Here is a 57,671-nt window from a genome sequence, read left to right as displayed (position 1 = left end):
GCCGACGGCCGCTGAGGCTCCGCTCAGCGGCACACCGGTCACCGCTTATCGGTTCGGCAAAGAACACCTGTACGCCCTTTCACCCCCGCCCCATTGACGAAAGGATCCCCCGGACACCCACGACCACGGCGCTGCCACGGGGGTGGCGCCCACCAGGGGGAGGAACCACTTGCACCTGCGACGCACCGCAGCGGTCGGCTCTGCCGGCACGCTGGTCACGGCCACGCTCATAGCCGGCGCCCTGGCCGCGCCGACCGCCGCTGCCCAGGGCCGCCACGGCGCCGACGACGAGGCGCGCGGCGCCTCCGTCGCCGCCGCCCGGGCCGCGAAGGCCGGCATCGACTGGCAGGACTGCCCCGCCGACTGGGGCCTGGAGAAGCCCATCCAGTGCGGCTGGGTCACCGTCCCCGTCGACTACGCCAAGCCCGACGGCAAGCAGATCAAGATCGCCGTCGACCGCATCGGCGCCACCGGCACCCCGGCCGAGCGTCAGGGCGCGCTCCTCTACAACCCGGGCGGCCCCGGCGGCTCGGGCCTGCGCTTCCCGCGCCGTGTCACCACCAAGAACAAGATCTGGGCGAACACCGCCAAGGCCTACGACTTCGTCGGCTTCGACCCGCGCGGCGTCGGCCACTCGGCGCCCATCTCCTGCGTCGACCCGACCGAGTTCGTCAAGGGCCCCAAGCTCGACCCGGTCCCGGACAGCGAGGCGGACAAGCTCGCCCAGCGCAAGCTGGCCGCCGAGTACGCCAAGGGCTGCGCCGAGAAGAGCGGCGACATGCTGCCGTACATGACCACCCGCAACACCGCCCGCGACCTCGACGTCATCCGGGCCGCGCTCGGCGAGAAGAAGCTCAACTTCGTCGGCGTCTCCTACGGCACCTACCTCGGAGCCGTCTACGGCACGCTGTACCCGACCCACGTGCGCCGCATGGTCGTCGACAGCGTGGTCGACCCGTCGAAGAAGGAGATCTGGTACGGGGCCAACCTCAACCAGGACATCGCCTTCGAGGGCCGCCTCAAGGACTGGATGACCTGGGTCGCCCAGCACGACGACGCCTTCCACCTCGGCAAGACCTACGACGAGGTCCGGCAGCAGTGGACGACCCTGCGCGCCGCCGCCAAGAAGGAGCCGCTCGGCGGCAAGGTCGGCCCGGCCGAGCTCATCGCCTTCTTCCAGAACGCCCCGTACTACGACTCCATGTGGGTCCCGGTCGCCGAGGCCTGGAGCGCCTACGCCGCGGGTGACCCGCAGCCGCTGATCGACTCGGCCGCCGCCGACCTCACCGACACCGCCGGCAACATCGCCGCGGAGAACGGCAACGCCGTCTACACCGCCGTCGAGTGCGCCGACGCGCCGTGGCCGACCAGCTGGAAGAAGTGGGACCGGGACAACTCCCGGCTGCACGAGCAGTACCCGTTCATGACCTGGTCCAACGCCTGGATGAACCTGCCCTGCGCCACCTGGTCCGCCCCGCGCCAGCGGCCGACCGACGTCAGGACCGGCAAGGGCCTGCCGCCGGTGCTCATCGTCCAGGCCGAGCGTGACGCGGCGACGCCGTACTCCGGCGCCGTCGAGCTCCACAAGCGCTTCAAGGGCTCGCGCCTGATCACCGAGAAGGACGCCGGCTCGCACGGCGTCACCAACCTCGCGAACTCCTGCATCAACCCGCGGGTCGAGACGTACCTGCTCACCGGCAAGGTGGACAGCCAGGACGTGACGTGCGAGCCGCACGCCACGCCCAAGCCGTAACACCCGCACCACGGGGGAGGGGCGGTCGCCGGTTCCGGCGGCCGCCCCTCCGCGCTCGTCGCCCTCCCGGCGGGCCGGTCAGCCGCGCGCGGCCAGCCAGGCGTCCTCGGCCGCGTAGTCGAAGAAGTCCACGCCGTACTTCACCAGACCCGGGAACGCCTCCCGCCAGTCCCGCTCCGCCACCGTCGACGCCAGGAACTCGATCGTGCCGGGCAGCGACTCGGCGTAGCCCACCACCGCCCGGTAGCCCAGCTCCCGCTCCGCCGCCGACATGTCGGCCACCATCGGGTGCGGCGTCGTCCACGGCGTGTACCCGACCATGTCCTCGCCCGGCGGCCCCTCGAACAGGATCGTCTCGCTGGTCACGCCCATCGCCGCGTCGATCGCCGCGCCGATCTCCGCCACCGTCGGCGCCTCCGGGTCGGCGCCGTTGAGCACCCGGCTCCCCGGCTTCGCCGCGGCCAGCCGGATCAGCTCGGCCAGGTTGTCCACGTGCACCGGGTGGAAGACGGACCGACCGCCCTCCGCCAGGATCCGCACCGGCCGCTTGTCCAGCGCCCGCTTCACGAACCACAGTTCGCGCGGACCCGGGCTGTACGGGCCGTGCACGGCCGCCGCCCGCAGCACCGTGGCCGGCAGCCTCTCGCCCGCCTTCAGCAGCTCCAGCTCCAGCGCCACCTTCCGGGTGCCGTACGAGGAGTCGCCCGGCGCGACCGTCCGCCAGGTCTCCGGGATCGGCAGCGGGTACACCGGGAAGCCGTCGGGCTCGTCCTGCGTGTCGAAGTTCCGCCCCTGGTCGTCCTCGTAGACCGCACCGCTGGAGATCACCACCGCCGAACCGATCCGGTCCGCCATTCCCGTCAGCTGCCGCCCGTGCCCGGCGTCGTAGGCCACGACGTCCACCAGGACGTCCGTGCCCGCGCCGAGCGCCGTCGACAGCGCTCCTTCCTCGTCACGGTCCACCGCCACCGACCGGACCTCCGCCGGCCACCGCTCGTCCCTGCCGCCCCGGCGCGAGGCGGCGGTCACCTCCCAGCCGTCCGCGACGAGCGCCCGCACGGCCGCCCGTCCGATCTGTCCCGTCGCTCCCAGCACGAACGCGTTTCCCTTGGTCATGGCCAGGACGCTACGGGCCCGGGGCCGGGCGGCCCAGGACCTTTCGCCGTGCGCGGATCCGCCGTCAGCGTTCCGCCTCCGGGAACTTCTCCGGCCCCGGCGCGGTTCCCGCCGCCTTCACCTTCGCGGCGTACTCGTCCACGTACTCCTGCCCGGACAGCGACATGATCGCGTACATGATCTCGTCCGTGACCGCCCGGACCGCGGCCTTCTCGCCCTCCATCCCCGCGTACCGCGAGAAGTCCAGCGGCTCGCCGAAGCGGATGGTGACCCGGCGGATCCGCGGCAGCACCCGGCCCGGCGGCTGGATCTCGAAGGTGCCGAGCATCGCGCACGGCACCACCTTCACCCCGGCCGTGAGCGCCATCACCGCCACACCCACCTTGCCCTTGTACAGCCGGCCGTCGTGCGACCGCGTGCCCTCCGGGTAGATGCCGAGCAGCTCGTCCTTGGCGAGCACCCCGAGTCCCTCGCGGATCGCCGCCTGCCCCGCCTCCTTGCCCGAGCGGTCCACCGGGATCTGGCCCGCGCTGCGGAAGAACGCCGCCGTCAGCCGGCCCTTCAGACCCGGGCCGGTGAAGTACTCCTGCTTCGCCAGGAAGGTGATCCGCCGGCTCAGCACCACCGGCATCAGGAAGTGGTCGGAGAACGACAGGTGGTTGCCGGCGACGATCGCCGCACCCTCCTCCGGGACGTGCTCCAGACCCTCCACCCGCGGCCGGAACAGCACCTTCAGCAGCGGCCCGAGCAGCACGTACTTGAGCACGTAGTAGAACACCGGCAACCCCCGTCCATCGCCCGACAAGCCCCGTGCAAGCCCTTTGTAACCAAGGCCGGGCGCGTGGTCCACTGGTGGGGAGGAGCGGGACCGATGACAGGCGCGCGCGGGCACAGGCGTCCCGGCGCAGCCGCCACCGCCGCACTGGTGTGCGCCGTGACGGCCGCCGGTCTGTACGGCTGCTCCGGCTCGGGCCCGTCGGAGCCCACGCCGACCCCGACGCCGACGCCCGCGCCCGCCACCTCGCTCCCCGGCGGTGTCTCCCCGCTCACCGGCCTGCGGGCCCGCTCCGGGCCGGTGCTCGCCGTCAAGATCGACAACGTGCCGCTGGCCCGGCCGCACACCGGGCTCACCGACGCCGACCTCGTCTACGTCGAGCAGGTCGAGTCCGGCCAGACCCGCCTCATGGCGGTCTACGCGTCGAAGGTCCCCGACCGGGTGGGCCCGGTGCGCAGCGCCCGCGAGTCCGACCTCGCCCTGCTGCGGCAGTTCGGCCGCCCGGTCCTCGCGTACTCCGGCGCCCAGAGCGCCCTCACCCCGCTGCTGGAGGCCGCCCCGCTGCACCTGGTCACCGAAGCCGCAAACCCCGGCGCCTTCCAGCGCGATCCCGGCCGCGCCGCCCCGCACAACCTGTACCTGCGGCCCGGCCGCGCGCTCGCCACCGCGCCGGACGCCACCCGCGCCAAGGACATCGGCTTCCGCTTCGGCCCGGCCCCGGCGGACGGCACTCCCGTCAACAGCCGTACGGTCCGCTTCCCCGCCACCCGCTACACCTTCACCTGGGCGCCCGCCGAGCACGCCTGGCGGGTCGCCATGGACGACCGCTCCGACGGGCCGCTGAAACCGGCCACCGTGGTGGTGCAGCACGTCACCGTGAAGGCCTCGCGCTTCCACGACTTCCTGGGTGCCGTCTCCCCGTACACCGTCACCACCGGCTCCGGCAGGGCGCAGGTGCTGAGGGACGGCAAGGTCCACGAGGCCCGCTGGAGCCGGCCCGACGCGGACTCCGGCACCACCTTCACCACCCCGGCGGGCGCGCCGCTGAACTTCGCGCCCGGCCAGGTGTGGGTGCTGCTCACCGGGACCTGAGCGACCTCAGGGCTGGGGTCTGGGCCGGTGGCGCCGGGGCCGGGGCGGCCGGAGGTGCGGCTCGCCGGCGTCGGCGGCGGCCATGCCGATGGTGGCCACGCCGAGCACCACCCAGCCGAACCAGAGCCAGCCGCTGCTGCCGAGCGCCACCGTGTACGTGGTGATCAGCACCAGGGCCGCGAAGGTGATCGCACCCATCGTCTTCGTGGGACCGGACATCATCGCTCCGCCCTCCTCCCCGCCCCATCGTGACCCCGGAGGAGGGGCGCGCGCCAGACCTGCGACGCCCCGGTCGTGCGCCGGTACGGAGCGTGAGCTGCCGTCCTACCGGCCGCGCGCCTGGAGCGAGGCCAGGTACGCGTTGTACGCCTCCAGCTCCTTGTCGCCGTCCCGGTCCGCGGCCCGGTCCTTGCGGACCGCCTGCCGCTGCTCGGAGTGGTACCACTGGTAGACCAGCGCGATCAGCACGAGCACGGACGGGATCTCGCTGAACGCCCAGGCGATGCCGCCCGCCGCGTTCTGGTCCGAGAGCGCGTCGATGCCGAGCGAGGCCGGCGGGTTCTCGTACACCTTCACCAGCGGCTCGGTCGCCATCATCATCGCGATGCCGAAGAAGGCGTGGAACGGCATGCCCGCGAACAGCTCCAGCATCCGCATCACGTATCCCGGCCGGTGCGGGCCCGGGTCGACGCCCATGATCGGCCAGAAGAAGACCAGGCCCACCATGAGGAAGTGCACCATCATCGCGACGTGCCCCGTCTTCGACTCCATCAGGAAGTCGAACAGCGGAGTGAAGTAGAGCCCGTAGAGGCTCGCGATGAACATCGAGATGGTGAACGCCGGGTGCGTGACGACCCGCATGTACCGGCTGTGCAGCAGCTTGAGCAGCAGCTCGCGCGGGCCGAGCGAACCACGCCCGGCCACCGGGAGCGCCCGCAGCGCCAGCGTCACCGGCGCGCCGAGCAGCAGCAGGATCGGCGACAGCATGGAGATCACCATGTGCTGCACCATGTGCACGCTGAACATGACCATGCCGTAGTCGTTGAGCCCGGTGCACATCACGAGCGCGATGCTCAGCACGCCCACGGCGAAGAGCACCGTCCGGCTCACCGGCCAGGCGTCCCCTCGCCTGCGCAGCCGCGTCACGCCCCAGCCGTACAGGCCGAGCGCGGCGAGACAGCCGAAGAGGAAGAACAGGTCGGGGGAGAACTCCAGGGCCCGCCCCAGCGTGAACGGCGGCAGATCCATCGTCATGCCGTGCCCGCTGTGATCCATCTGTTACTCCTGGAGCCCGATTCGCGCTTGTTGTCCGCACCAGACTAGAACCGCCCCCGATCGCGATCGCGACCGGGGGCGGTTCGTGGCGGGGCAAGGCCGCGCGGGAGGCTCGTCAGAGCACGTTCTCCGCCTCGGCGTAGCGCTCCGCCGGGACCGTCTTCAGGGTTTCCACCGCCTGCGCCAGCGGGACCAGTTCGATGTCGGTGCCGCGCAGTGCCGTCAGCATGCCGAACTCGCCGCGGTGCGCCGCCTCCACCGCGTGCCAGCCGAAGCGGGTCGCGAGGACCCGGTCGTACGCGGTCGGGGTGCCGCCGCGCTGGACGTGGCCGAGGATCACCGGGCGGGCCTCCTTGCCGAGGCGCCGCTCCAGCTCGACGGACAGCTGGTTGGCCACGCCGGTGAAGCGCTCGTGCCCGTAGATGTCGGTGCCGGCGGTCTTGAAGTCCATCGAGCCGCCCTCGCGGGGCTTCGCGCCCTCGGCGACCACGACGATCGCGAAGCGCTTGCCGTCCTCGAAGCGGGCGCCGACCCGGGCGGTCAGCTCGTCGATGTCGAAGGGCCGCTCGGGCACCACGATGGCGTGCGCGCCGGCCGCCATGCCGGAGTGCAGCGCGATCCAGCCGGTGTGCCGGCCCATGACCTCGACGATCAGCACGCGCTGGTGGGACTCGGCGGTGGTCTTCAGCCGGTCGAGGGCCTCGGTCGCCACGGTCACGGCCGTGTCGAAGCCGAAGGTGACGTCGGTGGAGGCGATGTCGTTGTCGATGGTCTTCGGGACGCCGACGATCGGCAGACCCGCCTCGGAGAGCAGGTTCGCCGCCTTCAGCGTGCCCTCGCCGCCGATCGGGATGATCGCGTCGATGCCGAGGTCGGCGACGTGGCCCCTGGCGCGCTCGACGCCGTCGACGAGGTGCGCGGGCTGGACCCGGGAGGAGCCGAGGATGGTGCCGCCGCGGGCGAGGATGCCGCCCACCGCGTCGAGGTCCAGCTTCCGGTAGTCCGCCTCCAGGAGGCCCTTCCAGCCGTCGTGGAAGCCGATGACCTCGTCACCGTGGTCGACGACGGCGCGGTGCACGACGGACCGGATGACGGCGTTCAGACCGGGACAGTCTCCGCCGGAGGTGAGCACACCAATGCGCATAGCCCAAAAACCTTTGCAACGTGGGCCGACTCCCGGACCACGTCGTCCGGCTGGATCCCCGCCACCCTATCGGTGCCGAGTGGCGGGGCCGAACCGAATGTCCGCAGATTGGACACCGTATTTACTTACGAATCCAATGTGCGTAGCCGCGCTCAGACGTGCAGTCTGTCGGGCCGTCAGGCGGGCTGCGTGGCGGCCGCGATGCGCTCGGCGCGCAGCGCCTCGTACCAGCGGTCGTCCGTCGGCGGCAGCGCGTTGACGTCGAGGGCCAGCTTCAGGAGCAGGTCCGCGATCTGCGGGTTCCGCGCCATCACCGGGCCGTGCATGTACGTGCCGAAGACGGTGTCGTTGTACGCGCCCTCGGTGCCGTCGCCCGTGCCGTTGCCGTTGCCGAACACGGTGCGCGCGAACGCCCGGGCGGTCGGCCCGAGATGGGTGACGCCCTGGTGGTTCTCGAACCCGGTGAGCTGGGGCAGGCCCAGCTGCGGGTCGATGTCCGCGAGCACGTCGCCGACGCAGCGGGCGCCCTCGCCGCGGACCGTGGTCACGTCGAGCAGGCCGAGGCCGGCCTGGCGCTCGCCGACGTCGTTGACGAACTCGTGGCCCAGGATCTGGTAGCCGGCGCACACCGAGAAGATGATCGCGCCGTTGGCCGCGGCCCGGCTCAGACCGCCGTCGCGGAGCAGCCGCTCGGCCGCGAGCCGCTGCGGCCGGTCCTCGCCGCCGCCGATCAGGTAGATGTCGCCGGAGGTCGGGACCGGCTGGTCGCTGCGCACGTCGAGGCGCTCGACGCTGAGACCGCGCTGCTGGGCGCGGCGCTCGACGACGAGGACGTTGCCCTGGTCGCCGTAGGTGCTGAGCAGGTCCGGGTAGACCCAGACCACACGCAGGCTGCTGTCACTCATGCTGCACGTCCTTCTGCGAGTCGTGTCGGGGTCAGTTGCCCACGCGGCGGCGGACGTCCTGGAAGGCGGTGTAGTTCGCGATCAGCTCGATCTGCCCGGGCGGGGCCACCGTGACGGCCTCGTCGAGCGTCTCGCACACCCGGAAGTCCACACCCGCGACCTCGAGCCGGACCGCGAGGTCCAGCTTGCGGTCACCGATCACCATGATCGGGTGGCCGGCGAGCCGGCCGTAGTCCACGTCCCACAGCCAGGAGGTGTCGGTGCCGTCGGCGCCGCGGGCGTTGACGGAGAGGATCACCGGCGTCGGCGGCTGGTCGATGAGGGAAAACGTTTCGAGCCAACCGGCCGGGTTCTTCGCGAGCAGCAGCCGCAGCTCCCGGCCCTGGAAGGTCACCACGTCGTAGCGGCCGGCGACGGCCTGCACCTGGTACATGCGCTCCAGGGCGACCTGCGGCGGCACCCCGAAGACCGCGGCGACCGCGGCGGAGGTGGCGGCGTTCGCCTTGTTGGCGCGGCCGGGCAGCTGGAGGTGGATCGGCCAGGCCGAACCGTGCGGGTCGAGCACGTGGTCGCCGTTGAGCGCCCAGCTCGGCGCGGGGCGGCGGAAGCCGCACTCGCCGCAGAACCAGTCGTCGCCCGGGCGCTGCAGCACGCCGCCGCAGGCGGGGCAGGACCAGGCGTCGTCCTTCCACTCCTGGCCGACGGCGACCCACACCACGTTGGGGGAGGAGGAGGCGGCCCAGACGATCAGCGGGTCGTCGGCGTTGGCGATGACGACGGCCTTGCTGCCGTTGAGGCCCTCGCGCCACTTCTCGGCCAGCATCCGCGTCTCGGCGGCCCGGTCGAGCTGGTCACGGGAGAGGTTGAGCAGGGCGATCGCCTTGGGAGTGGTGTCCCGGGCGACGCCGGCCAGGTACTTCTCGTCGACCTCGATCACGCCGTACTTCGCGTCCGAGCCGCCGGCGAGGGCGGAGGTGATGCCGGCCGGCATGTTGGCGCCCAGCGCGTTGGACACGACCGGACCGCTGGCCCGCAGGGCCTCGGCGATCAGCCGGGTCGTGGTGGTCTTGCCGTTGGTCGCCGACACGAGCACGACGTCCAGGTGCTGCGCGAGCGCGCCCAGCAGATCGGGGTCGAGCTTGAGCGCCACCCGGCCGCCGATCACCGATCCGCTGCCGCGCCCTGCCGCCCTCGACACGGCTGCGGCGGCCTTGCCCGCCGTCACGGCCAGCTTGGCGCGCGCGGACAGCGGCTCCGAGTTGCTGCCTGACATCGTCCTTGTTCCTCCTTGCGTCGGTCCGGGCTCAGCCTATCGAGATCCGGCCAGCAGCCCGAACCGCGGCACCGCCACCGGGGCATCCTGACCCCTGAACGTACCCTTGCGCCCATGCGAAACCGCCCGATCCCCGGCAGTTCCGGCCACGTCCGAGCGATGACCCTGCTCGGCGACCCCGTGCTGCACACCCCCTGCGAGACCGTCACCGACTTCGGCCCCGAGCTCGCCCGGCTTGTCGAGGACATGTTCGCGACGATGTACGCGGCCAACGGCGTGGGCCTCGCCGCGAACCAGGTGGGCACGGGGCTGCGGGTCTTCGTCTACGACTGCCCGGACGACGAGGACGTCCGGCACCTGGGCCACGTGGTGAACCCGCGCCTTGTCGAGGCGGACGGCGACGAGATCCGCGGCCCGGAGGGCTGTCTCTCCCTGCCGGGCCTCGAGGCGCCGACCCCGCGCCTCGACCGCGCGGTGGTCGAGGGCGTCCGCCTCGACGGCAGCCCGGTCCGTATCGAGGGCACGGGCTTCTTCGCCCGCTGCCTCCAGCACGAGTGCGACCACCTGGAGGGCCGGGTGTACGCGGACCACGTCACGGGGTGGGGACGACGGCGCCTGCTGCGGGCGATCCGCAAGGAGCCGTGGGGGAGCGGCGCGGCGGTACTGGAGGGCTGACCCGGGGGGCTCGGCCGGCCCCTCCGGACCCCGGGGCTGCCGGGCGTCTGTCGGCTGGGCCTCGGGGCTGCCGGGCGTCTGCCCGCTGTGTTCGGGGCTGCCGGGTGCCTGCCCCTCCGAGCCCCGGGAATGCAGGGCGCCTGCCCCGCCGAGCCCCGGGCCTGCCGGGCACCTGCCCGCCGAGCCCCGGGGTTGCCAGGCGCCTGCCCCGGCCTCGGGGTTGCCGCGTGCCTGCCCGCTGTGCCTAGGGGTTGTCGGGCGTCTGCCCGCCGTGCCTCTGGCCTTTGCCGGGCGTCTGCCCCTCCGGGCCCTCGGGGCTCCCAGACGCCTGCCCCGCCGAGCCCCGGGGCTGCCGGGCGCCTGCCCGCCGAGCCCCGGGCCCGCCGGGCACCTGCCCTCTCCGGACGACGGGGCTGCCGGGCGTCTGCCCCGCCGGACCCCCGGGGCTGCCGGGCGTCTACCCCTCCGAACCCGGGGCCTGCCGGGCGCCTGCCCGCCGAGCCCCGAGTCCCCGGAACCGCGACCGGGGAAAGCCCGTCCGGTCAGAAGCCCGGGCCGTCGGGGCGGTCCTGGGCCTGGGCCAGGCGGCCCCACAGGACGTCCGCGAGGGCGCGCACCAACTCCTGCCGTGAGCAGGGGCGTTCGCCCAGCCACCAGTCGCCCGCCGCGTGCATCATGCCGACGATGCCGTGGCCCCAGATGCGGGCCTGGGCCTCGCCGCCCGGGCCGAGGTCGATGCGCTCGGCGATGACCTGGCCCAGCTCCTCGCCCATGCGGCGCAGCAGCGGCGCGGAGTGCCGGCCGACGTCGAAGCCCTGCTCGGACTGGTGGGACTCCTCGGCCGGATGCATCAGGAAGCGGTACACCTGCGGCATCGCCTCGATGGAGGCCAGATACGTGTCGAGGGTCGACTCGACCCGCCGGCGCCGGTCCGCGGGTGCGTCGAGCGCTGCCCGCAGTGCCGAGAGCAGGGCGTCGGTGTGGCGGGTGGCGAGGGCCCGGTAGAGGCCGCCCTTGTCGCCGAAGTGGCGGTAGAGGATCGGCTTGGTGATCCCCGCCTCGGCGGCGATCGCGTTCATGGAGGCCTTGGGGCCGTCGCGGAGCACCACGCGGTCCGCCGCCTCCAGCAGTTCGCGGCGCCGCTGGTCGGTCGGCTTCTGCTGGTCGGTGGTGGCCCGGTGTGTGGTGTCCATAAGCGTGTCTCCCCGCCCGTACGAAATTCCTGAGGCTGTCGCAACGTAACACCCGGACGGCACCCGGTGCCGTCCGGCCGTCGTGCGCCGGTCGTGCGTCAGAAGCGTTCCGCTGCTGGTTGACAGCCCCTACCCACCGGTAACACACTGGTGTTACCGCAAGTAACACACCGCCGGAGGGAACCATGGCCGAGTTCACGCTCGAACTCAACGACGACCAGAAGCAGGTGCGCGACTGGCTCCACGGCTTCGCCGCCGATGTGATGCGCCCCGCGGCCGCCGAGTGGGACGAGCGTGAGGAGACCCCCTGGCCGATCATCCAGGAAGCCGCCAAGCTCGGAATCTACTCCCTCGACTTCTACGCCCAGCAGTTCTTCGACCCGACGGGTCTCGGCATCCCGATGGCCATGGAGGAGCTCTTCTGGGGCGACGCCGGCATCGCCCTCTCCATCGTCGGCACCGGTCTCGCCGCCGTCGGCGTCCTCGCCAACGGTACCGAGGAGCAGATCGGCACCTGGGTCCCGCAGATGTACGGTGACGCCGACGACGTCAAGGTCGCCGCCTTCTGCTCCTCCGAGCCCGACGCCGGATCCGACGTGGCCTCGATGCGCACCCGCGCCGTCTACGACGAGGCCAAGGACGAGTGGGTGATCAACGGCACGAAGACCTGGGCGACCAACGGCGGCATCGCGAACGTCCACGTCGTCGTCGCCGTCGTCGACCCCGAGCTCGGCTCCAAGGGCCATGCCTCCTTCATCGTGCCGCCGAACACGCCCGGCCTCTCCCAGGGCCAGAAGTTCCAGAAGCACGGCATCCGCGCCTCGCACACCGCCGAGGTCGTCCTGGAGAACGTCCGCGTCCCCGGTCACTGCCTCCTCGGCGGCAAGGAGAAGCTCGACGAGCGCCTCGCCCGCGCCCGCGAGCGCGCGAAGAACGGCGGCGAGCGGGTGAAGAACGCGGCCATGGCCACCTTCGAGGCCTCCCGCCCCGCCGTCGGCGCCATGGCCGTCGGCACCGCCCGCGCCGCGTACGAGGTCGCCCTCGACTACGCGAAGACCCGCGAGCAGTTCGGCCGCCCGATCATCGACAACCAGGGCGTCGCCTTCCAGCTCGCCGACATGCGCACCCAGATCGACGCGGCCCGGCTGCTGGTCTGGCGCGCCTCCTGGATGGCGACCGCCGGCAAGCCCTTCACCTCCGCCGAGGGCTCGATGTCCAAGCTGTACGCGAGCGAGGTCGCCAAGAAGGTCACCGCCCAGGCCATCCAGATCCTCGGCGGCAACGGCTACACCCGTGAGTACCCGGTGGAGCGGATGCACCGCGACGCGGCGATCTACACGATCTTCGAGGGCACCAGCGAGATCCAGCGCCTGGTGATCGCCCGCACCCTCTCCGGCATGCCGATCCGGTAGCGGGAGGTACCCGCAGGACGCGTATGACGTCGACGGCGATGAAATGCCCTCCCGGAAGTCCGGGAGGGCATTTCATCGCCGCCGAATCGTGCCGACAGCGTTTGCGCTACCGCGGGCAGCTCTCGGCCCGTCGGCGCAGTGCCGTGGGCGTGTGGCCGGTCCAGCGAAGTACCGCGCGGCGCAGGGCGCGGGCGTCGGCGTAGCCGTTCCGTTCGGCGATCACGCCGACGGGCAAGTCCGTGGCGCTGAGCAGGTGTGTGATGTCGGCACGGCGGATGGCCTCGACCTCAGCCGTCCAGGTCGTGCCGTGCTCGTCGAGGCGGCGCTGGAGCGTGCGTGGGCTGATGGCCAGGCGTGACGCCGTGGCGGCCAGCGTCGCGCCGTCGTCGCAGGCCGCGTTCTTGAGGGCGATGCGGAACAGGTCGAGCCAGCTGCGCAGGGGGATCGAGTCGGTGATCGTTTGCTCGGCGTGTCTTCGCAGCACGGCGGAGAGGCCCGGCTGGGCGTACGGCACGGTCTCCTGCAGGTCGCCGGCGTGGAAGGTGATGGAGCTGGCCGGGCGCTCGAAGTCGATGTCGCGGGTGCCGTAGAGGGCGTGCAGCGCGCCATGCTGACGGGGCGTCTGCGTGGCGAGGGCGACACGGACGGGGACGAGTTCCTTCCGCAGGGCGGTATTCAGCCGGTGACGTATGAGGCCGAGCGCGTAGGCGCGGACGGCCGAAGCGGCGTCGTCACTCAGGTCGGCGCCGCTCACATGACTGAGGGTGATCTCATGGCCGTCCTGGACGACGGACATGGACTCGGTTCCGGTATCCCCGATCGCGGCGAGGAACTCCGTGGCGTCGAGGAGGCCTTCGAGCGGGGTGGACGCCGAGGTGAACAGGTAGTCCCACACGCCTAGCCGGCCGAATATCGACTGCTCGGTCATCAGCTGGGCCACCTCGGTCCAAGGGGCCTTGTTGACCATCAGTTCCCAGAGGCGAATGTTCGTGGCCGCAGGCGTCCGGTATTGGTTCCCTTCCAAGTGCGTGGGATTCATGCCGAGCAGGCCGGCATAGCGGTCCCTGGCGATGCCCAGGAGGTCCGCGGCCCTGGCGTTGGTGCGGGTGAGGGCAGTGGAAATGGTCCCCAGATGCATTGGCGCTGACACGAGCGGCCACTTTAGGTCAACGATGCAGCCGGATTCCTCCAAGTCAACGATTTACCGCTGCTGTTGGCGCGAGATGTCCCCTGGGTGGCGCCTTCGGACCTGGGTTTGACGGTGCACAGACATCTAGCGTCCAGCTTGGTGCCGGGGTGGTGACGCAGTGGAGCGGAGATTCGGGGGTCAGGCGCGATTGCTGTCAGCGGCCGGCTCTTCGTCGCGCCCTGCCCCGCACGTGACCTGGACACGACTTCGCAGGGGAGAGATCTCGTAGTGAGTGAGCGTATGGATCTGCCGGACAGATGGGGCAGAGGGCCGAGACGGCTGCGCCGCGGTGCGCTGCCTCGGATAGCCCTGTCCCTGGCCGGTCTGATGACCTTGGAGGCCGCCGCCATCGTGGCCACCACAGGCCAGGCGGTGGCGCTGTCGTCGCAGGCGGAGGCCGCCGCACAGCAGCCGGTGTACGCGACGGAGGCCGCGGACCTGGCGTCCGCCCAGGTCGCGGCCCGGTTGTCCGGGAAGCGGGTGGAGGCCACGTCGCAGCGCACGGAGTCGTCGACGACGTGGGCGAATCCCGACGGCACGGTGACGACGGACAGCGCGTCGGGCCCGGTGCGCTTCCGTGACGGGGCGACGGGCCGGTGGCGGGACATCGACGTCCGACTGACGAAGCGGGACGGCGTGATCGCCGCCAAGGGGCACCCGCTGGGGCTGCGTCTCGCGGGGAAGACGCCGGCCGCGCAGGCGGCGAAGGTGCGTGCGTCGGGCGCGGCGGGCGAGCCGGGGACGGCGGAGGTTCCGCTGGTGACGCTGACCGCGGGCGAGGGCCGCGAGCTCGGCCTGTCGTGGCGGGGCGCGCTGCCGGAGCCCAAGCTGTCCGGTACCACGGCGCGGTACGAGGACGCGCTGACGGCGACGGACCTGGTCATCGAGTCGACCCGGACGGGCTTCGAACAGTTCCTGGAACTGAAGAATCGTTCCGCCGTCGAGGCGAACGGTGCGGTCACGCTGACGCTGAACGCCAGGGGCGTCAAGGCGCGGGCCAATGACGACCGTTCGGTGACGTTCGTCGACGCCAAGACGGGCAAGCAGGTCGGTCTGCTGCCGGCGCCGGTGATGTGGGACGCCTCCGTCGACCCGCGGTCCGGCGAGCACGGCCGCCGGGCGGACGTCGGCCTGAAGGTGACCCAGCGCGGCGACCGCGTCGACCTGACGCTGACGCCGGACGCCGACTTCCTGGCGGACCCGGCGACGAAGTACCCGGTCACCGTCGACCCCGCCGTCAACATCGGCTCCAGCTTCGACACGTTCGTGCAGCAGGGCTACACGACCGACATGTCGACGTCGACGGAGCTGAGGCTCGGCAACAACGGCTCGGGCCAGATCGCCCGTTCGTTCCTGCACTTCCCGATGGCGGGCATCTCGGGCAAGCAGGTCCTGAGCGCCAAGCTCAACCTGTTCAACTTCGCCTCCTGGTCCTGCTCGCCGAGCAACTGGGAGGTGTGGGACACCCCGCACGCCTCGACCGCCTCCCGGTGGACCAGCCAGCCCGGCTTCACGAACAAGTGGGCCACGTCCTCGGCGACGAAGGGCTTCTCGTCCTCGTGCGCCGACGGCTGGGTGAGCCAGGACATCAAGAACCTCGCCGTCGCCTGGGCCGCCAACGGCAACAGCAGCAACGCGATGGGCATCAAGGCCACCAACGAGAGCGACCCGAACTCGTGGAAGCGTTTCAACTCCGGCAACGCCGCTTCCCACACGCCGTACATCTCGGTCACGTACAACACGATCCCGGTCGCCGGGAACCCGATGACCGTCACCCCCGGCCGTACGAACGCGGGCAAGAACTGGACGACGTCGACGACGCCCGCCCTGTCGTACACCGCCAGTGACGCGGAGACCACCTTCCTGCGGCAGAAGTGGGAGGTGTGGGAGGGCACCACCAACCTGGAGGTGTACGACACCGGCACCGAGGACGCCGTCACGAACAAGACGGTGTCCCACACCGTCCCGGCCGGCAAGCTGGTCAACGGGCACACCTACTGGTACAAGGGCCGCATCTACGACGGCAGTTCCTGGTCGAACTGGACGCCGTCGGTGTACTTCACCGTCGACACCGGGAAGCCGGCCGCGAGCGCCGTCTCCTCCGCCGACTTCCCGGCCAACACCTGGTCCGGCACCCCGGACGCGACCAACACCTTCTCCGGCACCTTCACCTTCACCCCGCCGACCACCGACGTGGCCTCGGTCGAGTACAGACTGGACTCCGCCGCCACCTGGCAGTCCGCGGCCACCACGGGTGCCGCCGTCAGCAGGACGCTGACCTTCCCTGCGGGCAGGCACACCGTCACGGCGCGCACCGTGGACCCGGCGGGCAACATTTCCGCCCAGAGCACGTACGTGTTCTACGCGGGCTCGGGCGCGGCACTGCTGACCCCGGGGCAGGGCGAGCGTCCGGCCCGTCGAGTGGGCCTGTCGGCCGAGGGCCTGACGACCTACACCGGCGTGACGTACCAGTACCGCCGCGGTGAGACGGACACCTGGAAGAACGTGCCGGTGGCCGACGTGCGTCAGGGTGCAGGTACGGTCTCCGCCTGGCCCGTCACGGTGACGAACGGCAAGCCGGCCGGACTGACCTGGAACATCACCGACACCCTGCCCGAGGACGGCCCGATCGAGGTCCGCGCGGCCTTCACGGACGGTTCGACGACCGCGTACTCCCCGGTCAACGAGATCACCGTGGACCGCAACGCGGGCACTGCTCCGGAGACCGAGGAAGGACCGGGTTCGGTCAACCTTCTTACCGGCAACTACACCCTTTCGGCCACGGACGCCTCCCACTTCGGTCTCTCCGCGTCCCGCACGGCGTCCTCGCGACTGCCGGACGCCGGGGCCAAACAGGACGGACAGGCGGCCATCTTCGGTCCGCAGTGGACCTCCGGCACCAATGCCGCGAGCGACGACTCCACGTGGACCTTTCTGAAGAAGACCTCTGCGACGTCCGTGGCGCTGGTCGACCCAGAGGGCAGGCAGGTGGGCTTCACCGCCACCAGCGGCGGCGGCTGGAAGGCGGAACCCGGTGCCGAGGAGCTGGCGCTGACCGGCTCGCTGACCGGTTCCTTCAGCCTGAAGGACACCAACGGGGTGACCACCGCCTTCACCAAGACGGATGCGGCCGCCACTTCCTGGCAGTCGTCGTCCACCGTTGTCGAAGGCGTCGCGCAGTCGACCACCACGGTGATCTCCGAGGCGGTGACGGTCGACGGAAAGAAGCTGTCCCGCCCGAGGCTGGTCATCGCGCCGACGTCCGCCACCTCGGCCGCGGAGTGCTCGGCGAATCCCGGCACGAAGGGCTGCCGGGCGCTGGAGTACGTCTACGCCACGAGCTCCACGGCGACCGATGCCGCCTTCGGCGACGTGACCGGTCAGGTGAAGGAGGTGCGAGCCTGGTCCACCGAACCGGGCGCCGCGACGGCAACCGCCAGGACCGTCCAGAAGTACCTTTACGACGGATCCGGCCGCCTTCGGCAGACGTTCAACCCGCAGATCAGCCCCGCTCTGATCACCGCCTACGCCTACGACGAGGCCGGCCGGGTCACCACCCTGACCCCTCCCGGACAGCTGCCCTGGTCGTTCACCTACGGCAAGGCCGGCAACGCCGCCACCGCGGGCGACGGCATGCTGCTGAAGGTCAGCCGTTCCGGCCTGCAACAGGGAACCAAGGACGTCGAGTCCGGTACCGCGACGGTGAGCCTCGTCTACGACGTGCCGCTCACCGGCGACAAGGCGCCCTACAAGCTGGGACCGACGGACGTGCGGGCATGGGGGCAGACGGACGCGCCCACCGACGCCACGGCGGTATTTCCCCCTGACGCCGCGCCCGCAACACACGACGGTGCGGGCCTGGCCGCGGGTGACTACCGGCGTGCGTGGGTGACGTACACCAACGCGTCCGGGCGTGGCGTGAACACGGTCGCTCCCGGCGGGAACGTCACGACGACCGAGTACGACCGATTCGGGAACACCATCCGTGAGCTGACCGCCGGCAACCGGGCCCTTGCGCTGGGCGGCACCGCTGCCGACCAGGCGAGGCTCAACGACCTGGGCATCAGCGGCCTCACTGCCGAGGACCGTGCCCTTCTGCTCTCCACTCAGTCCGTCTACGACTCCAAGGGCACACGGAAACTGGAGGACCTGGGCCCGCTGCGTCGCATCACTTCGACCGGTGGCGGCGACTCGACCGTGGCCCGCTCCTGGACGGTCACCGAATACGACACAGGGCGCCCCGCCGGCGCGACGGTGGAGAACCAGGTCACCAAGGTCACCAGCGGTGCCCAGGCGCTCGGGTCCAGGACCATGACCGATGCGCGTGTGTCGCAGACCGACTACGACTGGACCAAGGGCCTTGCGACCAAGATGATCAAGGACCCTGCCGGTCTGGCGATCACCACCGCCACCGAGTACGACGCACAGGGCCGCGCCACGAAGCAGTTGTTGCCGGAAGCGAGCGGCACGGACGCAGCGACCCGCGTGACCACGTACTGGTCCGCATCCGGCACCGGTACGTGCCAGGGACGGCCGGAGTGGGCCGACCAGCTCTGTTCCACAGGCCCGGCGGGCACCATCACCGGCGGCGGTTCGAATCCGTCGGAGCGTCCGACCACCACCACCGAGTACGACTGGTGGGGCAACCCGGCCAAGCTCACCGACACCGCCAACGGCGTCACCCGCACCACCACCAACACCTACGACACCGCCGGCCGCCTCACCAAGAGCGCCATCACAGGCGGACTCGGCCAGGCCGTCCCGGAGACGACGACCGAGTACGACCCGACCACGGGTCAAGTCGTCAGGATGACGTCGCCGACGGGCGGCACGATCACCAAGGAGTACGACAAGCTCGGCCGCCAGATTTCCTACACCGACGCCAACGGAGGCATCACCCGGACCGAGTACGACCTGCTGAACCGTCCGGTCAGGACCACGGACAACGCCCCGTCCACCGTCACCTACACCTACGACACCAGCGCCGAGCCCCGTGGCCTGGTCACCTCCACCACGGACTCCGTCGCCGGAACCTTCGCCGCCGGCTACGACGCCGACGGTTCCGTCGCCACCGAGAAGCTGCCCGGCGGGTACACCCTCACCGTGACCGGGGACACCACCGGCGCGACCCGGTCCCGGGTCTACACCCGTGACAGCGACAAGCAGGTCGTCTACTCCGACACGGTCGAGGAATCCGTCCACGGCCAGGTCACCGAGCACGCCGGCTGGTCCGCGCAGGACTACACCTACGACGCCGCCGGTCGTCTGACCGGCGTCGACGACACCGTGGGTGACATCTGCACCAGCCGTACCTACGGCTTCGACAAGCGCACCAACCGCACCTCCCTCACCACCGCGGCCGGCACGGCGGGCGCCGCCTGCCCGACCACCGGGGGCACCACGGTCGCCTCGACGTACGACAGCGCCGACCGCCTGATCGGCGCCGGCCACGTCTACGACGCCTTCGGCCGTACCACCGCCACGCCGGGCAGCCAGGTCGCCTACTACGCCAACGACCTGGTCCACCAGCAGACCACCGGCAACCAGCGCCAGACCTGGAACCTGGATCCCGGATACCGGTTCGGCTCCTGGACCGTCGAGGAGAAGACGGACGGCGTCTGGACCAGGACCGCCGACAAGGTGAACCACTACGGCAACGACGGTGACAATCCCCGATGGATCACCGAGGACGTGAACGACGGCACCATCAGTCGTCACGTCAACTCGGCCACGGGCGACCTCGCCGCCGTCACGAGCGGCAGCGGCGGTACCGTCCTCCAGTTGACCAGTGTGCACGGAGACGTCGCTCTCCAGCTCCCGCTGGACCCCAACGATGCGCCCCTGGTCCTGGACAACGACGAGTACGGTGTCCCACGCTCCGGCCAGCCCGCCGTTCGCTATGACTGGCTCGGCGCGAAGCAGCGCTCCGGCGAGACCCTCAGCGGCCTGATCCTCATGGGGGTGCGCCTGTACAACCCGGACAGCGGGCGCTTCCTCTCCGAGGACCCGTTCTACGGGGGCAATGCCAACGCCTACGAGTACTGCTACGGAGATCCGGTCAACTGCACCGATCTGAGCGGACAGTGGTCCTACAGTACGTGGGGCTCGTTCTGGTCCCCCTACCGGCACATCAAGATCTACACCACGCGCAGCGAGGCCGGCTGGCTGGCCTTCACCGCGGGTGCCGTGGGGCAGTTCCTCGGCGTCGTCGCCAGTCACAGCATGTCGCCACATCTCAAGCTCGCCGTCAGAGCGGCGCGCTACTACGCCTGGTACATCGCCAGTGTGAGCGGATACGCATGGAAGCGGGGCAAGGGAGTCGTCATCTACACCTACGCCATTCTCTTCCCCTTCCCCCACGCCGCGATACCCACCGTCTGGCCCAGGGGAGGTTGGTAGTGAGCCCACGCGTGACGCGCCGGATCAAGTGAGCGCCACGCGACCGTAGTTCCTCTCCGCGCGTGGGGGTGGTCCCGATCGAGGCCACCCCCACTTCTCGTGCACCCCAGCGACGAAGAAGGCTCGGAAGCGGGCGTCTCAGGCCGCCTCGTACTCGTGGGCGTGACCACCCCTCCACTCGACCCATCGCGGGTCGTCCAGAAGGGCCTCTGCGTCGTCGAGTCCGGCGCGACGCAGGAATTCCACGACGTCCTCGTCGCTGTGCGCGAGGCCGAGGATCCGGTCGTCAAGCGCCGTGACACGCCGGCCGCCGGAGGGGCTGGGGCGGTGGACGACTATCGGGGCAGCCATGCCTCCAGGGTGCGTCGAGGCCGGCCGTCGGGCACGCCGAGCAAGTCCCCTCACTGTCGGTGACGGGTCGTGCCGTGCTGTCATCCGTCCGCGTCCGGCGACGCGAATACCGGCCCCGTCCGTTGGGCCCTTCCGCCGGCGCGCTGCGACCGACGGGCGGCGCCCATCCCGGCATCGGCGGGCGTGGCAGTCATGGCAGCGCCCGCTGATGAGCCCCCGCTCAGCCGACGTGCATCAGCGGGGACTCCGTCGCTTCTACCGCCGAGGGGGCCGAATCGAATGCACTGAGCCCGACCCGGAATCGCGGCCCCCGTCCTGCGGGCACGCCTGACCGCCGGACGGACGGGATCACACCACGCAGAACTCGTTGCCCTCCGGGTCCTGGAGCACCACCGCGTAGTAGTCCATCCCGTCCGGCTCGTCCATCGTGTACAGCACGGACGCGCCGAGCGCCGTCAGCCGGGCCACCTCGCCGTCCACCCGGGAGCGGCGCTCGGCGAGCGGTACCGCCCGGCCGCCGCCGACCTTCAGGTCCAGGTGAAGCCGGTTCTTGGCGGTCTTCGGCTCGGGAACCTGCTGGAACCAGACCCGCGGCCCGGTGCCCTTCGGGTCCACGATCGACTCGGGGAGCAGCCCGGCTTCGTCGCCCAGTTCCTCCTCGGGCACGCCGATCGCCCGCCAGTACGACTGCCAGTCCGCATGGCCCTCCGGCGGGGGCTCCGGCACGTACCGCAGGGCCTCCGCCCAGAAGGGCACGAGGCGCTGAGGCTCGGCGCAGTCGATCGTGACCTGGAGGATCATCTCGGGCCTGTCGGCGCTTCCGTCCGCGTTTTCATCCATGCGGCACAGCCTCCCAGACACCACTGACAACGGCCCTGCGGCGCCGGCCGGCGACGGCCCACGGCGGTCCGACGCGCCGCCTACCGGCCGGTCACCACGTGCGGCAGAATCGACCCGCCACCGACGCTCACAAGGGGGAACAGCACGATGGCGACGACCAACGCTCCGGCGGTACCCGAGCTCACCGGACTCCCGCTGCTCGGCTCGCTGCTCGACCTGAAGAACGACTCGCTCGGCACCTTCCTCAAGGCCCGGCGCGACCACGGTGACGTCGTCCGGATCACCGCCGGACCGCCCGGGTTCCGGGCCACCGTCCACTGCGTGTTCTCCGCCGAGGGCGCCCAGCAGGTGCTCGCCGGAGACGCCGCCAACTTCCGCAAGGACAACGCCTTCTACCAGGAGATCCGCGAGTCCTTCGGCAACGGCCTGCTGACCAGCCAGGACGGCGACTACCTGCGCCAGCGGCGGCTCGTCCAGCCGCTGTTCACCCGCCGCAGCGTCGACACCTACGCCTCCGCCGTCGCCGACGAGGTCACCCGGCTCACCGACGGCTGGCGCGCCGCGGGCGACGGCACCGTCGACGTCGTCCACGAGATGACCGGACTCGCGCTGCGCGCCGTCGCCCGCATCCTCTTCGGCACCGACGTCGACGCCGCCGTGGGCATCGTCGAGCGCTGCTTCCCGGTGCTCGGCGACTACGTCTCCCGGCGCGGCTACTCGCCGCGCAAGCCCCCGCGCTCCTGGCCCCTGCCCGACAACCGGCGGGCGGCCGTCGCGCACGAGGAGCTGTACGCCGTGTGCGACCGGATCATCGCCGAGCGGCGCGCGGCCGGCCCGGACGCCGCCCAGGGACGGGACCTGCTGACCCTCCTGGTGGCCGCGGGCGACGAGGACGGCGGCTTCGACCCCGCCGAACTGCGGGAGCAGGTACTGGTGTTCCTGCTCGCGGGGCACGAGACGACCGCCACCTCGCTCGGCTTCGCCCTCCACCTCCTCGCCCGCCACCCCGAGCAGCAGCGGCTGGCCCACGAGGAGCTGGACCGGGTCCTGGCCGGCCGCACGCCCGGCGCCGCCGACCTCGACGAGCTGCCGTACCTCACCCGCGTCCTCAAGGAGGCCATGCGGCTGTTCCCGGCGGCCCCGGCCATCGGGCGCCGGGCCGTCGAGGCCGTCGAGATCGGCGGGCACCTGATCCCGGCCGGCGCGGACGTGATCGTCTCCCCGTGGGTGACCCACCGCCACCCGCGCTACTGGGACGACCCGGAGCGCTTCGACCCGGACCGTTTCCTGCCCGAACGCGAGGCCGGGCGCCCGCGCTACGCGTACTTCCCCTTCGGCGGCGGGCCGCGCGCCTGCATCGGGCAGCACTTCTCGATGCTGGAGTCGGTGATCGCCCTGGCGATGATCCTCCAGGCCTACGAGCTGGAGGCGATCGACACCCAGGTGCCGCTCTCCTCGGCGATCACCCTCCAGGCCCTCGGCCCGGCCCGCTGCCGTCTGAAGGCCCGTACCGCCTGACGGGAGCCCGGTCACGGACGGGCCGCCACCAGCACGGTGGCGTACAGCTCCTCGTCCTCCAGGATCTCGGCCGTGAGGCCGTGCGCGGTGACCGCCGCCACGGCCAGGCCGGCCTGGCGCTCGCTGGTCTCCACCAGGAGCCGGCCACCCGGGGCCAGCCACCGCGCGGCCCCGGCCGCGACCCGGCGCAGCACGTCGAGACCGTCCGTGCCGCCGTCCAGGGCCACCAGGGGCTCGTGCTCGCGGGCCTCGGGCGGCAGCAGGGCCACGTCCTCGCTCGGCACGTACGGCACGTTCGCGACCAGCACCTCGATCCGGCCGCGCAGCGCGTCCGGCAGCGGCTCGAACAGGTCGCCCTCGTACACCCGGCCGCCGCGCGGCTCGATGTTGCGCCGGGCACAGCGCACCGCGGCCGGCTCGATGTCGGAGGCGTGCACCTCGACGTCCGGGACCGAGGCGAGCAGCACCGCGCCCGCCGCGCCGGAGCCGCAGCACAGGTCGACGCAGACGGCGCCCGGGCGGGCCAGGGCGACCGCCCGGCCGACCAGGAACTCGGTACGCCGCCGGGGCACGAACACCCCGCCGTCGACCTCGATCCGCAGCCCGGCGAACTCCGCCCAGCCCACGACGTGTTCCAGCGGCAGTCCGGCGGCGCGCCGCTCCACCATCGCGTCGAGCTCGGCCGGACCGGACGCGGCCGCCCGCAGCAGCTCCGCCTCCTCCTCGGCGAAGACGCAGCCCGCGGCCCGCAGCCGGGCCACCAGGGCCTGCCCCGCCGGCTCAGGCAAGCTGGGCCTCGATCGCCGCGACGAGCTCCGGTGCCTGCGGCTCGGTGCGCGGGCGGAACCGGGTGACCACGCCGTCCCGGCCGATGAGGAACTTCTCGAAGTTCCACTGCACGTCGCCGGCCTCGCCGTCGGCGTCCGCGACCCGGGTCAGCTCCGCGTACAGCGGGTGCCGGCCGGAGCCGTTGACGTCCGCCTTCTCCAGGAGCGGGAAGGACACGCCGTACGTCGTCGAGCAGAAGGTACGGATCTCCTCCGCGCTGCCCGGCTCCTGGCCCGCGAACTGGTTGCAGGGCACCCCGAGCACCGTGAAGCCGCGCTCGCCGTACTCCTTCTGCAGCTGCTCCAGGCCCTCGTACTGCGGAGTGAGACCGCACTTCGAGGCCACGTTCACGACCAGGACGGCCCGGTCGCGGAAGTCGGCGAGCGAGAGCGGCTCGCCGGCCAGGGTCGTCAGCGGGATCTCGTACAAACTCATGGGAAAAGGTCCTGTCACACGTTGTCACACCGATGGGGTTTGATCTCAGCATGGGAGACGAACCATTGGCAATCGACATCGGTTCCGGGGGCCCGGCCGACGGCGACGGCCCGCGCCGCGTGTGGTGCCGGCTGTGCGGGCGCCCGCTCACCGGCACCGCGTCCCGGCGCACCGGCCTCGGCCCCTCGTGCGACGCGAAGCTCCACCCGCCGGGCCCGGACATCCGCACCCGCCGCCACGAGGTCGAGCAGGACCCGCTGCCCGGCACCTAGGCCGGGGCCGGCTACAGCTTGCGGAAGAGGCCCTCCTGGACGACCGACACGAGCAGCCGGCCCTCGCGGTCGTAGATCCGGCCGCGGGCCAGGCCGCGCCCGCCGGTCGCGATCGGCGACTCCTGGTCGTACAGGAACCACTCGTCCGCCCGGAAGGGCCGGTGGAACCACATCGCGTGGTCCAGGGACGCCATGTCGAAGCCGCGCGGGCCCCACAGCGGCTCGACGGGGATCCGGACGGCGTCGAGCAGCGTCATGTCCGAGGCGTAGGTGAGGGCACAGGTGTGCACCAGCGGGTCGTCGCCCAGCGGCCCGACCGCCCGCATCCACACCGCGCTGCGCGGGTCCGCGTCCGTGACCTCCTCCTTCGTCCAGCGCAGCCGGTCCACGTAGCGGATGTCGAAGGGCTGGCGGCGGGCCATCCGCTCCAGCGCCTCCGGCAGCGCGCCCAGGTGGTCGCGGATCTCGTCCGCGAGGTTCGGCAGGCTGTCCGGGTCCGTGAGGTGCCGCGGCGGCAGCTGGTGCTCGAACGCGCCCTCCTCGGGCAGGTGGAAGGAGGCCGTCAGATTGAAGATCGTCCGGCCCTCCTGGACCGCCGTGACCCGCCGGGTGGTGAAGGAACGCCCGTCGCGCACCCGCTCCACCTGGTAGACGATCGGCACGCCCGGGCGGCCGGGCCGCAGGAAGTAGGCGTGCAGCGAGTGCACCGGGCGCTCGTCGTCCACGGTCCGGCCGGCGGCCACCAGGGCCTGCCCCGCGACCTGCCCGCCGAAGACCCGCTGGAGCGACTCCTGCGGGCTGCGGCCGCGGAAGATGTTCACCTCGATCCGTTCCAGGTCGAGCAGGTCCACGAGTCTCTCGGCGGGGTTGGTCACGTCCGTACTCCGTTCGCAGGTCCGCAGAGTCTGCGGAGGGTCTACAGCTGTCCGACCGACGTCACGCGGACGACCGCGCGGCCCTCCTCGTCCGAGGCCGCCAGGTCCACCTCCGCGCTGATGCCCCAGTCATGGTCGCCGTTCGGGTCGGCGAAGGTCTGCCGGACGCGCCAGAGGCCGTGCTCGGGGTCCTCCTCGATGGACAGCAGCTTGGGGCCGCGCGCGTCGGGGCCGGTGCCGAGGTCGTCGTACTCGTCCCAGTACGCGTCCATCGCCTCGCCCCACGCGTCCGCGTCCCAGCCGGACTCCGCGTCGAGCTCGCCCAGCTCGTCGACGTTGTCCAGGGCCGCCAGCTCCACCCGGCGGAACATCGCGTTGCGCACCAGGACCCGGAACGCGCGGGCGTTCGCCGTGACCGGCTTGACCTGGTCGGCCTGCTCCTGCGCCTCCTCGGCGGTCTGGATCTCCGGGTTCGCCAGCTGCTCCCACTCGTCGAGCAGCGAGGAGTCGACCTGCCGCACCATCTCGCCGAGCCAGGCGATCAGGTCCTCCAGGTCCTCCGTCTTCAGGTCGTCCGGGATGGTGTGGTCGAGCGCCTTGTACGCGCTCGCGAGGTAGCGCAGCACGATGCCCTCGGTCCGCGCCAGCTCGTAGAAGGAGGTGAACTCCGTGAAGGACAGCGCCCGTTCGTACATGTCGCGGATGACCGACTTGGGCGAGACCGGGTGGTCGCCGACCCACGGGTGGGACTTCCGGTAGACGTTGTACGCGTGCCACAGCAGCTCTTCGAGCGGCTTCGGGTACGAGATCTCCTGGAGCCGCTCCATCCGCTCCTCGTACTCGACCCCGTCGGCCTTCATCGCGCCGACCGCCTCGCCGCGCGCCTTGTTCTGCTGGGCGGCCAGGATCTGCCGCGGGTCGTCGAGGGTGGACTCCACCACCGACACCATGTCCAGCGCGTACGACGGCGACTCCGGGTCGAGCAGGTCGAAGGCGGCGAGCGCGAAGGTCGACAGCGGCTGGTTGAGCGCGAAGTCCTGCTGGAGGTCGACCGTCAGGCGGATGGTGCGGCCCTCGGCGTCCGGGGTGTCCAGCTGCTCCACCACGCCCCCGTCGAGCAGCGAGCGGTAGATCGCGATGGCCCGGCGGATGTGGCGCAGCTGGTTCTTGCGCGGCTCGTGGTTGTCCTCCAGGAGCTTGCGCATCGCGTCGAAGGCGTTGCCGGGCCGGGCGATCACCGACAGGAGCATCGTGTGGGTGACCCGGAAGCGGGAGGTCAGCGGCTCCGGCTCGGAGGCGATCAACTTCTCGAAGCTGTTCTCGGTCCAGCCGACGAAGCCCTCGGGGGCCTTCTTGCGGACCACCTTGCGGCGCTTCTTCGGGTCGTCGCCGGCCTTGGCGAGCGCCTTCTCGTTCTCGATGACGTGCTCGGGTGCCTGCGCCACGACGAGACCGGCGGTGTCGAAACCGGCCCGGCCCGCCCGGCCGGCGATCTGGTGGAACTCCCGGGCCCGCAGCGTGCGCACCCGGTTGCCGTCGTACTTGGTCAGGGCGGTGAACAGCACCGTGCGGATGGGCACGTTGACGCCGACGCCGAGGGTGTCGGTGCCGCAGATGACCTTCAGCAGACCCGCCTGCGCCAGCTTCTCCACCAGGCGCCGGTACTTCGGCAGCATGCCCGCGTGGTGCACGCCGATGCCGTGCCGGACATAACGCGAGAGGTTCTTGCCGAACTTCGTGGTGAAGCGGAAGTTGCCGATCATCTCGGCGATGGCGTCCTTCTCCTCGCGCGAGCACATGTTGATGCTCATCAGCGACTGCGCCCGCTCCACGGCCTGCGCCTGGGTGAAGTGGACGATGTAGACGGGCGCCTGCTTCGTCTCCAGGAGTTCGGTGAGGGTGTCGGTGATCGGCGTGAGCCGGTACTCGTACGACAGCGGGACCGGCCGGGTCGCCGAGCGGACCACGGCGGTCGGCCGGCCGGTGCGCCGGGTCAGGTCCTGCTCGAACATCGACACGTCGCCGAGGGTCGCCGACATGAGCACGAACTGGGCCTGCGGGAGCTCCAGGATCGGGATCTGCCAGGCCCAGCCGCGGTCCTGCTCCGCGTAGAAGTGGAACTCGTCCATCACGACCTGGCCGATGTCGGCGTCCTTGCCGTCGCGCAGCGCGATCGAGGCCAGCACCTCGGCGGTGCAGCAGATGACCGGCGCGTCCGCGTTCACGGAGGCGTCGCCGGTGAGCATGCCGACGTTCTCGGTGCCGAAGATCTTGCACAGGTCGAAGAACTTCTCCGACACCAGCGCCTTGATCGGCGCCGTGTAGAACGTGACCTGGTCATTGGCCAGCGCCGTGAAATGCGCACCCGCCGCGACCAGCGACTTTCCGGAGCCCGTGGGCGTGGAAAGGATCACGTTGGCCCCGGAGACCACCTCGATCAGCGCCTCTTCCTGGGCCGGGTAGAGCGTGATGCCCCGGTCCTCCGCCCATGAGGAGAAGGCCTCGAAGAGGGCATCGGGGTCGGCGGTCGGCGGCAGCTGATCGATAAGGGTCACGCCCCCATCTTGCCTGGATTCCGCACGGATGAGGGAACCGGCCACCGGATCGAAGATCACGGACGATAGGCTGGCCCGTCGACCGGCCGCGCGGCCGGCGCACGACCGGGCGTCAACTGGACGCCGGCGCGCGAGGAATGGGGCGGGGAACGACCATGATGGGACCGGCGCACTCGCTGTCCGGAGCGGCGGCCTGGCTGGGCGTCGGAGCCGCGGCCGCGGCCTTCGACCACCCGATGCCGTGGCCGGTTCTGGTCGTCGGCGCGCTCATCTGCGCCGGTGCGGCCCTCGCACCCGACCTCGACCACAAGGCGGCGACCATCTCGCGGGCCTTCGGGCCGGTGTCGCGGGTTCTGTGCGAGATCGTCGACAAGCTGTCGTACGCCGTCTACAAGGCGACCCGCTCCTCCGCCGACCCGCGCAGGTCCGGCGGCCACCGCACGCTGACCCACACCTGGGTGTGGGCGGTCCTGATCGGCGCCGGCGCCTCGGTCGCCGCGGTGACCGGCGGGCGCTGGGCGGTCCTGGCGATCCTCTTCGTCCACCTCGTCCTCGCGGTCGAGGGCCTGCTCTGGCGGGCGGCGCGGATGTCCAGCGACGTCCTCGTGTGGCTGCTCGGCGCGACCAGCGCCTGGATCCTCGCCGGCGTCCTGGACCAGCCGGGCAACGGCGCCGGCTGGCTCTTCACCGGCCCCGGCCAGGAGTACCTGTGGCTCGGCCTGCCGATCGTGCTCGGCGCCCTGGTCCACGACATCGGCGACGCCCTGACCGTCTCCGGCTGCCCGATCCTCTGGCCCATCCCCGTGGGCCGCAAGCGCTGGTACCCGATCGGCCCGCCGAAGGGCATGCGCTTCCGGGCGGGCAGCTGGGTCGAGCTGAAGGTGCTGATGCCGGCGTTCATGCTGCTCGGCGGCGTGGGCGGCGCTTCGGCACTGGGCTTCCTCTAGCCTGTCCGGCGGATCAGGACCGGAGGCCCTAGGGGGCTCGCCGATCGGCCCGGGCCGCGCGGTCGGCAGGGCCGGGACGACATCGGCGCCGGCGCCGACCGTGGCCCAGCCGCCGTTCGGGCGTCGCCGCCCCGGGCCAGTCGACGAGGCACCTTCCAGGGGTCGCGCGCGAGCGGCGGTGGCGCCGGCAGCACCGCTGCACCCCCGGCGACCGGGCCCGCGGCGAGGTGCCGTGCCGGACGCCGCGGACCCGGCCAGGATCCGGTAGGGACGGCCTAGCCGTGCCAGGACCGCCACAGGGCCGCGTACGCGCCGTCCGCCGCCACCAGTTCCTCGTGGCTGCCCAGCTCGCTGATCCGGCCGCCCTCCACCACCGCGATCAGGTCCGCGTCGTGCGCCGTGTGGAGGCGGTGCGCGATCGCGACGACCGTGCGGCCCTCCAGGACCCGGGCCAGCGAGCGCTCCAGGTGACGGGCCGCGCGCGGGTCGAGGAGCGAGGTCGCCTCGTCCAGGACCAGCGTGTGCGGGTCCGCGAGGACGAGCCGGGCGAGGGCCACCTGCTGGGCCTGGGCCGGGGTGAGCGCCAGGCCGCCCGAGCCGACCTCGGTGTCCAGGCCCTCCTCGACGGTCCGCGCCCAGCCGTCCGCGTCGACCGCGGCGAGCGCCTCCCACAGCTCGTCGTCCCCGGCGCCCGCCCGGGCGAGCAGCAGGTTGTCGCGGAGCGTGCCCACGAAGACGTGGTGCTCCTGGTTGACCAGGGCCACGTGCTCACGGACCCGCTCGGCCGGCATCCGCGCCAGCTCCGCCGCACCGAGGGTGACCGCGCCGGAACGCGGGGCGTAGATCCCCGCGAGCAGCCGGCCGAGCGTGGACTTCCCGGCCCCGGACGGCCCGACCAGGGCGAGGCGGGTGCCCGGGGCTACGTCCATCGACACCCGGTGCAGCACGTCCACGCCCTCCCGGTAGCCGAAGCGGACCTCCTCGGCCCGCACCGCGCGGCCCTCGGGCCGCAGCTCCGGGTCACCCGCCTCCGGCTCGATGTCCCGGACGCCGACGAGCCGGGCCAGGGACACCTGGGCCACCTGGAGCTCGTCGTACCAGCGCAGGACGATCCCGATCGGGTCGACCAGCATCTGCGCGAGCAGCGCGCCCGTGGTCAGCTGCCCCACGTCCATCCAGCCCCGGAAGACGAACAGGCCGCCGACCACCAGCACCGAGGTGATCACCAGGGTGTGGGTGAGCGTGACGACCGGGAAGAGCACCGAGCGCAGGAACAACGTGTAGCGTTCCCAGCGGGTCCATTCCCGGACCCGCCGGTCCGACAGCTCGACCCGCCGCCCGCCCAGGCGGTGCGCCTCGACCGTACGGCCCGCGTCCACGGTCTCCGCCAGCGCCGCGGCCACGGCCGCGTAGCCGGCGGCCTCCGAGCGGTACGCGGACGGCGCCCGGCGGAAGTACCAGCGCGCGCCGACGATCAACAGCGGCGCGGCGAAGAGCAGCGCGGCCGCCAGCGGCGGCGCGGTCACCGCGATGCCGCCGACGAGCAGCCCCGCCCACACCACGCCGATGACGAGCTGCGGCACGGCCTCGCGCATGGCCTCGGCCAGCCGGTCGACGTCCGTGGTGATCCGGGACAGCAGGTCGCCCGTCCCGGCCCGCTCCAGGACGCCCGGCGGCAGGGCCACCGACCGCACGAGGAAGTCCTCGCGCAGATCGGCCAGCATCTCCTCGCCGAGCATCGCGCCGCGCAGCCGGACCAGGCGCGTGAAGACCGTCTGGACCAGCAGGGCCACCGCGAACAGGGCGGCCGTGCGCTCCAGGTGGAGCTCCCGGGCGCCCGCCGTGAGGTCGTCGACGACCGAGCCGAGCAGATAGGGCCCGGCCATCGACGCGGTCACGGCGATCCCGTTGACGGCGACGAGCGCCGCGAACGCGCCCCGGTGACGGCGCAACAGCTCCCTGACGTACGTCCGCACCGTCGACGCCGTGCCGACCGGGAGGGTGGTCGCCGACTGCGGTGCGGCCGGGTCGTACTCCGGCGGGGCCACGCCGATCATGCCGATTCTCCTTCGAGTTCCTCGGTCGCCTCGAGTTCCCGCAGTTCGTCGTCCAGGGCCGCGCCGGCGAGCTCCTCGTCCGTCTCGCGCGTGACCACGGCCCGGTAGCGGGGCTCCCGGGCCAGCAGCTCGCGATGGGTGCCGGTCGCGACGGCCGTGCCGCCGTCGACCAGGACCACCCGGTCGGCGAGGTCCAGGAGCAGCGGCGAGGAGGCCAGGACGACGGTCGTCCGGCCGGCCCGCAGCCGCTTGATCCCGGCCGCGACGCGGGACTCGGTGTGCGAGTCGACCGCCGAGGTCGGCTCGTCGAGGACGAGCACCTCCGGGTCGGCGACCAGCGAACGGGCCAGCGCGAGCCGCTGCCGCTGACCGCCGGAGAGCGACCGGCCGCGCTCGGTGATCCGGGTCCGCATCGGGCCGCCTCCGGTGTCCACGGACGCCTGTGCGAGGGCGTCGAGCACGTCGCCGCACTGGGCCGCGTCCAGCGCGTCGGCCGCCGCGACCTTGCCGGAGGACGGCACGTCGAGCAGCTCCCGCAGGGTGCCCGAGAGCAGCACCGGATCCTTGTCCTGGACGAGGACCGCGGTACGGGCCGTGTCGAGCGCCAGCCCGTCGAGCGGGACGCCGCCGAGCAGCACGGAGGCGTGCTCCTCGCCCGGCTCCGCCGGGTGGCCGCCGAGCCGGTCCGCGAGCCGGCCGGCCGCGTCCGGGTCGCCGCAGACCACCGCCGTGAGTCCGCCGGCGGGGGCCCGCACCCCGGTCACCGGGTCGTACAGGTCACCGCTCGGCACCTCCTCGCCGGCCCCGGCCCCCGTCCCCGTCCCCGTCCCCGCCCCGGCCCCGGCCGCGGGCGTGGCCGTACGCGACAGGGCGAGCACCCGCGCGGCGCGCCGCGCGGACGGCCGCGAGAACGAGTACGCCATGGCGATCTCCTCGAACGTGCGCAGCGGGTGGTGGGTCAGCGCCACCGCGCCGTACACCGTGACGAGTTCGCCGATGCCGATCCGCCCGTCGAGGGCGAGCCGCGCGCCGTGGACGACGACGCCGACGAGCAGCAGGCCGGGCAGCAGCACCTGGATCGCGGCGATCAGCGCCCACATCCGGGCGCTGCGCACCGCCGCCCGGCGCACCTCCTGGGAGGCCGACCGGTAGCGGCGGAGGAACAGCTCCTCGCCGCCGATGCCGCGCAGCACCCGCAGACCGGCGACGGTGTCGGAGGCCAGCTCGGTGGCCCGGCCGGCCTTCTCGCGCTGCTCGTCGGCCCGGCGGGTGGCGCGGGGGAGCAGCGGCAGCGCGGCGAGCGCGAGGACCGGGACGCCGAGGGCCACGACCAGGCCGAGGTCCGGCTCGTACAGCACCAGACCCACGCAGACGATCACCAGCGCGATCGCGGACGACGCGAACCGCGAGGCCGCCTCGACGAACCAGCCGATCTTCTCCACGTCGGACGTGGACACGGCGACGACCTCGCCCGCCGCGACCCGGCGGGTCAGCACCGAGCCGAGCTCGGCGGTCTTGCGCGACAGGAGCTGCTGGACGCGCGCGGCGGCCGTGATCCAGTTGGTGACGGCCACCCGATGGACCATCATGTCGCCGGCCGCGATGGCCAGGCCGAAGGCGACGAGCAGCCCGATGCCCAGGCCGAGCCGGCCGCCGTCGCGGTCCACGACCGCCTGCACGGCGACGCCGACACCGAGCGGAAGACCGGCGATGCCGAGCTGCAGGAGCAGGCCCCACAGCAGACACCTCACCTGCCCGCCCAACTGTTTCCGGCCGAGCCAGAGGAGGAACCGGGAGCCCGAGCGGACGTCCGGCATTCCCGGGTCGGCATACGGTAGATCGCGAATCTGCATGACGTTCCCAGCGCTTTCGACCGATGCCGTGGACCGGTCACGTGACGTCCCGAACCGCTCAAGGCTCGCTCCGCCCGCCCACCGTCGGCAACCGATTTTCCGGCAACCGGGAACACATCAGGCCAAGCCGGACCCCGCCCTCTGGACCGCGTCCCGAGGCCCGCGCTTCACTCACGACCCATGAGACAACGGAAGATCATGAGCATGATCAGCGGCCTCACCCTGGCCGCCGGAGTGCTGCTCGCCGCCCCCGCGGCCCGCGCGGACGAGGCCCCGACCCCGCCGGCCGAGTTCACCACCGACTGGCACGACCCGGTCACCGCCGCGCCGCCGGTCGACACCCCCGGCACCCGCAGCTGCGAAATCACCCTCGCCGCCGCCCAGTTCCGCGACTTCACGCCGTACAAGGGGAGTTACGCCCCGCCGAAGGAATGCGGCACCCGCTGGAACAAGGTGGTCCTGCGCCTGGAAGGCACGGTGAAGGGCCGTCAGTACGACCGCCTCGGCTACCTCACCGTCGGCGGCGTCGAGATCCTCCGCACCTCCACGCCCGAACCCTCGCCCGACGGCATCGCCTGGTCCGTCGAGAAGGACGTCACCCGCTACCGCGACACCCTCAGCCGCCCGCAGCCCGTCGAGATGCTCATCGGCAACGTCGTCAACGAGACCTACACCGGCGTCCTCGACGTCCGTGTCACCCTGACCTTCCACACCGCCCAGGGCACCGTGCGCCCGGCCGCCGGCACCCCCGACCGCGTCCTGCCGCTGACCGACGGCACGCTCACCACCCCGCGCAACACCGAGCGGATCCTCGCCGAGGTGTACGCCACCGGATCCGGCGGCGGCTGCGAGGAGTTCTGGTACCTCACCGTCCCCGACGCCGCGCCCTACTCCTGCAAGGCCACCGACGGCCCGTACCGGGAGGTGCAGATCTCCGTCGACGGGAAGCTCGCCGGCATCGCGGCACCCTTCCCGCACGTCTGGACCGGCGGCTGGTCCAACCCCTTCCTCTGGTACGTGACCCCCGCCCCGCGCGCCTTCGACGTCCAGCCGATCGTCTACGACCTCACGCCCTTCGCGGCGCGGCTCAACGACGGCCGGGCCCACCGCGTCGACGTCTCCGTGGCCGGTGTCCCCGCCGGGCAGTCCGGCTGGAGCGTCCCCACCAACGTGCTGCTCTGGCAGGACGAGGGCCGGGCCGTCGTCACCGGCGCCCTCGACCGCCACGAGGCCGGTACCCCGCGCAACTCGGCGGTGTACACGGCCGGTTCGCCCGACCGCCTGGAGACCACCGGCGGGCACACCCTGACCGTCGCCGGACACCTCGACACCTCGCACGGCCGGGTCACCACCACCGTCACCCGCACCGTCGGCCACGGCTCCACACACCGCTGGGGCGCCGACGAGAACCCGGACGCGCTCACCGCGCACTGGACCGACGACGAGACGGTGACCGTCGGCCGGACCGCCACCCGCACCCACCGTGCCTACGCCATGGACGGCGAGATCACCGTCGGGGCCGACAACCGGCTGCGGACGGTGCTGACCGTCGGCGACCGCGCCTCCGTCGACGTGGTCCGGGACGGGAAGCGGCTGTCCTGGTCCCGGCTCGACGACACGTACACCGGCGACGCCGCCTTCACCCTCGGCGTCCCGCGCGAGCAGCGGCACGCGGTCGGCACCAGCGCCGAGCGCTACCGCCGGTACGGCTCCGACGGCTGCTACGACCGCTCCCTGAAGACCGTCCAGGGCCCCGTGGTGGCGGCCCTGGGGCGCGGCTGCCCCGCGCGCGTACACGGCGGGGGCGGGCCGCGGGGAAGCGGGGGCCGCCCCCGGACGCCTCCTGCGGCCGTCAGACCGGCCTGACCGAGTCAACGCCGGAGCGGGCCCCGCGCCACTCACCGCGCGTGAAGTCCGGGATCGGCTGCGGGGCGCCGCCGGCCTTGATCGAGGCGTGGCTCAGCGGTACCGGGGACGTCCAGGTCGCCGCGTCGTACACGTCGAAGTCCGGCACGAGGCCGAGCCGTAGGCACTGCGTCAGGCGGAACACCATGATGTAGTCCATGCCGCCGTGACCGCCCGGCGGGTTGGCGTGCTCCTTCCACAGCCAGTGGTCGAAGTCGGCGGCGTACGCGCCGAAGTCGCCCCACTGGTGGCCCTTGTGGTCCGGCTCCAGATAGATCCGCGCCGGGTAGTCCTCGAACACGCCCTTGGTGCCGCCGAGGCTGTTGATCCGGCTGTACGGGTGCGGGGTCGACACGTCGTGCTCCAGCCGGATGACCCGGCCCTTCGCCGTCCGGACCAGACTGATCGTCCGGTCGCTCTCGATGTACGACTCCTTCCAGCTGGGATCGTTCTTCGGGATGTTCGCCGCCCGGTACTCGGCGAGTCCGAGGGCCGGCGTGCCGACGCTGCTGATGCTGACCACCCGGTCGCCCCGGTTGACGTCCATGTAGTTGGCGACCGGGCCGAAGCCGTGGTTCGGGTAGAGGTCACCGCGCAGCCGGGTGTGCCAGAGCCGGCGCCAGGGGCCCTCGTAGTAGGTCGGCGAGAACATCAGCTCGCGCAGGTCGTGGTTGTACGCCCCCGCGCCGTGCAGGAGTTCACCGAACTTCCCCGCGTGCGCCATGCGCAGCACCCGCATCTCGTTGCGCCCGTAGCAGCAGTTCTCCAGCTGCATGCAGTGGCGACGGGTCTGCTCCGAGAGGTCGACCAGCTCCCACAGGTGATCGAGGCGCAGCGCGACCGGACACTCGACGCCGACGTGCTTGCCGTGCAGCATGGCCTGCTTCGCCTGCTCGAAGTGCAGGTCCCAGGGCGTGGCCACGTGGACGAAGTCGACGTCCGCGCGCTGGTACAGCTGCAGGTAGTCCTCCTCGCCGCCGGCGTAGACGGCGGGTGCGGGCTGCCCGGCGGCGACCACCTTGGCCGCCGCCCGTTCCGCCTTCGCCCGCACCGGGTCGCACACCGCGACCACCCGGACGTCCGGCAGGGCCAGATAGAGGTCGATCATGCTGCCGCCGCGGTTGCCGAGGCCGACGAGGGCGACCCGGACCGTGGAGCGCGGCTCGAAGGGGACACCGGCCATCGTGGCGCCCCGGCGCGGCGGAGTCGGGGAGGTCTGCTCGGACGGCTGCGCCGCCTCGGCGGGGCCCGTGCCCAAGGCGCCGAGCCCGAGCCCGGCGCCGGCGGCACCCGTGGTCCTGAGGACGGAGCGACGGCTGGGGCGCGGGGGAGTGCTGTCGTTCATGGAACCTCCGATTGCCGTGAGTGCAAAGTGGGTTCATGAATCCCGCACAGGACCTTGGCCGCTGATGCTCCTGTTGCGCAAGGGTGCCGTTTGGACTTGTGGACAGCGGTGCTTGGACTCCTGGAGCCGAGCGCTCCGATTACGGGCGGGTCGCGTGCTCCAGCGCGATCAGCGCCGAGTAGTAGGTACGGCCGGTGGCCCGGTCCATGCCGACCTCGCACATGCGGTTGGCCGAAAGGTGCGCGTCGAAGGGCCGGGCGGTGACCTCCGCCGCCTCGCGCGCCGTGGCGGAGGCGGTCAGCTCGGGATGGAGCATGCCGCGGTCGCCCGCGAAGGCGCAGCAGCCCGCGTCGACGGGGACGACGACCTCCTCGGCGCAGGCCCCGGCGAGCGCGGTCAGCCGGTCCTCGTCGCCCAGGTGCCGCATGGAACAGGTCGGATGGACCACCGCCGAACCGACCCGGTGCCGTACGTCGAGCCGCGGCAGCAGCTCGTCCGCGGCCCACACGAGGGAGTCCACGACCGTGAGTTCCGCGTGCAGCTCCCGGTTGTCGTCGGTGAGGTACGGCACCACCTCGCGCGCGATGCCCAGCGTGCAGGAGGAGGCGTCGACCACCAGGGGCAGCCGGCCGCCGGCCGTCCAGCCCCAGGCCGCCTCGACGATCCGGTTGGCCATCACCTCGTTGCCGCGCCGGTAGCCCTTGGAGTGCCAGATCGTCGCGCAGCAGGTGCCCGCCACGTCGTCCGGGATCCACACCGGCCGCCCCGCCCGGGCCGACAGCGCCACCACCGCCTCCGGCAGCGACGGTCCCTCGAGGCCGTCCGGACTGCCGAAGATCCGGTTCACACAGGCCGGGTAGTAGACGGCCGCCGCGGCCGGCCGGTGGGTGCGCGGCAGTCCCCGGGCCGCCGCGCCCGGGATCTCGGGCAGCCACTCCGGTACGAGACCGGGCCGCACGGCCTTGCGCGCCAGACCGGTCGCCGACTCCAGGAAACGGTCGCCGAGCCGGGCGGCCGCGGCCACCGCGAGCCGCGCCGAGGCCTCCACCGCGCGGAAGTGCCGCGCGGCGAGCGTCGCGGCCCGCTCCTCGCGCGGGGAGTGCCTCCTGTGCCGGAACTCCTTCATCATCGCGCCCGTGTCGATGCCGACCGGGCAGGCCAGCGCGCAGGTGGAGTCGCCGGCGCAGGTGTCGACCGCGTCGTAGCCGTACGACTCCAGGAGGCCGGTCTCCACCGGCGAACCGTCGGCCTGGCGCATCATCTCCCGGCGCAGCACGATCCGCTGGCGCGGGGTGGTCGTCAGATCGTGGCTGGGGCAGGTGGGTTCGCAGAAACCGCATTCGATGCACGGGTCGGCGACCGGCTCCACGGTCGGGATGGTCTTCAGGCCGCGCAGATGGGCCTGCGGGTCGCGGTCGAGCACGATCCGGGGCGCGAGCAGTCCGGCCGGGTCGATGACCTCCTTGGTCCGCCACATCAGTTCGGTCGCCTTGGGGCCCCACTCCAGCTCCAGGAAGGGCGCGATGTTGCGGCCGGTGGCGTGCTCGGCCTTGAGCGAGCCGTCGAACCGCTCCACGGTCAGTTTGCAGAAGTCGTCCATGAAGGCCGCGTAGCGCTCCACGTCGGACGGGTCGCCGGCGTCGAAGGCGAGCAGGAAGTGCAGATTGCCGTGGGCGGCGTGCCCGGCGACGGCCGCGTCGAAGCCGTGCCGGTCCTGGAGGTCGAGCAGTTCCGCACAGGCCTCGGCGAGCCGGGCCGGCGGGACGGCGAAGTCCTCCGTGATCAGGGTCGTACCGGAGGGGCGGGAGCCGCCGACCGCCGTCACGAAGGCCTTGCGTGCCTTCCAGTAGCCGGCGATGGTGCCCGGGTCGCGGGTGAAGGTGTAGTCGGCCGAGGCGACCGGCGCGACGAGTGCGAGGCCGGCGAGGACCCGGGCCGCCGCCTCCTCGTAGGCCCGCTGCCCGGCCTCGTCCGGCGCCCGGAACTCCACGAGCAGCGCGGCCGTCTCCGTCGGCAGCTCCGCCCAGTCGGAGGGCACGCCCGGCACGCTGACCGAGGCGCGCAGCGTGTTGCCGTCCATCAGCTCCACGGCGAGCGCGCCCGCCTCGGTGAACCGGGGCACGGCGGCCGCGGCGGCCGGCAGGGAGGGGAAGAAGAGGAGGGCGGTGGAGACCTTCCGGTCCAGGGGGAGGGTGTCGAAGACGACCTCGGAGATGAATCCCAGGGTGCCTTCGGAGCCCACCATCAGCCCGCGCAGGATCTCCACCGGGGTGGCTCCGTCGAGGAAGGCATCGAGCCGGTAGCCGTTCGTGTTCTTGATCGTGTGTTTGGCGCGGATCCGGGCGGTCAGCTCCGGGTCCGCCTCGATCTCCGCCTTCAGGGCCATGAGGCCCGCGCACAGCCGGGGCTCCGCGCGCGCCAGTTCCTCGTCGGCCGCAGGGTCGGCGGTGTCGACGACGGTGCCGCTCGGGAGCACGAAGGTGAGCGAGGCGACCGTGCGGTACGCGTTGCGGGTGGTGCCCGCGGTCATGCCCGAGGCGTTGTTGGCGACGACCCCGCCGATCGTGCAGGCGACGGCGCTGGCCGGGTCGGGGCCGAGCACCCGGCCGTACGGCGCGAGCGCCGCGTTGGCCCGGACGACGGTCGTGCCGGGCCGGATCCGGGCGCGGGCGCCCTCGTCGAGGACCTCGACGCCCGCCCAGTGCCGGCGCACGTCCACCAGGATGTCCTCGCCCTGCGCCTGCCCGTTGAGACTGGTCCCGGCGGCCCGGAACACCACCTCGCGGCCCTTGCCGCGGGCGTACGAGAGGACGGCGGACACGTCGTCGACGTCCTCGGCCACCACGACGACCTGCGGCACGAAGCGGTAGGGGCTCGCGTCGGAGGCGTAGCGCACCAGGTCGGAGATCCCGGACAGCACCTTCTCGGGGCCGAGGAGGGCGGCGAGCTCCTCGCGCAGGTGCTTCGGTGTGCCCCGGGCCTGGAGGTCGGGCACCCGGTCGGGCGCCGCCCGTCGTCGCGTACCGGCTCGCAGGGTCTGCGGGTTCGGCTCCCGTACGGGCATGGCCAGGGCTCCCCTCCGGCGCGACCGTGCCCCCGCTCCAGCTGCCCCGGTCTCAGCAGACGGGCTCCGGACCGCGGTCGACCAGAGCGGACAGCAGACCTCCGAGCACCTCGCGCTGATCGACGGTCAGTGGAGCCAGGATGTCCTCTGCGGCCGCCCGGCGCGCGCTGCGCAGCTCTCTCAGTGTGTCGCGGCCGGCGTCGGTGAGCTCGATCCGGACCACCCGGCGGTTGCTCGGGTCGGGCACCCGGCGCACCCGTCCGGACGCCTCCAGGCCGTCGACGAGACTGGTCACCGCGCGCGGGACGACCTCGAGCCGGGCCGCGAGGTCGGCCATCCGGGGCGGATCCGGGTAGTGCGCGACCGTCCGCAGCAGCCGGGACTGCGCGGGCGTGATCCCGACCGGCTCCAGGTGCCGCTTCTGGATGCGGTGCAGCCGACGGGTCAGCCGGAGCAGCTGCTCGGCGAGAAGGCCGTCGGGGTCGGGGGCGCCGGCGGTGCCGGGGGCGGCGGACGCGGCGGTGCCGGAGGTGGCCGGGGTGCTCATGGAGGGAACACTATCAGGACCACGTTCATTGTGAGTATAGGTAACAATGAGCTATGCTCAGACCGTACCGTCGCCGAACCCTCGTAGGAGCCCATGCGCCACCATGACGAGTCCACCTGGACGCCCCCCGCCCGAGACCCCCGAGGCCCGAGGGAGCCCGCCCAGCTGCGGCGCATCCTGCGGCTCTTCCGGCCCTACCGCGGCCGGCTCGGCGTCGTCGGCCTGCTCGTGGCCGCCTCGTCGCTGGTCTCGGTCGCCTCGCCCTTCCTCCTGCGGGAGATCCTCGACACCGCGATCCCGCAGGGTCGCACCGGGCTGCTCAGCCTGCTCGCGCTCGGGATGATCGCCACCGCCGTCGTCTCCGGTGTCTTCGGCGTCCTCCAGACGCTCATCTCCACCACCGTCGGCCAGCGCGTCATGCACGACCTGCGCACCGCGGTCTACGCCCAGCTCCAGCGCATGCCGCTGGCCTTCTTCACCCGCACCCGCACCGGCGAGGTCCAGTCCCGGATCGCCAACGACATCGGCGGCATGCAGGCGACGGTCACCTCGACCGCCACCTCCCTCGTCTCCAACCTCACCGCCGTCGTCGCCACCGTCGTCGCCATGCTCGCGCTCGACTGGCGGCTCACCGTCGTCTCCCTGCTCCTGCTCCCGGTCTTCGTCGCCATCAGCCGCCGCGTCGGCCGCGAGCGCAAGCAGATCACCACCCGGCGCCAGAAGCAGATGGCCGCCATGGCGGCCACCGTCACCGAGTCGCTGTCCGTCAGCGGCATCCTGCTCGGCCGCACCATGGGCCGTGCCGACTCCCTGACCCGGTCCTTCGCCGAGGAGTCCGAGCGGCTCGTCGACCTCGAAGTGCGCTCCTCGATGGCCGGACGGTGGAGGATGTCCACCATCGGCATCGTCATGGCGGCCATGCCCGCGCTGCTCTACTGGGCGGCCGGCCTCGCCCTCCAGGCCGGCGGTCCGGCGATATCGCTCGGCACCCTGGTCGCCTTCGTCTCGCTCCAGCAGGGCCTCTTCCGGCCCACGGTGAGCCTGCTGTCGACCGGCGTGCAGATCCAGACCTCGCTCGCCCTCTTCCAGCGGATCTTCGAGTACCTCGACCTGCCCGTCGAGATCACCGAGCCCGCCGAGCCCGTCCGCCCGGCCCGGATCTCCGGTGAGGTCACCTTCGAGAAGGTCACCTTCCGCTACGACCCCGAGGGCGAGGGCCGCCCCACCCTCGACACCATCGACCTCACCGTGCCGGCCGGCGGCAGCCTCGCCGTCGTCGGCCCCACCGGCTCCGGCAAGTCCACGCTCAGCTACCTGGTGCCCCGGCTCTACGACGTCACGGAAGGCCGCGTCACCCTCGACGGCGTCGACGTGCGCGACCTCGCCTTCGACACCCTGGCCCGGGCGGTCGGCGTGGTCTCCCAGGAGACCTACCTCTTCCACGCCTCCGTCGCGGACAACCTGCGCTTCGCCAAGCCCGACGCCACCGACGAGGAGATCGAGGCCGCCGCCCGCGCAGCCCAGATCCACGACCACATCGCCTCGCTGCCCGACGGTTACGACACCCTCGTCGGCGAACGCGGATACCGCTTCTCGGGCGGCGAGAAGCAGCGCCTCGCGATCGCCCGGACCATCCTGCGCGACCCGCCCGTGCTCATCCTGGACGAGGCGACCAGCGCCCTCGACACCCGTACCGAGCACGCCGTGCAGCAGGCCATCGACGCGCTCTCGGCGGGCCGCACCACGATCACCATCGCGCACCGGCTCTCCACCGTCCGCGACGCCGACCAGATCGTCGTCCTGGACGCGGGCCGCATCGCCGAGCGCGGCACCCACGAGGAACTGCTCGCCCAGGACGGGCGGTACGCCGCGCTGGTGCGCCGGGACGCCCGCGCATCAGAACACACGAACGTGGGAGCGGTTGTTCCCCGGAACGTGTGATCGTCCCGGATTCCGTTGCCCGACTCCCGTACGCCGTCGGATGATTACGGTGCGCAAGCGACGGGCTGCAGACCGCGACTGCGCAGTCCCACGAAAGCTCTGTACAAGGAGAAAGCACCACCATGAACGTCATCACCAACCTGCTCGCCGGCGTCCTCCACTTCCTGGGCTGGCTCGTCTGACGCCTTCGCAGGCAAGCAGTGCCCGGCGCCGCCGGTCCCCCGTCCCAGGGACCGGCGGCGCCGCCGCGTGACGGGCCTCCACGGCAGGACACCCCCGGGCTCCCCGGAATCGCCCGGGAACCGGGTTAGCGTGCAAACCATGACGTACCGGACCTGGCAGCCCGAACACCGTCGCCGCCGCACCCGGCTCACCCGCCGGGGCAGGCTCGTCGTCCTCGGCGCCCTGCTCGCCGTCGCCGCCGCGATCACCGTGCCGCTGCTGCTGCTCGGCGGGGACCCGAAGCGCCCCGTACCCGAGAAGCAGCGCACCCTGCTCATCCCGGAGGGCTGGCGCGGCGGCGAGGTGTACGCGGCCGTGGACCGCTCCCTCGGACTGCCTGCGGGCACCACCGGCAAGGCCGCCCAGGCACCGGCCACCGCACTCGCCCTGCCCGCCGCCGCCGGCGGGAACCCGGAGGGCTATCTCTTCCCGGCGACCTATCCCGTCGGCAAGGCCACCACTCCCGAGGGGCTCCTGCGCTACATGGTCGACACGGCCGTGAAGCGCTTCGGCGCCCCCGGCATCGCGGAGGGCGCCCGCCGCCACGGCATGAGCGTCCACCAGCTGGTCATCGTCGCCAGCATCGTCCAGGCCGAGGCCGACACCCCGGAGGACATGGGCAAGGTGGCGCGGGTCGTCTACAACCGGCTCGCCCAGGGCATGCCGCTCCAGATGGACTCGACCATCAACTACGCCCTGGGCAGGGACACCGTGGACACCACCCACCAGGACACCCGCATCGACAGCCCGTACAACACCTACGAGCGCCGCGGCCTGCCCCCGTCACCCATCGGCAACCCGGGCGACCAGGCCATGAGCGCGGCCGTCGCCCCGGCCGACGGGGACTGGCTCTACTTCGTCACCGTCAGGCACGGCGACACCCGCTTCACCGCCAGCTACCCCGAACACCAGGCCAACGTCGCCGACTTCAACGAACAGCGACGGGCTGCGGCGAGGTCCTGAGCAGCCGCCGGACGTCGGCGACGGCGGCGCGGCCGGCCCGGTTGGCGCCGATGGTCGAGGCGGAGGGGCCGTAGCCCACGAGATGGACGCGGGGATCCCGTACGGCCCTGGTTCCCTCGACCCGGATGCCGCCGCCGGGCTCCCGCAGCCGCAGCGGGGCGAGATGGTCGATGGCGGCCCGGAAGCCGGTCGCCCACAGGATCACGTCCGCGTCCACGGTCCGCCCGTCGTCCCAGGCCACTCCCGTCGGGGTGATCCGGTCGAACATGGGCAGCCGGTCCAGGACGCCGCGCTCACGGGCGTCACGGATGGCGTCGTTGAGCGGCAGCCCCGTGACGGACACGACGCTCTGCGGTGGCAGTCCCTTCCGTACCCGCTCCTCGACGAGGGCGACGGCGGCGCGGCCCTCCACCTCGCCGAACGGGCCCTCGCGGTAGACGGGCTCGCGCCGGGTGACCCAGGTCGTCGCGGCGGCGACGTCGGCGATCTCCATCAGGTGCTGGGTGCCGGAGGCGCCGCCGCCGACCACGACCACCCGCTGCCCGGCGAAGGCCTCGGGACCCGGGTACTGGGCGGTGTGCAGCTGGCGGCCGCGGAAGGTCTCCTGCCCCGGGTAGCGCGGCCAGAAGGGCCGGTCCCAGGTGCCGGTCGCGTTGATCAGGGCACGGGCGGAGTAGACACCCTCCGAGCTTTCGACGAGCAGCCGCCCTTCTTCACCCTCGCGTACCGAGGAGACCTCCACGGGCCGGTGCACCCGCAGCCCGAAGGTCTCCTCGTAGTCGGCGAAGTACCCGCCGATCACCTCGGAGGACGGCCGGGCCGGGTCGGCGCCGGTCAGCTCCATACCGGGCAGCGCGTGCATGCCGTGCACCTTGCCGTACGTGAGCGAGGGCCAGCGGAACTGCCAGGCACCGCCCGGCCGGGGGGCGTGATCGAGGACCACGAAGTCCCGCTCGGGCTCGAAACCGGTGCGCCGGAGGTGATAGGCCGCGGACAGCCCGGCCTGACCGGCCCCGATGACGACGACGTCGACCGACCGCACCACCCGGCCCAGGGCCCCGTGGTCGCGCCCCTCCGCGGCCCCGCGGCCCGGAACCCCGCGCTGCTCCGGCACGTCGTGTACCTCGAAATCGTTCACGATTCCACCAACAGTGAACCCCTCGGGGATCTTCCCGACCTCCCTCCCGGTTCGGATGCGGCGGCTGCCCCCGGTCGGCAGGATGGGCCCATGGCCTTCAGCACCACGATCCTCACGCTCACCACCGGCTCCACCGAGACCGTCACCGACCTCACCCGCCACTGTGAGGAGTTCCTGTCCCGCACGGCCGGGGGCCGCGACGGCCTCCTCAACCTCTTCGTCCCGCACGCCACCGCCGGCCTGGCGATCCTGGAGACGGGCGCGGGCAGCGACCACGACCTCCTCGCCGCCCTCCACCACCTCCTCCCGGCCGACGACCGCTGGCAGCACCGCCACGGCTCCCCGGGCCACGGCCGCGACCACGTCCTGCCGGCCCTGGTCCCCCCGCACGCCACGGTCCCGATCGTGGACGGCCGCCTGGAACTCGGCACCTGGCAGTCGATCTGCCTGGTGGACACGAACAAGGACAACCCGCAGCGGCAGGTGCGGCTGTCGTTCCTCGGGTAGCGGATACCGCGGGACTGTATGCGGGATTCCCGGCCGTACCAAGCGATGGCCCTGGAGGGGGCGGCGGGTGGCCAGCTCGTGTTCCGTCACGGAAAGTGTGCATGCATCACTTAATGTGATCCTCGTCCCGTCACTCTGGGCGCATGCCCGCCGTCGAGGGAGCCCCCGTGCCCCGGTTCCGGATCGCCTGCACCATCGCGGTCGTGCTGAGCCTGCTCGCGCCCACGGCCGAGGCAGCGCAGGTGCTGAATGTCGCGGCGGTCGAGGGCCGGCGCCCCTTGTCGTGGTCCGCGCCGTGGGTGCCCGACCCAGGGCGGCATCGCGGGCGGACCATCGCCTCCGATGTCCCGGTGCCGCACCGTGAGCCGGCATACCGCCCTCCAGAGGGGGCGGCTGCCACGGGCGGGGAGCGTTCGAAGGAGCCGACCGCCGCATCGGACCGCCTCGGACTGGAGAGGTTCCGCCAGTACGCGCAGGTGCCCGTAGGAGCGGGTGCCTCGCTCATGGTCGAAGGGTCGACCGGGAACACGGTCCTCGGCTGGAACCTCCTGGCCAACCCGGCACTCGGCCCAGCCGCGTTCCTGCGTCTGACGTACAACAGTCTCGACCCGGAGGCCGGCGGTCCGGCAGGGCCGGGCTGGTCGGTGGCGACGTCCACGCTGAGCAGGCTCGGGAGCCGACTGGTTTTCGGCCCGGACGAACGGGGCGGGCAGGGGCTGCCCCGCACCGTCCGGTTGATCGACGGGGACGGTACAGGGCACGTCTTCCGGCTCAGGCGGCACGGTAGCAAGGATCCGGCAGCCTGGGACTACGCCCATCCGCCCGGCGTCCATCTCTTCCTGCAGCGCACGGGCAGCCGCGACAAGGGGCGCACCTGGTCGTTCACCCGGCCGGACCGTACGCAGTTCTTCTACGGGGCCGACGGCCGTCCCGCCACCGTGGTGGACCGGAACGGCAATACGCTCCGGTTCGAGTATGACGACCATGGCAGCGGGCTCCTGCACCGGGTCGTGGACGCCTCGGGCAGAACTGTCCTGGCGCTCGATCACCTGAGGGCGGGCAGGAGGTACGACTACCTGGCGAGGGACGGCGACCGGTCCCTGCGCCGAGGACGCGTGGCGGCGGGCAGCCGTTACGAGGGCCGCCTCGCCTCGGTCACCGATGTCTCCGGACGGCGGGTCACGTTCATCTACGACGCGCGGGGGAATCTGGCCAGGATCACGGACGCGGCGGGGACCAATGCCGAGCGTTCTCTGGACATCGGCTACGTCACCGGGCCGGGCGGCCGACCTCGCCTGGACCACGTGGCGGACCCGCTGGGCCACCGTACGCACCTCTCCTATCCGTCATCTCCCGGGCGGGCGGACGGATCGCGCCGCGTCCAGAGCATCACCGACCGGCGCGGCGGTGCGACCGGCTTCCACTGGGCGGGGGCGAAGTCCGGCACCGTCATGACCGTGACGGACTCTGCCGGGCACCGCACCGCCTACACCGTGGACGATCTCGGGCGGCCGGTCCGTGCCCGCGACGCCAAGGGCGGGACCACCCGCCTCACCTGGGACGACGATCACAACGTCACCGAACTGCGCGAGGCCAACGGAGCCCGCACCACCTGGGAGTACGACCACGCCACCGGCTATCCGCTCACCGTCACCGACCCCGTCGCCAACGCGGGCGACCGGGCCTCCACCAGCCTGAGCTACCGCACCGCGCTGGGCGGCCATGTCGCCGACCTTGTCGAGAAGGTCAGTCCGGAGGGCCGCCGCTGGACCTTCGGCCATGACGCGTACGGCAATCTCATCCGGCTGACCGACCCCCGTGGGTACACGTCCCGGAACGTGTACGACTCCGCAGGGCGTCTGATGGAGTCCGTCGACGCCCGGGGCGGCAGCACGAGGTTCGCCGACTTCGACCCGACCGGCTCGCCGCGCCGCATCATCGACGCCCTCGGTCACACCACGTCGTTCCGGTACGACGCGGTCGGCAACGTCCTGTCCGTCACCGACGCCAACAAGCACACCAGCACGCATACGTACGACGTCCGCAAGCGTCCGCTGGAGTCGAGGCAGCCCATCGACCAGGCCGCCGGCCGTTACGTCGTCACACCGCCGCCCGTCTACGACCGCAACGACAACGTGCTCCGCTCCACCGCCCCGAACGGTGCCGTCACGACGGCCGCCTACGACGCGGGCGACCTGTTGGTGTCGCTGACCGAGCCCAAGGACCGGTCGCAGGACCCCGCGCGCGTCAGCACCTACGCCTACGACCCGGTCGGCAACCTCGTGCGGAGCACCACGCCGAAGGGCACTTTGACGGCGGAACCGGACGACTTCACCACGTACAGCGTCTACGACGAGGTGAACCAGCTGGTCGAGCAGCGCGACGCGCTGGGCGGCCGCGCCACGTTCCGGTACGACGCGGTCGGCAACGTCATCGAGGTGTTCGATCCTCGCACCAACGCCGGGCAGGGTTGGCGCGGGCCGACTTCGCGTGCGGTGTACGACCTCGGCCACCGCGTGATCGCCGTCACGGACCCGGCGGGGGCGACCGAACGCCGGGTCTACGACCATGACGGACTCGTCACGCGGGTCATCGACGCCCTCGGCAGCGAGACCTTGACGACGTACGACGCCCTCGGCAAGCCGGTCGAGGTCAAGGTCCCCCACAGGCGCATGGACGACGGCACCGTCGAGCACCGGACCACCCGCTACACCTACGACGAGGTCGGCAACCGGACCAAGGTCTACTCGCCGCGCGCCGTCGCCGAGGACAAGGAGTCCTTGGCCGACGTCTCCGTCTTCGACGCTGTCGGCCGCTTGGTCGAACGCCGTCTGCCCCATGACCCCTTGCATCCCAGGGTCAGGAAGCCCGACATCCTCACGTACGCCTATGACCCGGTCGGTCGTCTCACAAAGACCACCACACCGGCTTCGCAGGGCAGCCCGGGTTCGCCCAACAGCCATGTCACCGCCTACTTCGACAACGGCTGGGTGAGGTCGAGCACCGACCCCTGGAACATCCGCACGTCGTACGACTACGACCCGGTCGGCAACCAGACCAGCCGCACGCTCACAGGCGACGGCGACTCCACCCGCTTCATGCGCTGGCAGTACACGCTCGACGGCCGCGTCCTGAGCCGCACGGACCAGGGCACCCCGGCCGGCTCCGACACCGTCCTCGTCGACGACGCCGACCTCGACCGTACGACCGCCACTGGTACCTGGGAGCCCGTCCCCGCGAGCGGGTGGGGCGACCGCCACCTCCGTCACGCCGCAGGCACCGGCTCCGACACCGTCACCTGGACCACCCAGATCCCCACCAAGGGCGCCTACGAGGTCTTCGCCCACGTTCCGGCCGGCGCGACGGCCGAGAACGCCGCCTACACCGTCGAACACGACAAGGGCACGGCAAGGGTGACCGTCGACCAGAGGAAGGCCGCCGGCAGCTGGAAGTCACTCGGCCGCTGGACCTTCGAAGACGAGACGACCCGGCGCATCACGCTCACCGACGAGGCGGACGCCCCCGTCCTCGCCGACGCGATCAGGCTCGTCCGCGACAACCCTGGCGTCGAGAAGGACCGCAAGGCGTTCACTTACGCCTACGACCCCGACGGCAACCTGACCAGCGTGCAGGACGCGAGCCCCGGAGCCGCGACCGCGAAGTACACCGTGACGTATGACGGGATCAACCGCCCGAGGACCATCGACGAGTACGCGGCGAAACCCGACACCGACGCCCGCCACACCACCACCTACGCATACGACCCCAACGGCAACATCACCGAGCGGACCTACGACACCGAGAAGGCCACGTACACATACGACGAGCGCGAGCTGCTCCGGACCTCCGTCACCGAACCGGAACCCGGCCAGGGCAAGGCGACCACCACGACCTTCACGTGGGACCTCATCGGCCGACTGGAACAGCAGGTCAAGGACAACGGCAATGTCCTGCGCCACGCGTACTACCTCGACGGCCTCCAGCAGAAGACCGAGGAGCTGAAGTCCGGAGGCACGCTCGTCGCCCGACACGAGCTTCAGTACGACCCGAACGGCAACCGCTCCCGCGACATCGCCCGCACCATGAGCGCCGACGACCACGGCGACTACCTCGACGTCACCTCCCGGTTCACCTACGACCCCCGCGACCGCATCGAGAAGGTCATCAAGACGGACGGCGGAAGAGAACGCACCGAGCTCTACGAGCACGACGGCAACAACAACGTCGTCCGCCAGACCGTCGAGCGCCGCACCGACCTCACATACGACCGCGACCGCCTCGTCACCGCGAGCACGGCCGGTGTCACTGCCTCCTACCACTACGACCCGTACGGCCGCCTCAGCCGCATCACGCAGGCCGGCCATCAGGCCGAGAAGTATGTGTACGACGGCTTCGACCGCGTCATCGAGCACCACGCCCCCACCGGCATCGGGCATCAGACCTCCCGCACCACCTACGCCTACGACCCGCTCGACCGCCGCGTCACCACGACGGCGAAGGGCAGGACGACCACCACCCACTACCTCGGCCTCACCGACCAGGTCCTCACCGAGGTACGCGCCGGCAAGATCCACGCCCGGTACGAATACGGCCCGGACGGACAACGGCTCTCCCAGACACGGCCGAAATCCGAGACCGACGACACGCGGGAGACGACCTTCTTCGGCTACGGCCCCCACACGGACGTCGAAACCCTCACCGACGAGAGCGGCAACACCAAGGCCACCTACGGATACACGGCCTACGGCCAGGATGACGAGAAGTCATTCACCGGAATCGACAAACCGGATGCCACCCATCCGGACAAAGAGCCGTACAACGCCTACCGCTTCAACGCGAAGCGCTGGGACGGAGGCTCCAAGACCTACGACATGGGCTTCCGCGACTACAGCCCCGGTCTGAACCAGTTCCTCTCCCGGGACATGTACAACGGGGCCCTGGCCGACCTTCGCCTGGCCACCGATCCGTGGACGGCGAACCGCTACGCCTTCGCGGGCGGCAACCCGGTCAGCAACGTGGAGCTCGACGGGCACGATTTCTTCGACTTCCTGGAGGACGTCGGCGAGGTCGCTCTGGACACCCTTGAACTCGCAGCCGACGTCGCGGAGGGCGTTCTGGGCGCCGCCGCCGTGGTAGGCGGCGGGCTGCTGATCGCGGGCGGTGCCGCGGCCTGCGGGCTGAGCGTTCCGCTGCTCGCGACCGGTGTCGGCGTGCCCGTGACGGCGGGGTCGTGCGCCGCCGGTGCGGGCGGTGCGGCCGCCGGTGTCGGTCTTGCGGGCCTCGGGTTCGGCATGGTGATGCACGGTGGGTCCGAGTTCGGCTCCGACCTCAACCGCATGCTGTCGGAATCCGGAGGCGGATCACCGGGGAGTCCGGACCCTCATTTCGAACGGCTTCGTCCAGCGGAGCGTGAAACCCTCCAGAGGGCGCAGCAGAAGTATCCGGACTTGAATCTGAAGGCGGCAGCCGACGAGCGGGACGGCGAGTACATCGACAGCCTCGGCCGCACTTATGACCAGATCGGCAATCCGGAGGCATCGAAATTCTGGGAGCGCCCCGGTGCTCCGCAGAAGTTCTATCGGTCGATCGACGGTCACTTGAACAAGTCGATGGACTTCACGCTGATCGACCTCACGGGTTTCAGTGAGAAGTCGAAGTCCGATATTGCCGGCTATGTCGACGCGCTCCCGCCTTCGCTGCGGGAGAAAATCGTCAGGATTGGATTCTGAATGGCGGCACTTGTCTTCGGCGATGAAGACAGCGCGACGATGCGAAACGCTGTATTTCGCCTGATCCTTTCGAGGGTCGATCGACTCCTGGTGGATCCGGCCGACCTGGAGGAGGTCGAGCTGGCCAGGGCGATCGGCTCGGTGTCATTCAATGAACTAGAACCCGCTCCGAGGCGGCGAATCGCCATCGCCATTCTGGAGGCGCTGCATCAGTTGAGGTCGGATGTCTCCTCCGAGGCCGAGCTTGAGGAGCCGGTTCTCCCCGGTATCGACGTCAAGCTCGACGAGCTGATCAGGTTCATGGAAACCCACCTCACGGAGTCTGATGTCGAGCCGTCGAAGTGACGGAGACAGCGAGAGACGGAGAGAAGCCAGAATGTTCAGAATCTTCACTGCCTCGGTCGGGGTTGCCGTGTTGACCTTGACCCTCCCGGTGGCCGCCGAATCCAGTCCGTCCCGCCAAGAAGCTTCCGTGATCGTCGATGGGACACGGCAGGTTGTCTATGTGACTTCTGGGCCGGTCGCCAACACGCTGTCCACATACGACTTCGACGGCAGGCTGCGCAGAACACTCACCACGCAGCAAGGCGCCTCCGGACTCGTCCTGAGCGAGGACGGCAAGACGCTGTACGTTGCCCTCGCCGCCGGCGACGCCATCTCCGCCATCGACACCGAGACCTTCACCGAGCGGACGCGCTACGCCACGGGCGCCCACACCTGCCCCGCTCACCTCACCCGTATCGGAGCGGACATCTGGTTCGGCTACGGATGCGATGCCTGGGCAGGAGCCGTCGGACGGCTCGACACCTCTCAGGAACCCGCGAAGGTGTCGCTCGACGCGCAGGTGCCGCCCGACCAGATCAAGGAGGACCCCAAGCGGTTCGAGCGGCCGCCGCTCCTCGAAACCGGCGGGACGGTGACCAGGACGTTGGTCGCGAGCCAGCCCCACATCAGCCCCGTGAATGTGCGCGTGTACACGGTGAAGGACGGCGCGCTCGTCCCAGGCGTACGGGACGACCGGGGCGGGAGCAACCTCACGGACCTCGCCGTGAGCCCGGACGGAGCCACGCTCTTCACCGCTGCCGGATCGCAGGACCACATCGAGGGATTCGCCACCTCGGACCTGTCCGGGAAAGGTGCCTGGTTCACCGAGCAGGCGCCCACCGCCCTGGCCGCAGCCCCTGACGGCACGTACCTGGCCAACGGGACCCGCACCGCGCGGTCCGATGGCGCGACGGTCGTGCTGGAGCCGCTCGTCGCCGGCGTCGAGGCGATCTCGTACCGGCTCCCCAAGGGCAAGCGGCTTGCCGACCGCGGGCTGGCGTGGTCGGCGGACGGGACGGCGCTCGCGATCATCGCCCAGGACGGCAAGGATGCCGGCCCTGCCGTGTACGTGGTGAGGCCGGGTGAGGCGGAACGCGGAGGCGTAGGCTGAGGGTTGCCATAACGGAGGTTGGTGGACACGAACAAGGACAACCCGCAGCGGCAGGTACGGCTGTCGTTCCTCGGGTAGCGGCCGATACCCGTACCGCCGAGGAAGGACCCCGGCCGTACGGAACGGCTCGTTCTCAGCGCGGTGGCGCGAAGCGGCGGAGCGTGTCGGTCTTGCGGTCCGCCAGCCAGAACGAGCCGTCTTCCAGGGGCACCAGGGCGCTCAGTTCTTCGGCGTCCGGGACCGGCCACAGGGTCATGGCGCCCTTGGTGGTGAGGCGACCGAGGCGGTGGTCGGTGGTGAACCAGAGGGATCCGTCGGGACCTGCCACGATGGCGCTCGGGTGGGTGGCCTGCGGGATCGGATAGCGGTTCAGGGTGCCGTCGGTGCCCAGGCGGTTGATGCTGCCGAGGCCGGTGAACCACACGGCCTGGTCCGGCCCGCTGACGAGGGCGCCCGGGACCGAGCCCGCCGGCAGCGGCCACTTGCGGTACTTCCCGTCGACGGTGAGGCGGCCGATGCCTTCGCGCTCCTTCGCGTCGTACTCCTCGCGCTGGGTGAACCACACCGCGTCGTCCGGCCCCCGGGTCATGGCGCCGACGGCGAACTGCGTGTTCAGGCGCGTGATCCGTGCCGGTCCCCGCTTCGTGTCGACCCGGCTGAAGACCTTGCGTCCGTCGGCGGAGTGTTCGTACCAGATGGTGCCGTCCGGCCCGAGGGCGAGCGCGTCCGGCCAGCCGGGTACGCCGTCCCCCTCGCCGGGGCCGTTGCCCTGCGACGGCCCGTCGTTCCACCAGGTGAACGTCCCCGACCGGCTGAGGTGCCCCAGCTGGTCGCCGGCCGCGTACCAGATCCCGCCGTCGGAGGACGGGGCCAGATCGTAGGGGCGGGGAGCGAAGCCCTCGCCGCGCGGCAGCGGATGCTGGGTGACCTTCCCCGACGGGGCGACCTCGGCGATCGCCGCCAGCGACGGCTCGGCGACCCACAGCGTTCCCTCCCGGGTCATCAGCAGGTCAGCGGGCCCCGCCTTGGGCGGAAGGCGGATCACCGCAGGGGCGGAGGGGGCCGCTGCGGTGGGGCGCGCGTCCGTACGGCCGCCGGAGCCGGCGGACTCGCAGCCGGTCGCCGCGAGCACCACCGCCATCGCGGCAGCGGCCGTTCTACTCCCCGCACCGCAGTGACGCCGGAGCCGGCGTGTCCATGTGCTGTTCCCAGTCATGGGGCCGCAGTTCACGGCCGGCGGTCGCGCAGACCGTTCGGATCCAGTCACGGGGGTCGAGCCTCCATTGGATGAGCGTTCCGAACCTGTCGGTGATAGGGCCGTCGGCCGCGGGGGAGTCGGTCTCGGAGTAGTCGGCCTCGGTGGCGGTGACCAGCCCGGTGCCGTCCGGGGTGAGGGCGAGGCCGGTGGAGTTCGCGAAGTTGTGCTCGGGCAGGGGGAGAGCGCCGAGGCCGGTCTGCGAGGCGCGGTCGAGGAGGCGGACGGTCTGGTCCTCGACGGTGGTGCCGGCCAGCAGCCTGCCGTCGGTCACCGGACCCACCGCGGGGTCGTCCACGCCTTCCGCCGTGCCGAGCCGACGGTCGCCGGAGGCGGACCACACCTCGATGGTGCCGCTGTCGTGCTGGATCAGCAGGTGGTCGCCACTGTAGACGAGGCCACGGGCCCCGGCCGCCGGGAGCGTGCGCACACCGCCGGAAGCCGTGCTGATCACGTGCACCCGCACCGTGCCGTGGGCGTCGAGGACGGGCTCCTCCAGTACCGCCGCGTACGAACCCCGTTCGTGGAGCGCCACCTTGGTGGTCGCCGGATGCCGGTATCCGTCCGCGGTCGGCGCCATCGACCGCGGACCGTCCACCTTCCGTAGCGGCTTTCCCGACTCCGCGTCCCGGAACCAGACGGTGCCGGACATGTGCACCTCGGCCACCTCACGGCCACCGGGCAGGTACCGCGCCAGCGCCGGGGGATCGGACAGCCCCAGCGGATTCGGCACGGGGGGCCAGGAGCCGGCCGGCCGCCACGTCCCGCCCCGCGCAAGGCCCTGCGCGCTGCCGTCCGGCGCCAGCACGGTCAGCAGACTGCTGTCCGGCCGCCACACCAACGCCGAGAACTCGGGGATCCGCATCGTGCCTTCGAGGCCGCGCGGCTTCGTGCCCGGCGGGCCCAGCCGCGACAGGGACAGTCGGGTGCCCAGGCCGTCGAGGACCGCCGCGTCCTGCCCGTCCGGGGCCACCGCCACCTGCGGCGCCGCACAGCTCAGACAGGAGCCGGGGATGTCGGCCTTGCTCTCCCAGGCGATCCGGGTGTGCTGCCGCAGGTCCCACAGGGTCAGCGCGTCCGAGGAGGCCGACAGGAGTCGGTCGCCGCCGGAGCCGAGGAAGGCGAGGGCGTTCGCCGACACCGGCCCGGCACCCGGCAGCGCCAGCGGACCGGAGCCCTTCTCCGCCGGCCTGTGCGTCCGGCTCACCCGCAGCGTCGAGCCGATGGCCACCGCCACGTGCGTGCCGCCCCGGCTGACCGCGAGCGCGGAGGGCAGCCCCGGCTCGGTGTCCGCGACCAGTCCCGGCTCGTCGATGTCGGGCCTGCCCTGGGAGGGCCAGACCGGCAGCGGGGAGCTCTTGTTGCTGTAGGTGAAGTGGCTGCCGTCCGGGGCGAGTGCCGCCGCCGCGTTGTGCACGCCGAAGCCGAGGGTGCTGCCGGCGGTGTGCCGGAGCCGCGGCACGGAGACGCGGTTCCAGCTTCCGTACGCGAACTCGACGACCACCAGCTCGTCGTCCCCGTCGAAGGCGAGGGCGGAGGGTGCCGAGGAGGACATACCGGCGAGTTCCAGGTGCCCGGTGCGACCGGAGACCCGGTCCAGTACCGACAGCGTGCCCCGGACCTCGGACACCGGGGACTCGGAGGCTACGGCGACGAAGCGGCCGGACGGGGAGACCGCGACCGCCGTCGGGGTGTGTCCGTGGGGCAGGCGGGGCGCCGCAGCGTCTTCTCCGGCCGTCCAGACGCTGACCGTCCGGTCGTCGGAGGCGGCCACCACCCGGCCGTCGGCATCCGAGGCGACGGTCTCCACCGGACCGGGCAGGCGCCCCAGCCGCCGGTGGTGTCCGGTGAACCGCCCGCCCTCCAGGTCCCACGTCTCCACCTCGCCGCCGCGGCTTCCGGTGAGCGCCCTCCCGCCGTTCTGCGACGCCGCCACCGCCGAGACGGTACCGGCGGCCCGTACCGAGGCGGCCAGATGCGGGCTTGCGGTCACCGCGCGGAACAGCGCCTTCCGGGTCTGCGGGTCGGCATGCTGCCGGTACGCCCGCTCGGCGAACAACCCGGCCAGCGTGACGTCGGTGGAAAGCAGGTCCTCCGACACCTCCGCCATCCTGTGCGCCTGCGCCACCCGCTCCCGGGCCGCGGCCTCCCGGTGGTGCACCACCCCTCCGGACGCCACCATCGCCGACACCAGAACCACGGCGGTGACCAGGCGGCCGGTACGGAACCGGCGGGCGTAGCGGTCGGCCTCGCGGAGCGTCTCGGCGAACGTCACGTCCGCCGGCTCGGGTGCGTGCGCCACATCGTGCCGGTTCGCGGCGGGCGCCACCAGGCGCAGCCCCTTGCGGCGGGCCGCCAGCAGCTTGTCCTCCATGCCGCTGACCCCGTCCAGACGCTCGCCGTGCCCCAGCGCACCGGTCACCGCGGTGCGCGGGCGCAGGCCGTAGAACACGCCGCGCAGCCAGGCCACGCTGGGCCGCCGCCGCTGCGGATACCGCAGGAGTTCCCGCAGTCCCAGCGCGAAGGCGGCTCCCAGTGAGGGGCCTTCGACCCGGGTGGGCGAGCGGTCGGTGAACACCAGACGCCACAGCACACAGCGCGCCCCCCGGCCACGGCCGGCCACCGCCCACGCCCGGCCCAGCGCGGTCGCGAACTGACCGTCCGCGTTGCGCAGTCCGGTCATGTACCGCGGATCGGGGTAGAGACCGGGCGGCCCGGCGGGGAACTCGCGCAGCTCCAGCACGCCGGTGGCGCCCGCCTCGCCACGGCGTTCCGTTTCGCCGAAGACCACCGGGACCTGGACCCGTCGGCCCGGCTTGCAGCCCGCCATCAGCAGGACGGCGGTCACCAGCATGCTGTCCGGTGCCGGGGACACCTGCCCGGGCAGGTGCGGGATGCGTTCCAGTACGGCGTCGAGACGTGCGGCGACCGATCCCGGCACGGCCTCCAGGCCGCGGCCGGACGCTTCCACCGGTCCGGGCGCGGCTCCGGCGGACAACAGGCCGGAGGCCGCCCACAGGGCGCGTATTGAGACCAGCGCCTCGTCCTGGTCCGGCGGGGAGGCCAGGGCGCGGGCCAGGAGCAAGGCGTGCCGGGCGGGGGTGAGGACGAGGGGCTCGCCGTCCGGGGCGTTGGCGTCGATCCAGTCCGCCAGGGCTTCGGCGGGCCCCTCCGACAGCCAGGCGGGGTCGGTGCGGGCCGCCTCGCTGCAGGACTTCCACCACAACCGTCGCTCGCCCAGGAGCTCGTGGACCGCCGCCTGCGGGGCGGATTCGCGCAGGACGGTGTCCAGAGCGGTGCGGTGGATGCCCCCGACCGCTGTCACAGCGCGCCTTCGATGGCGTCGCGTACCCCCTGGCCCGTGCGTTCCCCGACCCGGCGCCATGCGTCCCGAGTCGCTTCGTTCAGCGCGGCGCGGACGGAGTCCGCGACGGTGGCGGAGGGCCAGTCGGGGTTCCCGGGGACGGGTGCCGGCCCGCCGGCCCGCCAGGTCGATCCGGCCGTGAAGCCGGTGAGGCGGACGAACGAGGCCGCGGCGCCGTAACGGGAAGGGGACACGGGAACGAGGAGGGTGTGCTCCTCGCCGTCCGGCCGCGTGTACGTGACGGTGGCCAGCTCCGGTGGGCCCCCGGTGTCGCGTATGACCAGCTCGAGGGCGTACTCGGACGTCTGGTCGCCGGTGCGGTGCAGGACGAAGACCGCGCGGCCGTCGGGGGAGGAGGCCTTCAGGACCACCGTGTCGTCGCCGGAAGCGGTCAGCGCGCCGGCCGTGGGAAGCGGGGGCAGGGCGAACCAGGCCCCGGCGGCACGGGCGGTCTGCGGGCGTGGCGTGGGCGCGAGGCGGAGGGCCGTGTCCGGCACGTGCCCGGGGTGCGGGGGGAGGCTGATCCCGGTGAAGGAGGCCCGGACGCGCTGCCACAGCGTGTACCCGGCGCGGCCGCGCTCCGTTAGGCGCGGGGACGTGCGGCGGCCGGTGGTGAAGGACGACCAGGAGCGCCGGACGACCGATCCACGCGTCATGGGCCTGCCTCCCCGGCGGTGGGCGAGGGAGAGGCCGGACCGGTGGGAGCGGCCGGCGCTGTGGGCGCGGCAGGCGTAGCCGCGGCAGCGGGGGTAGGAGGCGCGGTCGCTGCGGCGGATGTCGCCGGTGTCGCCGGTGCCGAGGGTGCCGCGGGCGCTGCTGGTGCCGAGGGTGCCGCCGGTGCCGCGGGCCCGGCAGGTGCGGGCGACGCCCCTGCCCCTGCTTGCGCAGCCGCGTCGGGAGTGGCGCCCAGCTGCAGTGCCTCGGTGACGGTCGTGGCGCTCCCCATCTGGGCCAGCACCGCAGGCGCCGAAGCCCCCACCGCGACCGCCGCGAGCATGCCGCCCAGCTCACCGTGGAGCAGCCACCCCGCGGCGCAGCCCAGCACCACCCGGAACAGCGCCGCCAGCGAATCCGCCGGCACATCGACATACGCACCGAGCTTCGGCAGCGCCTCGGCAGCCACCCGCGCCGCATGACGCGCCTGCTGCCAGGCATGCAACCGCCCGAACGTCACGACGGCCTCGACCACCAACCCGCCGCCGGCGCCGTACAGCGCGCCCTCGGCTCCCGAAAGCATCCGACCTCCTCGATGCGAGCCCGCACGCCGCAACGCCTGCCGCGACAGCCGAATCTAGCGAGGTATCAGTCGAACTGACCGCGCGTGGAGGGAAGTTCCGCCCTCTCGTGCGGAACATGGCCGGATCGGTACGGGCAGAGCCCTGCCGCGGGCGGTCCCGCCTCCGGCGCGCCGGCGCGGTGAGGTCCGTGAACGGCCGTGGCGCCCCGGCCCCCCCACACCGGGGGGGCGCGGGGCCGCGGGGGGGGGCCTCCCCAGGGTATAACAAAACACGCCCCCCCGGCGGC

40 protein-coding genes and 1 pseudogene (1 of these 41 only partly in view) are annotated in these 57,671 nt (G+C 72.1%); 16 read left to right on the top strand and 25 right to left on the bottom strand.

The features are described from left to right. Together ACFVGS_RS03100 and ACFVGS_RS03095 are read left to right on the top strand one after the other, a co-directional pair. Window positions 1–15, top strand: the 3' portion of a protein-coding gene (locus ACFVGS_RS03100) for an urease accessory protein UreD (protein WP_384419200.1). 774 nt of this gene lie to the left of the window's left edge; 15 of the gene's 789 nt are visible here — the last part of the coding sequence; the start codon falls outside the window, past its left edge; it ends in the stop codon at window positions 13–15. Between the two features lie 160 nt (window positions 16–175). Then, on the top strand, window positions 176–1,753 hold the full coding sequence (locus ACFVGS_RS03095; protein ID WP_384419277.1) for an alpha/beta hydrolase: 1,578 nt from the start codon (window positions 176–178) through the stop codon (window positions 1,751–1,753). Between the two features lie 78 nt (window positions 1,754–1,831). Here the strand turns inward: ACFVGS_RS03095 and ACFVGS_RS03090 are convergent, their stop codons facing one another. Together ACFVGS_RS03090 and ACFVGS_RS03085 are read right to left on the bottom strand one after the other, a co-directional pair. Beyond that, complete coding sequence (locus ACFVGS_RS03090) at window positions 1,832–2,869, bottom strand: NAD-dependent epimerase/dehydratase family protein (RefSeq protein ID WP_385689838.1); 1,038 nt, start codon at window positions 2,867–2,869, stop codon at window positions 1,832–1,834. Window positions 2,870–2,933: 64 nt separating this feature from the next. Further along, the gene (locus ACFVGS_RS03085; protein WP_384419194.1) at window positions 2,934–3,647 is read right to left on the bottom strand and encodes a lysophospholipid acyltransferase family protein; all 714 of its coding nucleotides are present in this window, start codon (window positions 3,645–3,647) and stop codon (window positions 2,934–2,936) included. A gap of 93 nt (window positions 3,648–3,740) precedes the next feature. Here ACFVGS_RS03085 and ACFVGS_RS03080 point away from each other — a divergent pair, with 93 nt between their 5' ends. After that, entirely contained in the window at window positions 3,741–4,736 is a 996-nt protein-coding gene (locus tag ACFVGS_RS03080) for a DUF3048 domain-containing protein (protein WP_385689835.1), read from the top strand. Between the two features lie 6 nt (window positions 4,737–4,742). Here ACFVGS_RS03080 and ACFVGS_RS03075 read toward each other — a convergent pair whose 3' ends face one another. The 5 genes from ACFVGS_RS03075 to ACFVGS_RS03055 all read right to left on the bottom strand — a co-directional run bounded on the left by ACFVGS_RS03075 (window position 4,743) and on the right by ACFVGS_RS03055 (window position 9,333). Next, complete coding sequence (locus ACFVGS_RS03075; protein WP_384419282.1) at window positions 4,743–4,958, bottom strand: hypothetical protein; 216 nt, start codon at window positions 4,956–4,958, stop codon at window positions 4,743–4,745. 102 nt (window positions 4,959–5,060) lie between these two features. Beyond that, window positions 5,061–6,011, bottom strand: a complete 951-nt coding sequence (locus ACFVGS_RS03070; RefSeq protein ID WP_385689832.1) for a cytochrome c oxidase assembly protein — start codon at window positions 6,009–6,011, stop codon at window positions 5,061–5,063. A gap of 115 nt (window positions 6,012–6,126) precedes the next feature. Continuing rightward, window positions 6,127–7,155: a 6-phosphofructokinase gene (locus tag ACFVGS_RS03065; RefSeq protein WP_385689829.1), complete on the bottom strand. Its 1,029-nt coding sequence runs from the start codon at window positions 7,153–7,155 to the stop codon at window positions 6,127–6,129. Window positions 7,156–7,331: 176 nt separating this feature from the next. Beyond that, the gene (locus tag ACFVGS_RS03060; protein WP_384419183.1) at window positions 7,332–8,060 is read right to left on the bottom strand and encodes a type 1 glutamine amidotransferase; all 729 of its coding nucleotides are present in this window, start codon (window positions 8,058–8,060) and stop codon (window positions 7,332–7,334) included. A 31-nt stretch (window positions 8,061–8,091) separates the two neighbouring features. Next, window positions 8,092–9,333: a MurT ligase domain-containing protein gene (locus tag ACFVGS_RS03055; protein WP_384419180.1), complete on the bottom strand. Its 1,242-nt coding sequence runs from the start codon at window positions 9,331–9,333 to the stop codon at window positions 8,092–8,094. Window positions 9,334–9,447: 114 nt separating this feature from the next. Between ACFVGS_RS03055 and def the strand changes: the two genes are divergently transcribed. Continuing rightward, window positions 9,448–10,008, top strand: a complete 561-nt coding sequence (def, locus tag ACFVGS_RS03050) for a peptide deformylase (RefSeq protein ID WP_384419177.1) — start codon at window positions 9,448–9,450, stop codon at window positions 10,006–10,008. A gap of 542 nt (window positions 10,009–10,550) precedes the next feature. Here def and ACFVGS_RS03045 read toward each other — a convergent pair. After that, on the bottom strand, window positions 10,551–11,201 hold the full coding sequence (locus tag ACFVGS_RS03045) for a TetR family transcriptional regulator (protein ID WP_385689826.1): 651 nt from the start codon (window positions 11,199–11,201) through the stop codon (window positions 10,551–10,553). A 185-nt stretch (window positions 11,202–11,386) separates the two neighbouring features. On the opposite strand from ACFVGS_RS03045, the gene ACFVGS_RS03040 reads away from it, so the two are divergent. Continuing rightward, window positions 11,387–12,613 (top strand): acyl-CoA dehydrogenase family protein, encoded by a 1,227-nt coding sequence (locus ACFVGS_RS03040; RefSeq protein ID WP_384419171.1) that lies wholly within the window; start codon window positions 11,387–11,389, stop codon window positions 12,611–12,613. Window positions 12,614–12,719: 106 nt separating this feature from the next. Here the strand turns inward: ACFVGS_RS03040 and ACFVGS_RS03035 are convergent, their stop codons facing one another. Further along, complete coding sequence (locus tag ACFVGS_RS03035) at window positions 12,720–13,763, bottom strand: helix-turn-helix domain-containing protein (protein WP_384419169.1); 1,044 nt, start codon at window positions 13,761–13,763, stop codon at window positions 12,720–12,722. A 279-nt stretch (window positions 13,764–14,042) separates the two neighbouring features. Between ACFVGS_RS03035 and ACFVGS_RS03030 the strand changes: the two genes are divergently transcribed. Beyond that, window positions 14,043–20,201, top strand: a complete 6,159-nt coding sequence (locus ACFVGS_RS03030) for a DNRLRE domain-containing protein (protein WP_385689823.1) — start codon at window positions 14,043–14,045, stop codon at window positions 20,199–20,201. 138 nt (window positions 20,202–20,339) lie between these two features. Here the strand turns inward: ACFVGS_RS03030 and ACFVGS_RS03025 are convergent, their stop codons facing one another. Next, window positions 20,340–20,552, bottom strand: coding sequence for a hypothetical protein (locus ACFVGS_RS03025; protein WP_385689821.1), 213 nt, complete (start codon window positions 20,550–20,552; stop codon window positions 20,340–20,342). A gap of 348 nt (window positions 20,553–20,900) precedes the next feature. Beyond that, a complete protein-coding gene (locus tag ACFVGS_RS03020; protein ID WP_385689818.1) occupies window positions 20,901–21,392 on the bottom strand; it encodes a VOC family protein in 492 nt (163 codons plus the stop codon). A gap of 147 nt (window positions 21,393–21,539) precedes the next feature. Here ACFVGS_RS03020 and ACFVGS_RS03015 point away from each other — a divergent pair, with 147 nt between their 5' ends. Continuing rightward, window positions 21,540–22,910 carry a cytochrome P450 gene (locus ACFVGS_RS03015; RefSeq protein WP_385689815.1) on the top strand — a complete coding sequence of 457 codons (1,371 nt, stop codon included), beginning with the start codon at window positions 21,540–21,542 and terminating at the stop codon, window positions 22,908–22,910. A gap of 11 nt (window positions 22,911–22,921) precedes the next feature. On the opposite strand, the gene ACFVGS_RS03010 is transcribed toward ACFVGS_RS03015, so the two are convergent. Next, entirely contained in the window at window positions 22,922–23,698 is a 777-nt protein-coding gene (locus ACFVGS_RS03010; RefSeq protein WP_385689812.1) for a putative protein N(5)-glutamine methyltransferase, read from the bottom strand. Next, window positions 23,691–24,173: a glutathione peroxidase gene (locus ACFVGS_RS03005; RefSeq protein ID WP_384419154.1), complete on the bottom strand. Its 483-nt coding sequence runs from the start codon at window positions 24,171–24,173 to the stop codon at window positions 23,691–23,693. Before ACFVGS_RS03005 ends, ACFVGS_RS03010 begins: the two co-directional genes overlap by 8 nt. A 50-nt stretch (window positions 24,174–24,223) precedes the next feature. Here ACFVGS_RS03005 and ACFVGS_RS03000 point away from each other — a divergent pair, with 50 nt between their 5' ends. Continuing rightward, complete coding sequence (locus tag ACFVGS_RS03000) at window positions 24,224–24,445, top strand: DUF6011 domain-containing protein (RefSeq protein ID WP_384419153.1); 222 nt, start codon at window positions 24,224–24,226, stop codon at window positions 24,443–24,445. Window positions 24,446–24,456: 11 nt separating this feature from the next. On the opposite strand, the gene ACFVGS_RS02995 is transcribed toward ACFVGS_RS03000, so the two are convergent. Both ACFVGS_RS02995 and ACFVGS_RS02990 read right to left on the bottom strand, forming a co-directional pair. Continuing rightward, window positions 24,457–25,320 (bottom strand): acyl-CoA thioesterase, encoded by an 864-nt coding sequence (locus ACFVGS_RS02995; protein ID WP_384419150.1) that lies wholly within the window; start codon window positions 25,318–25,320, stop codon window positions 24,457–24,459. Between the two features lie 41 nt (window positions 25,321–25,361). Continuing rightward, a complete protein-coding gene (locus ACFVGS_RS02990; RefSeq protein ID WP_385689808.1) occupies window positions 25,362–27,875 on the bottom strand; it encodes a DEAD/DEAH box helicase in 2,514 nt (837 codons plus the stop codon). 155 nt (window positions 27,876–28,030) lie between these two features. Here ACFVGS_RS02990 and ACFVGS_RS02985 point away from each other — a divergent pair, with 155 nt between their 5' ends. Continuing rightward, complete coding sequence (locus ACFVGS_RS02985; protein WP_384419144.1) at window positions 28,031–28,822, top strand: metal-dependent hydrolase; 792 nt, start codon at window positions 28,031–28,033, stop codon at window positions 28,820–28,822. A gap of 275 nt (window positions 28,823–29,097) precedes the next feature. Here the strand turns inward: ACFVGS_RS02985 and ACFVGS_RS02980 are convergent, their stop codons facing one another. Together ACFVGS_RS02980 and ACFVGS_RS02975 are read right to left on the bottom strand one after the other, a co-directional pair. Next, window positions 29,098–30,879 carry an ABC transporter ATP-binding protein gene (locus ACFVGS_RS02980; protein WP_385689804.1) on the bottom strand — a complete coding sequence of 594 codons (1,782 nt, stop codon included), beginning with the start codon at window positions 30,877–30,879 and terminating at the stop codon, window positions 29,098–29,100. Beyond that, window positions 30,876–32,732: an ABC transporter transmembrane domain-containing protein gene (locus ACFVGS_RS02975; protein WP_385689801.1), complete on the bottom strand. Its 1,857-nt coding sequence runs from the start codon at window positions 32,730–32,732 to the stop codon at window positions 30,876–30,878. The genes ACFVGS_RS02980 and ACFVGS_RS02975 overlap by 4 nt, the downstream gene beginning before the upstream one ends. Before the next feature lie 180 nt (window positions 32,733–32,912). Here ACFVGS_RS02975 and ACFVGS_RS02970 point away from each other — a divergent pair. Beyond that, window positions 32,913–34,484 (top strand): annotated as a pseudogene (locus ACFVGS_RS02970) (peptide-N4-asparagine amidase); the annotation flags it as partial. A 100-nt stretch (window positions 34,485–34,584) separates the two neighbouring features. Here ACFVGS_RS02970 and ACFVGS_RS02965 read toward each other — a convergent pair. The 3 genes from ACFVGS_RS02965 to ACFVGS_RS02955 form a co-directional block, all read right to left on the bottom strand. After that, window positions 34,585–35,982, bottom strand: coding sequence for a Gfo/Idh/MocA family protein (locus ACFVGS_RS02965; protein WP_385689798.1), 1,398 nt, complete (start codon window positions 35,980–35,982; stop codon window positions 34,585–34,587). 139 nt (window positions 35,983–36,121) lie between these two features. Continuing rightward, window positions 36,122–39,046: an FAD-binding and (Fe-S)-binding domain-containing protein gene (locus ACFVGS_RS02960; protein ID WP_385689795.1), complete on the bottom strand. Its 2,925-nt coding sequence runs from the start codon at window positions 39,044–39,046 to the stop codon at window positions 36,122–36,124. Window positions 39,047–39,098: 52 nt separating this feature from the next. After that, window positions 39,099–39,593 carry a MarR family winged helix-turn-helix transcriptional regulator gene (locus tag ACFVGS_RS02955; RefSeq protein WP_384409896.1) on the bottom strand — a complete coding sequence of 165 codons (495 nt, stop codon included), beginning with the start codon at window positions 39,591–39,593 and terminating at the stop codon, window positions 39,099–39,101. 93 nt (window positions 39,594–39,686) lie between these two features. On the opposite strand from ACFVGS_RS02955, the gene ACFVGS_RS02950 reads away from it, so the two are divergent. Both ACFVGS_RS02950 and mltG read left to right on the top strand, forming a co-directional pair. Then, window positions 39,687–41,534 (top strand): ABC transporter ATP-binding protein, encoded by a 1,848-nt coding sequence (locus ACFVGS_RS02950; protein ID WP_385689791.1) that lies wholly within the window; start codon window positions 39,687–39,689, stop codon window positions 41,532–41,534. Between the two features lie 321 nt (window positions 41,535–41,855). Then, complete coding sequence (gene mltG, locus ACFVGS_RS02945; RefSeq protein WP_384409892.1) at window positions 41,856–42,719, top strand: endolytic transglycosylase MltG; 864 nt, start codon at window positions 41,856–41,858, stop codon at window positions 42,717–42,719. On the opposite strand, the gene ACFVGS_RS02940 is transcribed toward mltG, so the two are convergent. Beyond that, window positions 42,685–43,761: an NAD(P)-binding domain-containing protein gene (locus tag ACFVGS_RS02940; protein ID WP_385690031.1), complete on the bottom strand. Its 1,077-nt coding sequence runs from the start codon at window positions 43,759–43,761 to the stop codon at window positions 42,685–42,687. The genes mltG and ACFVGS_RS02940 overlap by 35 nt on opposite strands. A 186-nt stretch (window positions 43,762–43,947) precedes the next feature. On the opposite strand from ACFVGS_RS02940, the gene ACFVGS_RS02935 reads away from it, so the two are divergent. From ACFVGS_RS02935 to ACFVGS_RS02920, 4 genes are all read left to right on the top strand, one after another. Then, entirely contained in the window at window positions 43,948–44,364 is a 417-nt protein-coding gene (locus ACFVGS_RS02935) for a secondary thiamine-phosphate synthase enzyme YjbQ (protein ID WP_385689787.1), read from the top strand. Window positions 44,365–44,507: 143 nt separating this feature from the next. After that, the gene (locus ACFVGS_RS02930) at window positions 44,508–50,093 is read left to right on the top strand and encodes an RHS repeat-associated core domain-containing protein (RefSeq protein WP_385689784.1); all 5,586 of its coding nucleotides are present in this window, start codon (window positions 44,508–44,510) and stop codon (window positions 50,091–50,093) included. Next, entirely contained in the window at window positions 50,094–50,438 is a 345-nt protein-coding gene (locus ACFVGS_RS02925; protein ID WP_385689781.1) for a hypothetical protein, read from the top strand. It begins immediately after the preceding gene. A 160-nt stretch (window positions 50,439–50,598) separates the two neighbouring features. Continuing rightward, window positions 50,599–51,528 (top strand): hypothetical protein, encoded by a 930-nt coding sequence (locus ACFVGS_RS02920; protein WP_385689778.1) that lies wholly within the window; start codon window positions 50,599–50,601, stop codon window positions 51,526–51,528. Between the two features lie 133 nt (window positions 51,529–51,661). Here ACFVGS_RS02920 and ACFVGS_RS02915 read toward each other — a convergent pair whose 3' ends face one another. From ACFVGS_RS02915 to ACFVGS_RS02900, 4 genes are read right to left on the bottom strand one after another with little or no spacing between them, the layout of a single operon-like run. Next, complete coding sequence (locus ACFVGS_RS02915) at window positions 51,662–52,669, bottom strand: hydrolase (RefSeq protein ID WP_385689775.1); 1,008 nt, start codon at window positions 52,667–52,669, stop codon at window positions 51,662–51,664. A gap of 16 nt (window positions 52,670–52,685) precedes the next feature. Continuing rightward, entirely contained in the window at window positions 52,686–56,108 is a 3,423-nt protein-coding gene (locus tag ACFVGS_RS02910) for a WD40 repeat domain-containing protein (protein ID WP_385689772.1), read from the bottom strand. Continuing rightward, entirely contained in the window at window positions 56,105–56,803 is a 699-nt protein-coding gene (locus ACFVGS_RS02905) for a hypothetical protein (RefSeq protein WP_385689769.1), read from the bottom strand. Before ACFVGS_RS02905 ends, ACFVGS_RS02910 begins: the two co-directional genes overlap by 4 nt. Next, window positions 56,800–57,384 carry a hypothetical protein gene (locus tag ACFVGS_RS02900; RefSeq protein ID WP_385689766.1) on the bottom strand — a complete coding sequence of 195 codons (585 nt, stop codon included), beginning with the start codon at window positions 57,382–57,384 and terminating at the stop codon, window positions 56,800–56,802. Before ACFVGS_RS02900 ends, ACFVGS_RS02905 begins: the two co-directional genes overlap by 4 nt. Window positions 57,385–57,671: the final 287 nt, after the last annotated feature.

Origin of the sequence: Streptomyces sp. NPDC127114 (assembly GCF_042677525.1) — a bacterium.
Lineage (GTDB): Bacteria > Actinomycetota > Actinomycetes > Streptomycetales > Streptomycetaceae > Streptomyces.
This window is presented reverse-complemented; position numbering and strand designations above follow the sequence as displayed.

Bases quoted from the DNA above. Each gene is read 5' to 3' on its own strand.
- ACFVGS_RS03090 (WP_385689838.1), bottom strand. From the start codon at position 2,869: ATGACCAAGGGAAACGCGTTCGTGCTGGGAGCGACGGGACAGATCGGA.
- ACFVGS_RS03080 (WP_385689835.1), top strand. From the start codon at position 3,741: ATGACAGGCGCGCGCGGGCACAGGCGTCCCGGCGCAGCCGCCACCGCC.
- ACFVGS_RS03075 (WP_384419282.1), bottom strand. From the start codon at position 4,958: ATGATGTCCGGTCCCACGAAGACGATGGGTGCGATCACCTTCGCGGCC.
- ACFVGS_RS03070 (WP_385689832.1), bottom strand. From the start codon at position 6,011: ATGGATCACAGCGGGCACGGCATGACGATGGATCTGCCGCCGTTCACG.
- ACFVGS_RS03065 (WP_385689829.1), bottom strand. From the start codon at position 7,155: ATGCGCATTGGTGTGCTCACCTCCGGCGGAGACTGTCCCGGTCTGAAC.
- ACFVGS_RS03060 (WP_384419183.1), bottom strand. From the start codon at position 8,060: ATGAGTGACAGCAGCCTGCGTGTGGTCTGGGTCTACCCGGACCTGCTC.
- ACFVGS_RS03055 (WP_384419180.1), bottom strand. From the start codon at position 9,333: ATGTCAGGCAGCAACTCGGAGCCGCTGTCCGCGCGCGCCAAGCTGGCC.
- def (WP_384419177.1), top strand. From the start codon at position 9,448: ATGCGAAACCGCCCGATCCCCGGCAGTTCCGGCCACGTCCGAGCGATG.
- ACFVGS_RS03045 (WP_385689826.1), bottom strand. From the start codon at position 11,201: ATGGACACCACACACCGGGCCACCACCGACCAGCAGAAGCCGACCGAC.
- ACFVGS_RS03040 (WP_384419171.1), top strand. From the start codon at position 11,387: ATGGCCGAGTTCACGCTCGAACTCAACGACGACCAGAAGCAGGTGCGC.
- ACFVGS_RS03030 (WP_385689823.1), top strand. From the start codon at position 14,043: ATGGATCTGCCGGACAGATGGGGCAGAGGGCCGAGACGGCTGCGCCGC.
- ACFVGS_RS03025 (WP_385689821.1), bottom strand. From the start codon at position 20,552: ATGGCTGCCCCGATAGTCGTCCACCGCCCCAGCCCCTCCGGCGGCCGG.
- ACFVGS_RS03020 (WP_385689818.1), bottom strand. From the start codon at position 21,392: ATGGATGAAAACGCGGACGGAAGCGCCGACAGGCCCGAGATGATCCTC.
- ACFVGS_RS03015 (WP_385689815.1), top strand. From the start codon at position 21,540: ATGGCGACGACCAACGCTCCGGCGGTACCCGAGCTCACCGGACTCCCG.
- ACFVGS_RS03005 (WP_384419154.1), bottom strand. From the start codon at position 24,173: ATGAGTTTGTACGAGATCCCGCTGACGACCCTGGCCGGCGAGCCGCTC.
- ACFVGS_RS03000 (WP_384419153.1), top strand. From the start codon at position 24,224: ATGGGAGACGAACCATTGGCAATCGACATCGGTTCCGGGGGCCCGGCC.
- ACFVGS_RS02985 (WP_384419144.1), top strand. From the start codon at position 28,031: ATGATGGGACCGGCGCACTCGCTGTCCGGAGCGGCGGCCTGGCTGGGC.
- ACFVGS_RS02980 (WP_385689804.1), bottom strand. From the start codon at position 30,879: ATGATCGGCGTGGCCCCGCCGGAGTACGACCCGGCCGCACCGCAGTCG.
- ACFVGS_RS02975 (WP_385689801.1), bottom strand. From the start codon at position 32,732: ATGCAGATTCGCGATCTACCGTATGCCGACCCGGGAATGCCGGACGTC.
- ACFVGS_RS02965 (WP_385689798.1), bottom strand. From the start codon at position 35,982: ATGAACGACAGCACTCCCCCGCGCCCCAGCCGTCGCTCCGTCCTCAGG.
- ACFVGS_RS02960 (WP_385689795.1), bottom strand. From the start codon at position 39,046: ATGCCCGTACGGGAGCCGAACCCGCAGACCCTGCGAGCCGGTACGCGA.
- ACFVGS_RS02955 (WP_384409896.1), bottom strand. From the start codon at position 39,593: ATGAGCACCCCGGCCACCTCCGGCACCGCCGCGTCCGCCGCCCCCGGC.
- ACFVGS_RS02950 (WP_385689791.1), top strand. From the start codon at position 39,687: ATGCGCCACCATGACGAGTCCACCTGGACGCCCCCCGCCCGAGACCCC.
- mltG (WP_384409892.1), top strand. From the start codon at position 41,856: ATGACGTACCGGACCTGGCAGCCCGAACACCGTCGCCGCCGCACCCGG.
- ACFVGS_RS02935 (WP_385689787.1), top strand. From the start codon at position 43,948: ATGGCCTTCAGCACCACGATCCTCACGCTCACCACCGGCTCCACCGAG.
- ACFVGS_RS02930 (WP_385689784.1), top strand. From the start codon at position 44,508: ATGCCCGCCGTCGAGGGAGCCCCCGTGCCCCGGTTCCGGATCGCCTGC.
- ACFVGS_RS02925 (WP_385689781.1), top strand. From the start codon at position 50,094: ATGGCGGCACTTGTCTTCGGCGATGAAGACAGCGCGACGATGCGAAAC.
- ACFVGS_RS02915 (WP_385689775.1), bottom strand. From the start codon at position 52,669: ATGGCGGTGGTGCTCGCGGCGACCGGCTGCGAGTCCGCCGGCTCCGGC.
- ACFVGS_RS02905 (WP_385689769.1), bottom strand. From the start codon at position 56,803: ATGACGCGTGGATCGGTCGTCCGGCGCTCCTGGTCGTCCTTCACCACC.
- ACFVGS_RS02900 (WP_385689766.1), bottom strand. From the start codon at position 57,384: ATGCTTTCGGGAGCCGAGGGCGCGCTGTACGGCGCCGGCGGCGGGTTG.